Origin of the sequence: Belliella marina (assembly GCF_042682445.1) — a bacterium.
In the GTDB taxonomy this organism is placed as follows: domain Bacteria; phylum Bacteroidota; class Bacteroidia; order Cytophagales; family Cyclobacteriaceae; genus Belliella; species Belliella marina.
Map to the genome: position 1 here is coordinate 274,534 of NZ_JBHUHR010000001.1, position 47,391 is coordinate 321,924.

Consider the following 47,391-nt stretch of genomic DNA (forward strand, 5'->3'; position numbering starts at 1 on the left):
AGTTGTGGATACTCGTCAATAACTCGTGCGCCGTGGCGTAGTAGACGATTATCCGCAAGATGATGGTTTGCTTACATCATTACTGGCAAAGTAGCGGATAATCATATTTTTTTATTAGGTAAGATCACAGGCAATTTTTTATTTAAGGCCTTTGACCCTATCTGGATTTTCTTCGAGAAACGATTTCCAGCCTGCATTTCTGCCTCTGGTCTGTATCCTTCCATCGTGAAAATGATGGCATAATGCCACCGCCAAAGCATCTGTGGCATCCAATAATTTGGGGACTTCTATCTGCAGCAAGGTCTTGATCATCGCAGCAACCTGCTCTTTGGAGGCATTTCCGTTGCCCGTCACTGATTGCTTGACTTTTTTAGGGGAATATTCCGTTATCGGGATCTCCCTTGCCAATGCCGCCGCCATGGCGACCCCTTGGGCCCTTCCCAACTTGAGCATGGATTGCACGTTTTCACCATAAAATGGTGCCTCCAAAGCCATAGAGTCAGGCAAAAATTCATCTATGATACCCGTGATCCTTTCGAAGATTTTTTTTAGCTTCAACTCATGTGTAGCATATTTTTTTAGATGGATTACCCCAAACTGAATCACAGAATATTTTTTGCCATCTATCAGAATCAGCCCGTATCCCATCACATTGGTCCCCGGGTCAATGCCGAGAATAATTTTTTCCTTTCCCTCTTTTTTCTCTAATTTACTCATTGATGCAATTTAGTTGAATTCATGTTAATATCTTACCTAAGTATTGGGATTGTTTATGTTTTTGTGATTTGCTTTTTTGGAGGGAAGTGGGGAAAAATTTCCTCCAAATCGAGGAAAATCCACCTAGGCCAAAAAGTTACCATCTTGGTCCCTTTCAGAAATGAAAAACGAAATTTGCCATTTATATTTGATTCAATTGAGCGTCTTGATTCCGAAGGCATAGAAATCATCTGGATAGATGACCATAGCGGGGATGGGTCTGTTTTGGTGATCCATGAACTGATCCACAATATCCATTCAAACAATCTACATAGAATCATTGACTCGGTAGGGATAGGGAAAAAAGAAGCGATAGAATGTGGTGTCAAGGCAGCGTCTTACGGGATAGTCCTCACTACAGATGCCGATTGTATATTGCCCCAAAACTGGATCGATCAAATGCTCGGTCCCTTTGCCGATCCCCAAGTCCAGTTTGTGGCGGGGGCTGTCATGAACAGATATTGCGAGACATTTTTTGAAAGATTCCAGCAGATAGAATGGGCTAGTATTTTGATGGTCACCAAGATATCTTTCGATAGGCAGTCGCCTTTGATGTGCAGTGGTGCAAATATGGGCTATAGAAAAAGTGCTTTTTTTGAAGTCAATGGGTACGAGGGGAATAGGGATGTGTTGTCAGGAGATGATGAGTTTTTGATGAAAAAAATCTACAGACATTACGGTGCCGATGCTTTGGTCTATTTAAATAATAAGGAAGCAATGGTACTGACAGAACCAATGGTTTCATGGAAGTCCCTTGTTTCACAACGGGCAAGGTGGGCTTCCAAATGGAAAGCCCATTCAATTCCCCATTCAGTAGCTTCTTTTACCCCGGTTCTGATCCAATTGTTTTGGGTCAGTAGTTTTGGGTTGCCACTTGCATTTGGATTTGAAGGACTGATGTGCTGCATCGCCGTTTGGGGATTGAAAATCTTGGGGGAATATTATTCCCTCAAGAAAGTCACCGATTTCTATTCCATGGATCTTCGTTTCGTTGATTTTGGAATCACAAGTCTTTTGCATCCATTTTATGTGCTTGGAGTAACTTTGGGGATCTTGTTTGGGAAAATATCTTGGAAGGGTAGAAGGGCTGATGCATTGGTTTTAAGGTGAGTATGGTGGAGTCGCAAGCTTGGGATTCTTGGTGTTCCCTTCATCAGGGGAATCACTTTTGGGATAAAATCTTCGAAGCTTGCCTTGGGCTGTCTCTCCACATACCTACAGTGATCAAACGGCAGGGGATCTGGCTTTAAGGGAGTGTCAATGGATGCTTCCCCTGCGAAAAAACCCTGTTGAGTATGATACTGAAATCAAAAATCTATAAATTAGCTTATATTTCTATACGATTATGACAGAAGAGGAGTTTGATTTACTGGATGAGCTGTACTTTGTACAGCACTTTGAATATTTAAAAGATATGCTTGGTTGGGAAGAGGATTTGCTTTTGGCTACCTTGCAGTCTCTATTGGACAAGGAATTTATCAAATGCCTCATTCAGCCTGACGAGGAGGTGTTTGGCGAAACCAAGCTTCAGGAGTCGGGCAAAACGTATTATTACCTTGCCACCAAAAAGGGGCTAATGAACCATAATTCAATCTAAGCAAACCATTGACTACAGAAACAGTAAAATACCAACGAAAAGAACTTGAGTTGAAGGCTCTGCTGGAGATCACCCAAGCGATCAACGAGAATAAAACTTCTTCAGTTTTATTGAACATCTTCAAGTTTACCTGTCTGGTACACCTGAATATCCGTTCCCTTTTGCTGTATGTGGTGGACCAAGATGGTTATAGGCAAAACATTTCACATGGGATAAAAGGCGCTGTGCCTGAGATCATCCCCCTGGATAAAGTCAATGACAACAAAGTGACCGGTGAGCTGAACATTGTTGTGGAGGAAGGCTATTCTTTTGATGAATTGGAGACTTATTTGCCGGTATATCATAAGGAAAAGATGCTTGCCATATTGTTTTTGATGAAAAAAGATGAGACAGCTGAGCTGGATTTGGATTTCACACAGGCATTGACGAATATATTGGTCGTGGCCCTTGAGAATAAAAGGTTTGCCAGAAAGCAATTGGAGCAGGAAAGACTGAAGAGGGAAGTTGAGATAGCTTCCAACGTGCAGCGGATGCTTTTTCCAGCCAATCTTCCCCAAAATGGTAAGCTTAAAGCCAAAGTGACCTATATTCCGCATTCTACGGTAGGAGGGGATTATTATGATCTGATACAGAAATCAGATGATGAAGTCTTTTTCTGTATTGCCGATGTCTCGGGGAAAGGGATGCCGGCAGCATTGCTGATGTCCAATTTTCAGGCAGCATTGAGGACCTTGCTTCGGAGTTCTTCGGATCTCAGGATGATTGTAGAGCAACTGAACTATACGATTTTTGAAAATACTGCTGGAGAGCGTTTTATTACATTCTTTTTGGGGTGTTACAACTTTAAGACCAGGGAATTGAGTTATGTGAATGCCGGACACAATCCCCCGATCCTTTGTTGGGAAGGGGAGATGAGGAGTGAGCTGCTGGAGGCGGGGACTACGATATTGGGGGCATTTGAAAGCTTGCCGTTTTTGGAAATAGGAAAGCGTTCGCATTTGAAAGGATTCGGTATCCACATGTACACTGACGGCCTGACGGAGAATTTCAACGATAAGGATGAAGAGTATGGAGAGGAACGATTGTGGAAATTTGTCAAATCCCAGTTATGTGTAGATCCAGATGATTTTCACAAAGAGTTTTTCAGGGAAATGGAAGCGTTTTCGAATGGGGTAGACAGGATGGATGATATTACTTTGATGAGTCTTAGATTCCAGTAGGATTATGGTCATCCATCATGTCCCAAATTTGATCCCTAAAATTTTCAAGCACTATACTTGGCACAAAGAGCGTACAGAGAAGAAAATCTATTTGACTTTTGATGATGGGCCTGTACCCGGAGTGACAGAATTTGTTCTGGATCAGCTGGAGAGTTTTGGGATGAAGGCCACCTTTTTTATGGTGGGGGATAATGTGAAGAAGTATCCAGGCTTGGCCAAGCAGGTAGTGCAGCATGGACATGGTGTGGGCAACCATACCTTTCACCATCTGAATGGATATAAAACACCAGATGGCCTATATGTCCAAGATGTGCTGGATTGCCAAAATTTATTGCAAACACAGTTGGGGGTTGACACAAGGCTGTTTAGGCCGCCTTATGGACGGATCACCAAAAGCCAGTACACGCGCTTGGCGCCAGGTCATGAAATCGTCATGTGGGACGTGTTGTCAGGCGATTATGACCCAAACCAATCAGCCAAGAAATGTCTGGAGAAAACCATCAAGTATTCACAAAATGGCTCTGTGGTAGTCTTTCATGACCAACTCAAAACAAAGGCGATTTTGGAAGACATGCTGGTGGATTACTTAAGTTTCGTACAGGATATGGGTTTTGAAACTGATATATTAAGATGATAGCGCTGGAGATCATAGGGGTGATGTTGCTGCTTTCCCAAAATTTGTTTTTGGTCATTCTGATCAAAACAAATTTCAGGAATTATTCAAAGCCCAAAGGCGAGGAATTGCCCTCCATCTCCATAGTCATCAGCTGTCGAAATGAAGCCAAGAACCTGCCTGCCTGTTTGCAGGCATTGGCAGCGCTGGACTATCCGGAGGATAAGCTTCAGGTTATCTTAGGGGATGACAATAGCAGTGACCAAACTGCGGAGTTATTGAAATCATGGGTAGAAGAGCGACCTTATGCCATTTTTTATAGTGTAGCCGAAAACGATGGCTCAAAGAAAATCAATGGAAAGGCAAATGCATTGTCCCAATTGATCCAAGAGGCTTCAGGGTCTCTTTTGCTGTTTACCGATGCAGACTGTATCGTCCCCAAGACTTGGGCTGCAGAAATGGTAACGACAGCCATGAACACAGGTGCTGGGTTTGTCACTGGGATCACCTATATCGAGCATAAGGATAGCTTTTCGGTTCTTCAGGATATAGATTGGACTTTTACTCTGGGAATGATTAAGGTATTGTCTGATATTGGTTTTTCTGTCACTTCTATGGGCAACAATATGCTGATCCCCACAAAAGCCTATGCTGCCGTTGGAGGTTTTGAAGGTATTCCGTTCTCCTTGACCGAAGACTTTGAGATAGCTACAGCGATTCAGAAGCAGGGGTATGTAGGGTTTCACCAGGTGGGTGTTGCCAACCTGATCCAGACTAAGGGGCAACCGGATTTTGCGAAATTGCTCGAACAGCGCAAAAGATGGATGCAGGGAGCTATGAAGCTTCCCTTTGTTGTCAAAATGCTATTGGCTTTACAAGCCCTCTTTTTGCCATTGGTTTTGTTGCTGATCTATAATTACATTGTACTAGGTTGGCTGTTTTGGTTGGCAAAATTCAGCTTGCAATCGTATTTTATCTTTGCGATGAAGAGGCAGATGGGGCAAAAAATCAAACCTGTTTACTTTGTCCTTTTTGAAATATATTTCCAATTTACAGCATGGGCCACAATACTTTATTATTTTTGGCCTTCGAAAACAGCTTGGAAGGGCAGGAAGTATTGAGAGGCTTGGAAAAGAAAGCCGCAATAAAAACCAAGAAGTGTCAAGTGTTTTCAGGACCTGACAAAAAATAGAATCTCGCAGAGAGTGCAAAGTTGCAGAGATCGGCAGGGGGATATGAGTTTAGAGACAAGATTTAAGATACAAGAAGCAAGACATAAGTGTATCTAAGACTACGTCACCTCGACGGCAGGAGAGGTCTCGTCCCGTCTTTGTATGAAGAAGCAGGAAAATGAAAAGTATTTATAAATTTCAGTTCGAGATTTCTCCCCGCAATTCTGCGGGACAGGCTCCACGCCTCCCAAAGGGGAGGTAAATTCGAAATGACCACTAGGTCACCACAATCCCGAAAGCATCAAGAGAGAGATCTTCTTACTTAGACTAAGAGGCATTTAAGAGGATTGAAAACAATAAGAAAAAGTGGCAGGCAAAACCAGGATATGACACCTCCCTTTTCCAATCATAATTAATTTTAACATAATCCACCTATAGCAATGCAATACCTTTTTTCTGATACGCACGCACATATTTACTCTCCAAAGTACGATTCAGATAGGGAAGAAGTGATCCGGGAGACGTTTGACTCCGGGGTAGAGAGGATCTATATGCCAAATGTAGATGTGGAGACCATCGACGCCATGCTTGAGGTGGAACTCAAATACCCCAAAAAATGTATCCCAATGATGGGATTGCATCCATGTGATGTCAAGAAGGATTTTGAGAAATCGCTTTATATAATGGAGGGTTGGATCAATCAGAGGGAATTTGCAGGGATTGGTGAGACCGGATTGGATTTGTATTGGGACAAGACTTTCTTCGAACAACAGCAGGAAGCACTCCGCATACAGATCCAATGGGCAAAAGACAAGAAATGGCCCATTATCCTCCATTGCAGGGAATCTATGGATGAAACCATCGAGATCATCAAAGAGATGAATGGCGAAAACCTGACAGGGATATTCCATTGTTTTACTGGGACTGTGGCCCAGGCAAACCAGATTACCGAAATGGGATTCAAGTTGGGGATTGGAGGGGTGTCTACCTATAAAAATGGGGGGTTGGATAAAGTTCTTCCGGAAATTGGTCTGGAAAATTTGGTGCTTGAGACAGATGGTCCTTATCTTGCACCTATCCCCCATAGGGGAAAGCGCAATTCCCCTGCCTATATCCCGATTATTGCACAGCGGGTTGCAGACCTTTGCGAGACAAGCTTAGAGGAAGTATCCAGAATTACCCAAAATAACACAAACCTAATTTTCCACAGTTTTAATCATGAATTATAAGATAGTCAGGCTCAATACAGCTGCCAAAAGTGAAATCACATCTTCCGTATTGATCATCTACACAGGGGGGACCCTGGGGATGGCCTATGATGAAAGTGGCTCCTTGGTGCCCTTCAACTTTGGGCAGATCCTGGACAAGATTCCAATCATGACCAGCATGAATGCCGCCATTACGGTGATTTCTTTCCCTGAGCCGATTGACTCTTCCAATGTCAACATGAGCCATTGGGTGGATATGGCTTATATAATTTATGAGAATTACGACAGTTACGATGGCTTTGTGGTATTGCATGGTACGGATACCATGGCTTATTCCGCTTCCATGTTGAGCTATATGCTCAAGGGGCTGAGCAAGCCTGTGATCTTTACAGGGGCACAGTTGCCGATTTCGGCCATGAGGTCGGATGCGCGGGAAAATTTGATGACTTCCCTGGAGATCGCCATGGCAAAGGCAAACGGGAAACCGATTGTGCCGGAAGTCTGCATTTTTTTCAACCATATGCTGCTTAGGGGAAATAGGTCTAAGAAAGTACAAAGTGTTCATTTTGATGCATTCGAGTCAGAGAACTACCCACCACTTGCCGAGTCGGGGATCATCATTGACTACAACTACGCTGCCATCAAGCCTTTTGAAGAGGGGAAAAAATTGAGGTATTTCAATCGTTTGGACAACAGGGTGATGGTGCTGAAACTCTTCCCGGGGATTACCCGCAATATAATAGAGAGCTGCTTTGTCATCAAGGGGCTGCGTGGTGTGGTGTTGGAGACTTATGGCTCTGGAAATAGCCCAAGTGAATCTTGGTTTATAGAGACAATGGAAAAAGCTGTCCAAAAGGGATTGATCATACTCAATGTCTCCCAATGCAATGGTGGGCGTGTAATCCAAGGCAGGTATGAGACCAGCAAGGATATGAAAAGGATAGGTGTTTTGAGTGGAGGAGATATCACCACAGAGGCTGCCATTACCAAGATGATGTTTTTGCTTGCCAACGAAAGCAGCGATTCTGAAATCCGAAGAAAATTGATCACGCCGATTGCAGGTGAGATGTCATTAACTGCACAGAATTGATAGGGGAGGTATTAAAAACAGTTGTTTTTGCTATTTGTCTATAGGTCAGTGAGATGTGTGGGTTTCTTTGGAGGTGGTACTTGGGCAGGCAAATTATAAATGGGGAAATTCATCAGAAAGTTTGCTTTGGCTGAAATTTATAATTTTCTTTGCACTCCGAATCAACTAGAGAGGTGTCCGAGTGGTTGAAGGAGCACGCCTGGAAAGCGTGTATACCCGTGAGGGTATCGAGGGTTCGAATCCCTTCCTCTCTGCCAGAATGGCTTTCAAACAGTATATAATCTCTAAATTCGAAGAAATTTAACATTTGAAAGACTAACCAAAGATTATTAAAAAGTGTGTTTAAAGCGTTTAAAGTGAGATTTTAACCACAAAAGCATCAAAGTTCTTTATCAAAAGCCTACAATCCGACGATTGTGGGCTTTTTGTTTTTGGTGCCTAGATCACCAAATTTTTCAAAAATCCCCATAATTTAAATGCGTCATTCGTGTAGTTCTCGATTTTTAAAAAAAAAGACGCATTGAAAACGGTGTGATCAATTGAAAAACAACATGTTATGTGATAAACATCTTGTTTGAAACTAGGTGATTTTCGAAATTTATTCATGTTATTAAACGTCAATACTATGTTAGAAAAGAGCTTTGGAATCATGTTTTTCCTAAAACCCACAAAAAAATGAATGAAAGATACATTTATGTCAGGGTCACAGTGAATGGCAGTTCAAAAGAGTTCTCCACCAAAAGGCTTTGGACGCAGGAAGGCTGGAATCCAAGTAGGGGTAGGGCAATTGGAAATAGGGAGGAGGTAAAGCAATTGAATGGGTTTTTGGATACTTTCCAAATAAAAATCTATGAGGCGAAATAAAGACCTCTAATGATATTTTAGAGGTCTTTTATTTGAAAATCCAAAAAATACCCCCTAACCGGAAAGGAATAATTGGGTTTGTATATTTTGAAGGTCTTTTTGAAATATACTTTTAAAGTAAGCTTCGGGGTTAAGCAGGAACTTTTCAAGACTGACGTATGAGCTAAGGTTCTTTGCAGCCACCATGACCATGGTCGAGAAGTATTCAGCCTCTTTTATCCGCCTATGAAGAACTGTAAACAGGAGGTTGAGTATTAATGCCACCCAAATCTGGATTTTGATCCCGTTCTCGCTGTCCGACAAAAAATATCTGAGCTCAAAATTCTGCTTTATCTGCTTGAAAAGCACTTCGATGATCCATCTATTCTTATAAAGAAGAGCTATAGTTAGCGCATCCAATCCCTTAAGATTGGTGATGAATTCCAGTGTTTCACCGCTTTCAGGGTCAGTATAAACCACCATTCTGGTCTCAACTGTCCGAGAAATCCCCTTCTCCCTGTAGCTCAGTGAGATAATCTGATCCTTGATGATGTCCATGGCATGCGGACAGTTAAACTCCCTGACTACTTCATACCTGGTATTGTCTTTTTTTCTGGTCACAAAATATCTGTTTGAACTGTCCCACTTTTCAAAACAGGAATAGCGGTTATATCCCTTGTCGAAAACAGCTATCCCATGCTCGGGCAGATCCATCACTTTTAAAAACATATTTTCATTTGTGGCCGCAGAACGGATACATATGAAGTTGGGAACGCCTTCTGCCAGATTCATTTTGGCAAATATCTTGGCACCACCTTTTTTCTTTCCGTTCAGGGGATTGCGTCCGGCCCCTTTGAGGATTTCTTTGAACAACGTGACCGTTGAGGAATCAAAAACCTCAACACAGCTGGGGTCGACCTCTCCACCGATATCGAGCCAATTTCCTGCCAAAGATGTCCTGTAGTATGAATACAATCCTTTGTATAGTTGCTCAAAAACACGATAACTGCGCTTACGGTTTGCATCAGAAAGGGTACTCCTGGCAGGTAGCTGCTTCATCCCAAAGGGAATAAGCTTGGTTATGATCAGGCAAATGTTTTTGCATACCTCTCTAAGACTGCTGTTTTTAGTCAACACGGCATAAAACATACAGATAAAGTGATCACCTGTTTTGAACTTCTTGTAATACCTGTCCGAGCATTCCTGCTCAACAATATGAGTAAATAGCTCTTTGGGAATAAGAGAGAGGAGTTGAGCGATAATATGATGCCCAGACAAAAATTTATTCTTAACTTGCATTATGTTGTTATTTCTTGGTCGGAACAACAATATAAAAAAGATGGGTAAGCTCCAAAAGGGCTGCCCATCTTTGATTTTTGTACTATTCTAGGATTTTATTTTTTATCTTGTCTCAGTTTTCGTACGACAGTAAAATTTTATAGAATCCTTATTCAGTAATTATTTACAATGATTCTCACAACAAATTACCTTTGAGAAAAAAGTGTTAGCCAAATCCATGGAACATTTATTCTACCAACCTATTTCCCAAAATTTATCTATCAATTTTTGATATTTTTCGCCTTCATGATTTAAATTGTAATACAGATCAAATCCTTCCAAAACATATTTTTCTTGGATTGTTTGCGACAAAACCTCAGCATCCTCATCACTAATTGACAAAAGAAAGCTACCATCACTGACCTTTTGCCATTGCACTTTATTATTAAAGCTTTGAAGTATGGAATTAACAATTTCAAATTCCTTTTTTTCTAAAATGATTCTGTTTATTTCCAAAGTGTATAGCTGTTTTGAAAGTTAAGGCATTTATAAAAATAGAGAATTTCGAGGATAAAAACTTTATCCTCCCATAAAACACACTTAAAAAAACGACCAAAAAGAGAGGTCATATCAACCCCTCGTCTGCGAATGAATAGTAGCTTTCTTCTATCAGGATTATATGGACCAACACGGTTATGTCAAAGAGTTTGCAGGCCTCTTTTACCTTTCCTGTCAACCTTCTATCTTGTTCTGAACTTTTCAAGTTCCCAGAAGGATGGTTATGCGAAAGTATCAACCCGGCACAGTTCCCTTTGATTGCAGCTGCCATCAACAGTTTGATATCTACGGTTACACAGCTTTTGCCAGCTCTTGCGATATTGCAGATCCCGATCACCTTGTTACATCTGCTTACAAGCATCACCTTGAATTCCTCTATAAACCCAAGGTTATCTTCATCCCAGTTTTCACGAAGCAACCGACTAGCATCCTGTGAACTGTTGATTTTAGGCATTAAAGGAGGTTTTACCTTGTGGCTGTAGGATAGTTTGATTTCTGCCACCTGATTGTCCTGAAAATTTCTGATTACCGTTTCCATAACATGTTCATTTAAGTTTTGAATTTGATTATGGTGCGGCATCAGCCATTTTGCCAATCAAGACCAAGAGGCAAAGGAATAAATGAGGGACTAGGAGAGAGGGCATGTGTTTATGCCGGAAGCTCTTGGGCGCTACAGCAGGCAAAAGGCTAAATTTGTACTGTAATGGAATTCCAAAAAATAATGATCTTGATTTTTATAAAGATACTTTGATCGTTGTCAAAAGTCGATTTCAATTGGCTTAATTGCAATTACTTGAAAATAGAAAAAGAAACTAAACTTGTCATGATAATACATATTTGGTTTAGGAGAGGTCATCGTTTCTAGATTTTTTGGCTTTAAAGGATCATTCTTAGGAAAACTAAAATTTTTAAATGGCAGACAGTCCGTCATTTTAGTCGAAATAATTCCTGTGTTTGTCGAAAATATTTTATTCAAAGGGGACTATTTTATTATTTCAACCTCAAGAAAAGAATACATATGATTCAAAATCGAAATTATATGCTTTCATCTTTAAAAAATAAATAGAAGAAACATGGAACAGGTTAGTCGAATTCTCTCAGCAATGTTAATGGGGATAATGTTTTGTTCTGTTGCTATAGATGCTAAGGGACAGATAAAAGGCAGGGTAATGGAGAGTAGTGAATCAGGAGCTCCGTTTGCTACTGTTCAACTACTTTCTTCCAAAGACAGTAGTATGGTCAAAGGAGCTATTACTGACGAAGAGGGCGAGTTTGTTATTCAAACAGCAAACCCAGGCGAGTATTTATTAGGGATTAGTTCAATAGGTTATTCTTCCTACAAAGGAGAGGTGTTTACTTACAATGGTGATTTAAAGGTACTTTCTCCAATCGTTCTTAGTGAGTCAGCTGTAGCGCTTGATGAAGTGGTGGTGAAGGGGCAGAGGCCAGTAATGGAAAGAAAATCTGATCGGTTTGTCATGGACGTCACTGCCAGTTCATTTCAAGCAGATAACTTAATGGATATTTTTAGGGCATTGCCATTTGTCCAGATCAGTGATGGTGGTATTGCTATCAATGGACGTCCCAATGTTTTGATTGTATTGGACAATGTACAGATGCCTGGTGCAACAATGAATACAATACTTGAAAATATGACAGGAGATGAAATAGAAAATATAGAATTCATAACGAATCCATCTTCTCGATATCCATCCAATATCAATTCAGTAATCAGAATAACTACAAAAAAGTCAAAGAATTATGGACTTACCGGGAGTGCCAGAGGAAATTTCTCTCAGGGAGTCAAGTTTCGGGGAAGCGGGGGAGTATCATTAATATATCGTAAGGAAAAATGGTTTGCAGATCTAAATGTAAATTATTCATCAAACAACTTTTTCCTGGATAGAAATGGCTACAGAACAATGACCATAGATGGCGTGCCGCGTGTATTCAATGAAATTTATGAATCTATTACTGTTTGGAACACCCTCATGCTTAGAGGAAGGGTTGAATACAGTTTTTCTCCAAAACATGCTTTTGGAATTCAGGCCAATTACTCAAACAAAGATGTTCCTGATAGATCTTTGAGTAATAACCGAATAGATTTTTCCAATAACATTGGAGGGGTAGCTGACTCAACGCTTGTGAGTGATGCGATTACCTATGGGTATCAGAATACTCAAAATTATAGTGCCTATTACTCTGGTAAGTTAGATGACAAGGGGAAACGTATGGATTTGGTATTAACCTACACGCCAATTGGAAATAGAAATAGTGATGCAATGTTTTTTCAAGATATGCTTTCCTCAGAAGGAGACCTTTTAGCCAATCTACCAGTTGTTAGAAATACAGCTGTCAGTAATGCTAAAATCTATGTAGGACAACTGGATTTTGAGTTGCCATTTGAAAATGGATGGAATGGAACGGCGGGAGCCAAGGTGACTTTATCTACCAATAAGACTAGACCCTTTCAGGAAGTAAAGCAAAATGACCTTTTTGTAAAGGAAGAAGAGTTTAGCTTTCAAAATGACTTTGAAGAGCAAATATGGGCAGGGTATGGTTCCTTAGGAAAGACGTTTGGGAAGACAACCATTGATGCAGGCTTACGGGTAGAGCACTCCACGATGTTGGTACAAGACTTGGTTGAAAGTTCCGTTCCAGTTGATAGGGTATTTACAGACTTCTTCCCTACTTTGATGATTTCTAGGCCACTATCGGAACAGGTAATAATGAGTATTAATTATAGGGAAACAATTAGTCGCCCCGGATTTTCTGTTTTGACCCCATATCGGGTTTATAGAGATGATTTTACCATAATGGAAGGGAATCCAGAACTTCGTCCCCAGTATAATAGATCCCTAACTATCAATAGTGTTATAAAGGACAACCTTTTTCTTGAATTAGAATACAAGCAAGAACGAGATGTTTATACCCATATTCCCGAACTGGTTGATAACACGATGATTCTTAAGATGAGGAATTTTGATCTGGATTACTATAGTTTGACCATGAACTACAGTTACCAATTTACAGATTGGTGGTCAGGCAGTGTATTTGGTATGGGAGCTTTGTACAATGGGAGGATGTTTCAGGAAAGCTTCAGGGATATCGAAATCCCGCAAAGCTTTTTTCACACTTTTGGTATTAACAATACCTTAAGCCTACCAAAGAATCTTAAGTTAGATTTAGGATATAACTATACAGGGCCATTTCATTATGGTCTGGTGAAGACAATAACCAATCAATTTACGAGAATTGCCTTAAGTGGGGGATTGTTTGAAAATAAGTTACGCTATACGATTTCTGCATTGGATGTGTTCAGGGGTAGTTTTGAAGGGGGAGAGATTACTTCATTCAATACTTTTATGAGATCAGTAGATTACAGGGATGCACGAAGACTTCAAATCGGTCTTGTTTACTCCTTTGGCAAGAAAACTGTGAAAAGAGCAAGCAGTAAGGGGTTAGGTAATGAAGATGTAATAGATAGGGTGGATTGATTTTATTAATGATAGTAATTATGAACAGCAACTTAGATAATCAAATCAATAAGGGTAAGGGATTTTTCACCGATGAGGCGAAAAACATGGAGATATTAATACATGAAATTGAGGATGCTTTAGGCCGAAATAAGAATCAGTTTCCTAATTTTTCAATACAGGATGGTTGGTTAGGTCAAGCACTGTTTTATTGTTATTATGCCAGGTTTACCGATAATGATAATTGGTTTGGGAAAGTTGAGGATGCAATGAATAAATCTCTAGAAGTTGTTGATTATGCTTACTATAAGCGAATATACCCTACGGATTCTTACGATCATAACCTTGCTAGTTTAGGTAAGTTTTATTCCTTATGTACCCAGAATGGCTTTTTGGATATGGATTATTGTTCTTACTTGAAACCTATAAGTGAAACCCTGATTGAATTATGCAGAAATAAAATAAGGCATAAAGATTTTAGTTATTTTTCAGGTGCACTTGCAGCTGGACACTATTTTCTATTTCAGGAATGTAACAATGAAGTTTCAAAAACTATTATTGAGGAGATTGTTATTGGGATAAAGGAGTCAGCAATTGCAGATGAAAAAGGCGGGTTGTATTGGAAGAGCCCCAAACTTTACAATCGAGTTTACTTAGGGTTGACTCATGGATCCGCTATGATTGTTTCATTTTTGGCAGCAGTATATGAACACGGAATATTGAAAGAAGTTTGTGCCAAGCTAATGCATGGGGCTTTGTTGCATATAATAAGCATTAAGCGGGATTATGGGACACGTTTGTTCCCTTATTACATTGGAGAGGATTCCAATAAATCTCAGTTTTCTTTATGCTACGGTGATTTGGGGGTAGCATTCGGGATTTTGAGAGGTGGGGCTATTTTACAGGATCATGAAATTCTTAAAGAGGGGAAATTAGTGATGGATGCATGTATGAAGAAAAAACATGAAGATCACCAAACTTTCGACGCGAGCATAACATATGGAGCAGTCGGGATCGCTCATGTTTTTGAAAAACTAAGTAGGTTGTTTCCCGAAGAGAAAGCCTATGAACAATCATATAGATATTGGATACATCAAGTTCCTAAATACCGTACTCACAACAAAGAGAATACAGCAGGGTTTAATTCTTTTATCTCCAACTATTCTCCCCATTTTGATTATTCCTTTTCCTGGGGTATTTCTGGAATAGGTGTCAGCCTTATGCATTATTTAAGAAAAGATGGAATACCTTCCTTAGATGGTTTTACTTGTGTGATATGACGATGTTTAAGGTTGATAAAAATGTAAATCAAGTTGTTTCAAAGCTAGAGCGATTAAGCCTATTTGATACTGATGGATTAGATTCACTTTATAGTGGGAATCTTGGTAGAGCCGTAGCTAATACAGTGCTTTTTGATTTCTCCAATAATGAACTTTATTTCAATAGAGCCTTGGAAATTTTCCAATTTTCAATTGATAGATTAGGGGATTCTAATGGCATACGGTTTTCGACAGCTTTGAGTAATGGTTTGAGCGGCTTGGGTATGGTTGGGTTGGTATTAGAGAGAAAAAGTGATGGAGAGGTATCTTCTAATTTTGAATTGTTGATTCAATGGTTAGCGAAGAATATATTTGACAAAGCTCTTATTGAAATCAAACAGGGAGATTTGGATCCTCTACATTCCTCTATTGGAGGATTATATTTTTTGGCAAAATATGCTCAAAGAAATAAAGCAAAAGGTAAACAGTATTTAATTGAACTGTTGGAAACACTTTATTTGGAGTTGAATCAGAACAAGTTTGGGTACTACCTTCTCAACAAAAGATATATGAAGGGGGGTACAGCAAATATTGAAATTGGATTGGGACATGGTCTTTGCGGAATCATTCTTTCTTTAATTGAAGTATACGCTGTGCTAAATGATGAAATGTCTAGGGAGTTAATAATTAAATTGACAAAGTTTTTAGAAAGAACATATACTTCTTATCATCAAAGTGAAGAAAAGTTCTTATTTCCTAGATCAGTATCTATAAGTGGTGAACCAATTTCTCAGGAAGTTCGGAGAAATCATAACATAGGGTGGTGTTCAAGCGATCTTATTATAGGATATACATTTTTAAAAGCTGGAAAAATTTTAGATGATCAAGACCTTGAAGCCTGGGGGAATAAAGTGCTGTTCGGCTTTTTATGCTATGACACAAACAAACTTCCAATACCTGATGCAATTTTCTGTCATGGATATTCCGGTGTCTCTTGGGTTTTAAGAAAGTGTTTCTATGCTACTGGGCAAAAAAAATTTTTAGAAAAATCTGATTTTTGGTTAGAAAAAGCACTTTTTTGCCCGAAAACCTACAAGAAGGAAGGGTTACTTGAAGGAGACCTTGGGATTTACACTACGATTTTGGGGAGTATGATGAATCACCAAGGTTGTTGGGATGAAATATTTCTTTTATAACATAAACTATTGTTAATATGAAAATCGGTGTTTTAGAATTTGGTTTTGGAGGAAAGGAAGAGAATAGCCTTGTTAAATTGAGAAATGTTTTCGATTTCGCTCTGCAGGCTGATGAGCTTGGTTATGAAAGATTCTGGCTAGCAGAACATCATATGTATAGCCGACGCCTAGCTTGGGGTAACCCTATATCTTTGGTGCCTGTTATTGCTGGTTTTACTTCTAGAATTAAAGTGGGTACAGGAGGGGTGTTGCTCAGGGTACATAATCCGTTGGATGTTGCTTCCCAATTTAAATTATGGAATAGTATTTACAATGACAGGATTGATTTGGGCTTAGCCAATGGAGGGTCTTTTAATAATGAGATGTTTAGAGTGACAAACCCAGAAAAAGAAACATTTGAGAATCGACTTAAAGACTTGGTGGGGTATCTTTTGGATGAGGAGAGTTTACTTGAAAAACAAATTGTTATTCCCCCATATTCAGGAAGTGTGCCAGATATATGGGGTCTCAGTACTTCTGCTTTTGGTTTTCATAGATCCTTAAAGTTTGGGATGAATTATGTTCGATCTGTTTTTCATGAAAAAGCAGAGTTGGATCCCAATCCTGAAGGCTTATTACAGTTTAAGAAAGATTTTGAAAATACGCATCATAGAAAGGTGAAAACTATTCTAGCGGTTTCTGGTATCTGTTTAAAAGATCCAAGAAAATTAAGAGATGTAAAGAAGGAGGCATTATCGGGAGAACAAAATCATTTCATTGGTGATTTAGCTTATTTTCGGGATAAACTTCCAGAATTGGCAGAGAAGTATCAAATGGATGAGATTTTGTTTCGGGTTATGAATTTAGGACAGGAAGAAAAGCTAGAGACCTTAGAGTCATTGGCTGAGTTTTTAGGTGATTAATTTTGATAACATAGTTTTCCCCCTTTTGACCTTAACAATATCATTTCCATTTCTTTCTGATTTCCCTTAGAGATGAATACATTTTCTCATTGTCTAAAATTAGTACTGAAACAATCTTGTTGATAAATATCAGTCAGTCTAGTCTCCATTCGGAATTCTTGTTGTACATTTTTGATAGTTTGATAAATTAGTTTCAAAAATCCTGTTTTTTGTCAAAAGGCATTTGATCATTGTTGGTTTTCCAATGTTTGGTTCGTTTATGTTCTTTAAGCGTATATGTTTCAATAACTAGAGTAATTAAGGTTATTAACTGTTAATCTTCTTTAAACTGGCTATAAATTTCAAAATTAAGAGCCGCCAGCTTTTATCAAATGTTAATCGTTTTTTATTTCATACAGGTTCCTTTAATGATTACATTCCGATCTAAAGTATTTTTAATCACTAAAATTTGAACTTAATATTCATTTACATTTTTACATGTAATTTTAAATGTTTGTACTGTCTATGTTGTCAAGCATCTTGTATTCTATAAAACAGAACAAATATTATGATGTTTTATCATGGTCAAACTGAACCCAATTAATTTTTTTTGGCAGTATAGAAAAGGATTCTATCACAAATTATTAATTGATCTACAAGATTCTTTTATTGGAATAAACAGTGTTTAAAAATAGTTAAAAGTACCCTTAAACTTGAGAGCCACTGTAAGAAATATGTATAGTATTCTTTTAATATCAACATCAGTGCTGAGTTTTATGTCGGAATAGCGTAACACGATTTTTTTAATTTTTTTAGATCAAATGTTAAAAGGCTGATTTAAATGATTGGTCTAGAGTTTTTCGAGGTTTGTCTAATTAATTCTTAGGAGTGAAGCCAAATAAATAATTTCAACTCATTGATTAATCAATAGCTAATTAAAATTTATGTTTTACTAATAACTAAAAAAGTTATGAAAAAGAAAAAAATGAATCCTCTGGATTTGAACAAGGAAACAATCGCTAAACTTGATGAAAAACAACTTGAAGCTTTAGCTGGAGGTGCTGGAGATCCTGATGAGCAGGATGAAGCAACTGCTTGTATCACAACAAAAAACACTGGGAACTGTGGTGGATGTTGTGGGACAAAAGTAGAAGAAGAGGCGGTTGGTTAAAAAGGTTTATACTTTAACATATTTCCTCAAGAGGTAAGGTTGTTTTTCATGAAATAATCTTACCTCTTTTCCAAAGCAATTTAAACCAATTTATACGAAAGGATTTTGAAATAATTAGCCTTGATAATAGACATAGAAGTACTGATTAACTAAGGCTTGAAAAATCTTTTTAAACAATAACAATCAAGTGAACTAATTATGAAAAAGAGAAAATTAAATCTTCTTGACCTGGATAAGGTAACCATAGCAAGGTTGGACGAAAAACAATTAGAGGCTTTAGCTGGTGGAGCCGGCGACCCTGATGAGCAAGATGAAGCTACTCGCTGTTTTTTAAGTAAAGAGACAAAAGCTTGTAACGATTGTTGCAATACTGAAGTGGTGGACATGGTATGATAGCGAATAATTGACAGAACCTATTAAGATAAAAAACTCATGAAATCAATAAGCTTAGAATCGACTGGAAGATACCTGTTAAGATGTCCTAGTAAACCTGTTGAGGAAGTAGATCGCTTTCTTGAGTTGTTGGTAAATATACCTTCGCAGGATTACAAGAAATTTCTCAGTGATAGTTTGACTCCGCTTAAACGTGCTCTTTTCATTGCTTCTCCAGACTTTGTAAGTTTTTGTGAAAGCGTTGTTACAAAGGAGGATTGTAATCCAGAGGCAGAAAAAAAGCTAGTAATTACTTTATATAAGTATTTAAGCAGAATGGCTACTCGCTGTACCCCCTTTGGTTTGTTTGCAGGAAGTGCTCTTGGGCAAATAGATGAGCTCACAAACATTTCATTTTCAGACAATAAACAACAAATACGCAGCCGGTTAGATATGCACTATGCAGCGGCTATGGGAGAATACCTGAATAGCTTACCCAAGCTAAGGGAAAACATTAAATTTTCTCTAAACGACACACTTTATAGGGCAGGAGACAGGTTCAGGTATGTGGAGTTTCAATACTCAGAAAGAAAAAGAGAATATATTATTTCCGCGATCAAGGGTGCCGAGATTATCAAGAGTATTGTTGATAAATTTCAAAATCCCTTTTATTTGGATGAGTTAAGGCTTTTTTTGGTTGCAAGAGGGATTGAGAATGAACAAGCGGATGCGTATGTTCAACGCTTATTGGAATCACAGATTATTTTAAGTGAGTTGCAGCCCAATGTTACAGGGGACACATTTTTTGATAGATTAATTTCTTCAGTGGAGGAAATCGGAGGGATGGAAGAAATTTTGGGAGATTTAAAGGAAGCTAATAGAATTATCTCTGAGGAGGATTGGAGTCCGGAGAATGGGGTAAAGCTTCAGTCTCTATTATCCAAATATGTAAACTCAGGGGTAAAAGACTTAATTCAGTCAGATTTATTTTTTCATTTCAGAAAAAATGAACTCCCAAGCCATGTTTTTGAAGATATTTTAAAGATGATTGAGCACGTGGCTGTTGTTAGAAAACCATATGTTTCTAAAGCTTTAGATGGGTTTATTAACAAATTCCAGACACGTTATGAAGATAGGGAAATTCCATTATTGATTGCTCTTGACCCTGAGGTTGGAGTAGGATATGGTAATAATGTTTCTGGAGAAGTGGAATACATGCCGTTGATTGAAGGGGTTAATCCGCCAAGAAAAACTCTGGAAAGAGCATTTACGCTCAGTGAGCAAGAAAAGCGTTATTTTGATAAACTTTATAAGGCTATTTCTAATCAGGAAAAGGTTTTTATGATCGATCCTACTGACTCGCCTAACAATGAAATAGAGAATGCTAGGTTACCCAGAAGTATGTTTTTATTTGGGAGTTTACTTGCATCTTCACAAGAAGATTTGGATCGAGGGGAGTTTCAGTTTTTGGTAAAATCGATATCTGGGCCGTCGGCGGGGAACTTAATTGGAAGATTTTGCTACAGTAGTGAGGAACTGACATCAACTGTTAAGAAGCTTCTTGAAGATGAACAACAATATGAGTCAGATGCAGTTTTTGCAGAAATCGTACATCTCCCTGAAGCCAGGGTAGGAAATGTTATAATGCGTCCAACCTTAAGGGAATATGAGATTCCAATTTTGACGGGTAGTACAGTTAAATCCGAACATGTGATCCCTTTAGACGATCTGATGGTATCTGTTCGGAATGGCAATGTAGTACTGAGGTCTAAGCGATTGAATAAAATAGTTAAACCTCGTCTAACCAGCGCTCATAATTATCAAAAAGGGCTTCCATATTACAGGTTTTTATGTGATCTACAGGGGCATAGCTATCAGTCATTAGATCTTTGGACATGGTCTCACTTTGAAGGCTCTTCATATTTGCCTCGTATACAATTCGGTAAGTTGATACTAAAAAGAGCAAGGTGGATCATGAAAAAATCCGAATTGAAACAGGATAGAAATAGTGCATCCAAAGTAGATGAAAAGCTTTTTTTAGCTCAACTTATATCTGAAAAAAGCATACCAAACAAGGTGGTTATTGTAGAAGGGGACAATGAGCTACTCGTAGATTTATCTTCGGAATTAGGATTGGGAATTTTAGCAAATATCCTTAAGAAAAAAGACGTTCTATTGAAGGAGTTTCTCTATCAACCTAAAAATTGTTTTATCAAAGATAGTAGCGGAAGTTATGCAAATGAGTTGATTGTGCCTCTGGTTAGCAAATCACATATCAAAGAAATACAAAATGGGAATCCCATAGTTTCAAGTAGTCAAATCAAACGTGAATTTTCAGTTGGAGAAGAGTGGTTATATTTTAAAATTTACACAGGGAATAAGACAGCAGATACCATTTTGACAGAAGTGCTAAAACCATTGGTGACTGAATTTTTAGATAAGGGTTTGATAGAAAAATGGTTTTTTCTTAGGTATAATGAACATGGGGAACACCTACGTGTACGTTTTTACCATTCCCAAAACTCAGCGTTCTGGCCACAAGTTATTTCTGAGATAAACGAAAGATTGAAACCATACATCAATCAAGGATTAGTCTATAAGATTCAATTAGATACCTATCAGCGTGAAATTGAAAGGTATGGGGTTGAAACTATGGAGTTGAGCGAAACATTGTTTTTTAATGACAGTCAGGCAATATTGTCATTTATTGATTTGATTGAAGGTGATATCGGTGAGAAGTATAGGTGGTTGTTTGCCTTGTTGAATGTAGATATGTTACTAGAGGATTTTGGGTTGTCACTTTATGAAAAGTTTCAATTGATATCCCAATTGAGAGAGTATTTTTTAAATGAAACGAACAAGGGGAAAGAATCAAAAAAAATATGGATTAGCATGAACAACCAATATCGTCGGTATTCAAAAGAAATTTATTCTTTGCTTGAAAAAAAGACTTGTGTTGGGGAAGATATAGAAGAGGCAATGAGCTGTTTTGTAGGAAGATCAGACAAAAACTCGATCCCTTTAGCTGTTTTAAAAGAAAAGTTATCAGAAAATATGAGAGGCGGAGTATCGCTATTTGCGTTTATAAGTAGCCACGTACATATGACTTTGAATAGGACATTTCTTGCTAAACAGCGGATTCATGAAACAGTGATTTATCATTTTCTGGCCAAGTTTTATGATTCAAAAATTTCCAGGCTACAAAAAATGGAGAAATGTAAAAAGGAGAGTCAAATTATAGGATGTTAATTATGAATAAAATTAGAAATATTTTAGGATTGGTATTGTTGGTTGGGATAACAACAATTGAAATGTGTAGGGCTCAGGAGGTGTTGGAATACCAGAAACCATCGGAGACAGTTATGAAACTATTATCCAATCCAACACTGCAAGAGAAATTAAGTCCAGATAAAAAATATGTTTTGACATTGGAGTCTAGCGAAAATAGTGAGGTGTTTCTATCTGAGGGTGAAATTCATCATTTAGCGGGAATCAAATTTGAAGCGAAAACTCAACTGTCCCCTGATTTAAAAGTGTTTACGGCCATTTCTATAAAAGAAGCAGGTACCCAAGAAGAAGTGTCAATAGCGGGAATGCCACAAGAAGCTTTTCTTTTGGATGCTCAATGGTCACCAAACAGTAGGTATGTTGCACTAGTAATGTTTGAGGGGTATACAGCATCACTATGGTTGGTTGATTTGCATGATTTCTCTTGTAAAAGACTTTTAAATAGGCAGCTCGGTTTTTCATTGGTAAGTGAAAAATTGATTGAATGGGAAGGAGGCAGTCAATTTTTGATATGTGCTGTAAAGTCTCAAGAAAATATCGAGAAACCTATTCAGGAAAAAACACTTAAAAAACCTGTTATTCATGAAAGTACAGGACAGCGAATAGTTCAGAGGTCATATCATGGGTTGTTAAAAAGCGAATTTGATGAGAGAATGTTTGATTTCATAGGTTCGAGCCAGTTGGTACGTATAGGTGTCAATGGACTGATTGAGGAAATTGGACAAGTTGGAATACTTTTGGATTTTGATATTTCACCAGATGGTCAATATGTTAAAGCCCACTTTGCGAAAAAACCTTATAGTTTTAATTATACAGTACATCGTTTTCCTTCCAATATTGAGATATTTCAAATAGGAAGTGAAAGTAGGAAAGAGATTCAATTGTCGGCTGTAACAAGACCATTGGGAAGAGATGCAGCTTATGACGTTCCAAGAGGATTTCAATGGAGAAGTGACCAAGATGCTTCACTGTTTTGGGTAGAAGCCCTTGATGGCGGAGATCCAGAGCGAGATGTAAAGGTAAGAGATCGAGTAGTAGAATGGGGTGCTCCATTTGAAGATAATCCCAAAGTAATTGCAAATCTGGGTAACCGATTTGATAGAATGTATTGGATCAATGATAGTTTAGCCGTAGTAACGGAAAAATGGTGGAAAGATAGACGTATGAGATGGTTGTTATTGAACCCTGTGCAAGCAGCTATACTAGATACGCTAACCACATATTCGTCCGATAGTTATTTTGAAGGGCCTGGTAGGCCAATGTGGAAGAAAGAAGGGGGGAGGAGAAGTTTGTTATTTATCGATGATTGCATTTTGGTAAGTAGAAACACATATGATGAAGAGCATGGTGTTTTGCCTGTTTTGGAAAAATGGAATATTTTCAATGGAGAACGTAAAACTGTATGGAAATCATCCCCCCCCTATTTTGAAACGGCAGAGGCTTGGGTGGGAGATTATGAAAATGTGAAAATTATTATTTCCAGACAAGGCCAAAGACAGCCTAGGCATTTGGTTATGCTGGACTTAAAATCTTCAGATGAAGCTATCCTTACAAAAGGTGATGTTTCAAAGGAATTGCTGATGGAGGGTGTAATTGAGCAAGAACTAGAATTCCGGAGATCTGATGGAGTTACGCTGCAAGCCACACTTTATTATCACAAAGATAGTCTTCAAAACAGAGGGAAGTTGCCCGGATTGGTATATGCATATCCTGTTGATTTTCAGGAAAAGGAGAAGGCTAGCGAAGTGTTTTGGTCACCTTATTTTTATGCTTATGCGCTAAACTTCCAAAAAATTTTAGCCTTCTCAGGTATCGCTGTATTGGATTATGCTTCTTTTCCTGTGATTGCGGAGGGGGGCAATTATCCCAATGATTATTTTTTGGAGCAAATCCAATTAAATGCCATTGCAATTGCGCAAGCTTCAGCCAATACATCAGTGGTAGATACTACGAATATGGCGGTAATGGGTCACTCATATGGGGCTTTTTTAGTTGCAAACCTATTAACTCATTCAAAATTGTTTAAGACAGGTGTAGCTTTGAGTGGGGCTTACAACAGATCACTGACTCCGTTTGGCTTTCAACGTGAATATAGAACCTATTGGGAAGCACAAGAATTGTATCATAATATTTCACCTTTTCAACAAGCTAACAAGCTTCAAAGTCCAATTTTATTGATACATGGTGAGGATGATAATAATCATGGGACGCAATACCAGCAGAGTGTGCGGTATTACGAGGCTTTGAAAGGCTTAGGGAAAACTGTAAGGTTTGTGTCTTTGCCATATGAAGGACATGTATATCAAAGGAAAGAGTCAAAGGCACATGTGTATTGGGAAATAGACAATTGGTTGCAAAAGCATCTTCGTAAAGACGAGAAATTTTTTTCAAGAAAAGAAGCTTTATCGGAAGAAGGATATAATCTGTCGAATAAATTGATGCCTTTGTCTAATTAAATTTATTTACTTGGTATTGATGTATAACTTAAGTACACAAACAAAAAGTCAACCTAAATCAATGAGATTAATATAATCCTTAGAACATGCTAAAGGATATTGATTTTATTGTTCACCAGCAGAATATACTATGTATTTACAACTAAATATAAATCTTGACAAATGAGAAAGCTGTTTAAAACAAATTTCAAACAAAGAATTGATGATTTCGAAAAAGTGGCAATAGGAAAAGAGGAATCGGCTAAGTTACTTGGTGGATTTAAGGAGTACAAGCCAATTATCTATGATCATGAATTTAAAGAGATGAAGCCATTAAAAGTAAATAATTTGCTTATCGGCTCTAATGGACAAGATTAACATAAATTTATTTAACATGAAAAAAAGAGAGAAAACAAAAGATAAAAAAAAACTACAGGAGCTAAAGAAATTAGGACTGTTTGGAGATGGGGAGAAAGAGGATAAGTCCCAAAATCTGGATAATTTAACTGGAGGGGTTCAAGACACAACTGTAGAGACAAACTGGCCTACAACTAGTAAATAACAATAAAAAAGATGGGTAAATTTAAATTTTTTAAACAATTGGATTATATGGACTGTGGCCCAACCTGTTTAAAGATGGTTGCATCTTTTTACGGAAGCGAATACACCTTAGATTATTTGAGGTCTATTTCCTATATAACAAAAAATGGCGTGAGCTTTTTGGGGCTAAGCGAAGCGGCAGAGAAGCTGGGTTTTAGGACATTGGTTGGGAAAATATCTTATGAACAATTGATTAAAGAAGTCCCCCTTCCATGCATTTTGCATTGGAATCAAGAACATTTCGTAGTGTTATATGATGTCCAACATAAATCTTGGTTTCGAAAGGAAGATAAATTAATCGTAGGAGACCCAGGACATAATCTTGTTTCGGTTGACAAAGAGACTTTTAAAAAGTGTTGGGTAAGTACGGAGGATCAAAAGGGAGTGGCTTTATTGTTGGAAACAACCCCCGAATTTTATAACAAAGATCACCATTCTGAAAAAAAAGGTAGTGGTCTTGGGTTTTTATTACAGTATTTACTGCCCTATAGAGTATACTTTTTTCAGATTTTTTTGGGGATGATTTTAGCCAGTTTCATCAGTATGTGTTTTCCTTTTTTAACACAAAGTTTGGTTGATTTTGGTATCAATAAACAGAATGTTGATTTTGTTTATCTTGTTTTAGTTTCTCAATTAGTTCTATTTCTTGGCAGTATAAGTGTGAACTTAATTCGTAACTGGATTTTGTTGCACATCAGTACTCGAGTCAGTATAACTATCATTTCCAATTTTTTAATCAAATTGATGAAATTGCCCATCAATTATTTTGAATCCAAGAATATAGGGGATATTACCCAACGGATTAATGACCACCATAGAATTGAGAATTTCCTTACTGGATCCACATTAAGTACGCTTTTTTCATTGGTTAATTTGATTATTTTTTCTTTTGTATTAGGTGTTTATAACCTTCAGCTATTACTTGTCTTTTTTTTGGGAAGTAGTGTTTCGATATTATGGATTTTTATTTTCCTGAAAAGAAGGAGAAACATTGATTACAATAGGTTTCAAAGAGCTAGAGAGAACCAAAACAGCATTTATGAGATAATTACAGGGATGCAAGAAATCAAATTATATAATGGCCAAAAATCTAGAAGGTGGGAGTGGGAAAGAATACAAGCTAAATTGTTCAGGATAAATGTCAAAAGTTTAGCTTTAGAACAGTATCAAGAAGTAGGGGCTTCATTTTTTACACAATTGAAGAATATTATTATCTCTTTTATGGCGGCAATGCTAGTAATAAATAATGAGATTTCCCTCGGAGTTATGCTTAGTATTTCCTACATCATTGGCCAAATGAATGGTCCTTTGAATCAGATAATACAATTTGTCAAAGTTGTGCAAGATGCTAAAATAAGTTTGGAAAGATTAGGGGAAATTCATGATAGGCAAAATGAGGAAGAAGACACTAAAAGTGATGAAGCAGGTTTGGAACAAGAAGATTCAGGACTTTCTCTTAATCAGGTGTTTTTTGCTAGAGGTTTGAATAGTCATTTTAAAGAGGGGATAACTCTTGAAAATGTAAGTTTCAGATATGGCTCTTCTAGGTCACAATTAGTGATTAAAAACATCAGCTTAAATATTCCTAAAGGTAAAGTTACCGCCATAGTTGGGGCAAGTGGTAGTGGAAAGACCACTTTGTTAAAATTATTGCTAAAATTCTATCCTCCAACAGAGGGGGGGATTTTGGTAGATGGAATTAATCTTCAGAATATTTCTGCAGAATTATGGAGGGGGAAGTGTGGAACTGTTATGCAGGATGGTTACGTGTTTTCTGATTCCATTGCTAGAAACATTGCATTAGATGGTAATAAAATAGATGAAAAGAAATTGATGAATGCTGTATATGTTGCAAATGCCCATGATTTTATATCTAAACTCCCTCTGGGGTTTACTACAAGGATAGGAAATTCTGGTTCTGGATTGAGTGGTGGACAAAAACAACGTGTATTTATAGCAAGGGCTGTTTACAAAGATCCGAAATACTTATTTTTTGATGAAGCCACAAGTGCACTTGATTCTAACAATGAAAGGGTAATTATGGAGAACCTACAAGAGTTTTACAAGGGAAGGACTGTTGTGGTAATTGCTCATAGGTTGAGTACAGTTAAACAGGCAGATCAGATCGTCGTTATGAAAGACGGAGAAATCGTTGAGATAGGTAATCATAACCAGTTGGCAGCTGCAAAGGGTTATTATTTTGAATTGGTAAAGAATCAGTTAGAATTAGGTGCTGCTTAAAAAAAAAAAACTTTGAACAAATGCCTCGTTTTCAAATAAATAATGATTTGGATTCACAAAGCCATGAAATGGAAGAGATTATTGGTGTAGTTCCACATTGGATAACAAGGTGGGGGATAGCTATCTTATCAGCGGTTTCAATAATTGGATTGTCAGTGAGTACCATCGTTAAATTTCCCGAAATGGTTACTGCTGATGTTTGGATACAAGCCAAGGAACAGCCAGGTAAGGTCTCCTTAACAAGGGATGATGCTAGTCAAGAGTTCTTGTTTCAGGTAAGTGAAGGGGATTATGTTTTTCCAGGAGACACTTTATTTATCCACAAAAATGACAAAAAGGATATTTTCAATCCCATCATTACTCCAATGCAGGGGACAGTATATATATCCAAAGGATTAGATAAAGACAATACGCAAGACTATTTAGTATGGGTAATTCCTCCTACTACAGATTTTGATGTCAAAATTCAGTATCCTGTCAAAGGAGCAGGTAAAGTTAAGGTTGGTCAAGAGGTGATTATAAGATTGACAGATTATCCAGATGATGAGTTCGGGTTTTTAAAAGGGAAAATAAGTAGTATTCATCCAGTTCCAGTAGATGATAATTATCAAGCATATGTGTCTCTTGGAGATAGAGGTTTGGTAACCCATTTAGATGTAGAGCTTCCAATTAGACATTTAATGTTTGGTTCTGGCGAGATTTTGTTAGATGACAAAACCATTTTTCGTAGAATATTTGGAAGCATGATTCCTTGACATGTACCTTTTTATTGAATTCCGTTTTGCTTGGTTACTTGACGAAAGATGTTTAAAGTAAAATTATAGATTAGAGTCTAGAAAATGTTTAAATTACTTGAATGCTAGAACGAGGTTAGTGCCAGTTTCTTAGATATGAAATAGGTCATATAGGATGTGTTTATTATTTCAAATAGATCTCCAAATAATTAAATTAAAGATCATTGTTTTTTGTGGACAAATATTATTTGTTTATAATTAAAAGTCATTACATTGGGGATTTATGAGTAAAATTGGTCATTTTGGTTTTTTTATGGTTAGAAGACCATTGTTTTCGTATAATAGCTTTTTAAAAGGTAATTGGAAGGATTTTGTGCTTAATGATATGCGGTTTGAAGAGGCTATATTTTGGGTTTCTCCTGATTTGCACAGAGAGTTACTTAAGCTTAAGGAAGGGGCAATTAAATGGGAGCAAGCAGAAAAGCTGCAGGAAACCTTTTATAAATACTTTATAAGAATGTCATCTAGAAGTACTCCATTTGGAATTTGCGCTGGTTTTTCTGTTGACAAATTAGGAGAACAAAGTACTATTGAGGAAAAAAGAATAATTACTCCAGACTTGGGCTTTTTGTCAAAATTGAACAAAAGTATTCTTAGAAAGCAGGAATTGCTTGAATGTCTAGATTTTTATAAAAACCCTAGCATATACAGGATAAGTGATTCCTATAGATTTTATGATAAGGTTGAAAATAAAGACAACCAGGAGTTGTTTAGGGTAGCTTCCATTAAGGTTCATCCGATTGTAGATCAAATGCTTGAAAAAGCAGCTCAAGGATGTCAATATGAACACCTTTTAAAGGCTTTGGGAAATGGGCAACTATTAGAAGACCGAAAGACATTTATCAATAGCCTCATACATGAGAAATTATTAATCAGTGAATTGGAGTATGGTTTGCTTTCGCATGACATTATAGATAGAGTAGATTGTAAGCTCGATAATTCAGACAAGCTGGAGGTAGAGGAATTAGCAAAATTGTTAAAAAGATATTGCAATTTGATTTCAATATTAGAAGAGTCTGAATTCGGTTTTCTTCCCTATGATGAAATGGAACAGTTGAAAGATGATTTTTTCAAAGTATTGGGTATGGATTTCAAAGGTTCAATTTTCCATGTGGATTTAAAGAAATCAATGGATGAGATTAGTCTTTCAGAAAAAGATGTGAGAAATATCCTAGAAGTTATGAAAGTAATGGATGAATTAGATATGTCTAATAAAAATAGTTCTTTTCATCTGTTAGATAAATTTAAGAGGGTCTATTTTGAGCGTTATAATAATGAAGAAATGAGACTTTGTGATGTTCTGGATGCAGATATTGGAATAGGGTTTCCAGTTAAAGACGGGGGTGGAGTTAGAGGGGAAAGTTTTTTGTTGAAATATATCGATGATTATGCAGGTGTTGGAAATGACCAGAGGGATGAAGTAGTTGACAATAGGGTATTAAATGTGCCTTTTCGCAAAGAAGGATTAGATTTAGCGCAGTTTTTAAAAGGCAAAAAAGATCTTGGGCATAATTTGCCACCGACATTTGTAATTATGTTTTCAAAATTACCTGAAGGAAAGTTTCTTTTACAAGATGTTGGAGGGGGGACTGCATCTCGCCTTCTGAGTCGTTTTGGTGTTAAAGACAATGATACAAGAAAATTGTTAAATGATATTTCGAATTACGAGCTGGAAGTTTTTAAGGAAACGGTTGTAGCAGAAGTTATTTTTATTCCTGTTGGAAAGGAGGGGAATGTAGCCAAACGACCGCTGGAAAATGGTTATTTTATTCCAATAAATGGAGGGAGTTTGTCAAAAGATTCCTTTGCAATTCTTCCAGAAGAATTACATGTTGTTATTCGAGGAGGTGAAATAGTATTATTCTCAAAAAAACTTAACAAGAGAGTAGTACCGAGACTTTCTTCCGCACATAATTATTTTAGGTCTTCTTTGCCTTTGTATCAGTTTTTATGTTCATTACAGCATCAAAAGCCTGTATTGGCGCTAGCAGGTTTAAAATATGGACAAGATGGCGTTAAAACTCCACGGATATTTTTTAAAAATGTTATTTTTAAACCGGCTACTTGGAACTTTAAGAATGGAGATTATATAGATGTTATTGATGGTGACACTGGACTAATTGGCTTAAAAAAACTAATCCAATTTTGGGGGATTCCAAGATGGATAGCTGTTAAGGAAGGAGATAATGAGTTACCTATTGACACGCATGATGATTATAGTTTGAAGATACTTAAAGGATTTTTCTTGCGTAAAAATGATGTAAAATTGATTGAATGGCTTCATTTTAGTAAGAGTTTGGGTTCAGAAGCGATGTTTTGCAACCAGATTGTGTTGCCTGTTAAGAATCTACAAAAAATTAAACCTATTGAATTGCAGCAGTTTGATGAAATTGGATTGCCAATTAAGACTTTTCTCCCAGGTTCTTCCGTTTTATCCATTAAGATATATTGTGGCGTGTTTTCTTCTGATATTGTACTTAGAAAGTTATTAAAGAAGTTGGGCGAAGAGCTGGTTGATTCTGAATGGATTCATTCATACTTTTTTGTAAGATACCAGGATCCAAATTATCATTTACGAATTAGATACTTTTTGAACACCGATAAATCGAATAGTTTTACTTATGTACTACAAGCAGTTACCAGTTTAGCAGAGAAACTACGAAAAGAAGAGTGTTTATGGAGATTAGAATTAGTAACATACGAAAGAGAGTTGACTCGATATAGTTCTTTTAATATTGAATTTGTGGAAAGGATCTTTTACCATGACTCATTTTGTATTTTGCAATTTGACAATAATGAGGATGAGTTTTCTGAGACTGATAGAGTTCTGATGGCAATGGCTAACGTTGATTATTGGATGAATTGGCTAGGGTTTGATTTAAACAAAAAGAGTGATTTTGTAAATAGAATGGAAAACTCATTTTCAAATGAGTTTGAGGGAGTAATTGATGTTAAGAAAATCAATTCCTTACATGGTGTTTTTTGGGAAAGCTTATATATGCTTTTGAATAATGAGTCAATTAAGATTTTTGAAATCAGAAATCAGAAGATTACAGCAGAAATGGGGAAATTTAAAATTCCTAAATTGTCAGATTATAATCATATTTTGCCTGATTTGATTCATATGAGCCAAAACAGAATTTTTCATTCGGATCAAAGGGTGCAAGAGTATATTATTTACATACTTTTAGGGAAGTACTATAAACGCTGTAAATTTACCGTCTCAAAAAAGTAAGCATCGATGGATAGCATTCAAAAACTAGCTAAAGAAAACACTTTGATCCGAGCTTCTCTTTATGGAGTGAGCTTTCTGATAATTTGGTTTTATAACTCCATTCTTTTTGATCAAACAGAATTTGAAATTGTTTTCTTTTACTATGTTGTTTGGAATTATTTTGTCGTGCTATTGAATCAGTTGACTATTGAGATTATTGTTTTCAAGATTAAAAGTACTCTAAGATGGCTGATTTTAATTGTGTCCTTAGTTGTCCTTTATTTTGTATCGGTTTTTCTTTTGGTGTATCCGCTCAAATGGTTGAATTATTTTCGACCAGATGATGAAAGAATAGAAGTAATATTTAATAGGTTTTTTTTTCCTTCAATAGAAGGAGCATTTTCTGTGCTTGGACTTTCTTGGTCAACTGGTCAGTTATATTTTCATCTATTTATTTTACTTATCGGAACCTTTATAATTAGGTATGTACAATCTATGAAGAAAATTGTAGCTCTTCAGATAATGAATGCAAACCTTGAGTTGGATTTACTTAAATCTCAGATTCATCCCCATTTTTTATTTAATACACTAAACAACTTGTACCGCTTAGTTATGGATGTTCCTCAAGCAGGGGAAGTTGTATTGAAGTTGTCTGATTTGTTGCGGTTTAGTCTTTATGAAAGCAACACAGAATCGATATCCCTAGGAAAGGAGATAGAGTTTTTGGAAGATTATATAGGGTTAGAAAAAATTCGGCACCATAGTCATGTACAAATAGCTTATGATTTTGAATCAGTTCAAAACAGAGATAAGCGAATTGCTCCCTTAATTTTCATCAATTTTGTAGAAAATGCCTTTAAACATGGGGTGAATAATACGGTGAAAGAGTCATGGGTAAAAATAATTTTGGAACAAACTAATGATATGGTTATCTTCAAGATTGCAAATAGTAAAATCGGGAACAGAATGACAAAAAAGGGAGTAGGGGGGCAGGGGTTAGCGAATGTTAGGAGAAGGCTGGATATTTTGTATTATGGTAAATATGATTTAGAAATTTTGGATGAAGGAAGTGTGTATCAGGTGAATTTAAAAATAGAACTATGAGTATTTTAGTCAAGTGTTTGATAGTAGATGATGAGCCTTTTGCTCAGGAAGTGATTGAGAAGCATGCCGAAAAAGTTCCATACCTTCAAGTGGTCAAAAAATCAAATAATGCTGTTGAAGCACTTAAGGATATAGAAGAGTATTTGCCTGATTTGGTTTTTATGGATATCCAAATGCCTGAGATGAGTGGCTTGGAATTAATCAGGATACTTAATAATCATAAACCCAGAGTGATTATTACCACAGCCTTCCCAGAGCATGCGCTTGAAGGTTTTGACCTTAATGTTTCAGATTATTTATTAAAACCAATTTCTTTTGAACGCTTTCTAAAGGCAGTAAATAAAGTATATACATACCAAAAGCTAGCAGCCCAATCAAGGATTCCCGCTGTGCAATCTCGTGAATCTGATAGTCCTGCTTTTTTCTGGGTCAAAGAAAACGGGAAGTTAGTACACGTAGCCTTTGAGGATGTTCAGATGATCAAGGGGATGAAAGATTATTTACAGATATTTTTGAAAGAAAGACGTATCATTACCTACATGACTATGAAGCGGATCATGGAAATCCTGCCCCTACAGGATTTTATGCGTGTAAGCCGATCTTATATTGTTCGAAAATCTTCGATCATTTCCATCAATGGGAATGTTTTGGAAACAACTCTAGGGGAGGAAGTAATGATAGGGACAACCTATCGGGATATCATTCGCGATGAAGTCAGTGAGTGGCTTAAATAGTTGGTCGAAATTTTCAATGAAATTCGTCGGCTTTTCTTTTTACTTTGTCTAAAAATTTTCTTGTTGATTAGAAATTAGTTCTTATTTGTCATTGTATTAAACATTAAACGACATGAAAGAAAAATTACCATTGATCAAAAAAAAGATTGTTTGTGATTTAAATGTTTCAAAAACAAAAAATCATATTTTTTTAACAACTATGACCGCTACTTCATTTGTTTAAAAACTGTAGTTTGGCAAATTCAAAGAGTTTTGATTTGGTTTTTGTGATACAAAAAGCTTAAATCAGACGATATTTTGCTTGAAGGATTAAAAATGAAATGATTTTGGGGAAATACAGGGGCAAAGGATTCATATTCAATGCCCCTGTGTTTTTTTAAGTTTTTCTCAAAGATTAATATAACAGTTTAAACAGTTCGAAATCACCTATTTCTATTCTAGCTACATGCATGGAACAGATTGTTGTTTGTATCCGTCCGAGCAACCCCATCTTGTATGGTATGATTTTATTTGGGACGGTATTCTTCCCAGTTTGAAGGTAGTGGTTATTTCGGTCTGACCATGCCAGCAATTTCTTTAAACATTCATCACAAATCCCCATCGCATTTTTGTCGAAATTTTCGATAAAAAAATCAATACCACCACTTAATACAATGACCAAAAAAGGGGAGGAGTACCCCCCTTTCAATCCTTAAAAAGGATAAGTTGTCAAAATATACTCCACAGCCTTTTGGGCTTTTGAAGCTGCTTCCAGCGAGAGCCTTTTATCCGACTTTAATCTGTCTAGCCACACTTTGATATAGGCAGCTGAATTGTCCAACAATTTCTCTTCCATGATTCCAGTATGATTGCATAAGTAACTTGCACCCATTTCGGCTGTTAACTCTTCTCTTGAATAAGGCTCAGAATTGAAATCATGGTCTGCTTAAAAACACAAAACCAATTGGTAAGGTATGGTTGGAGCACTCGTTAATATATGGTTTCAGATTACTTATAGTTATCGTTTTTCCTGCCATGCTTTAGGATGTTGGTTCTACCATAAAGCAAACGATAACTGATTAATTTTAAGTGGTCAAGAATGTCATTCTGGCAATTCTGACCACCATCCTAAAGTGGTCAACATCACCGGATCAGGTGGTCAAGATGGTTCGGGATATACAATATAAATACAAACAAATATCAAAACTTTCAGATTTTTGCCTTTATTTTTCTAAAAATGTTGAATTGACTTTAAAATCCCCTCAAATCCCCAAATCCCCGAATCCAACCCCAAAAGACCCTCCAGACCTAACAACCCGAAATTTATCCCTATAATGATAAATTTAAAAAAAGGATGGAGAAATTAAATTTGAAAATGAATAAGTAGATAATTCTTTGTAGCATCATAAAAAGTGAAAATTTTAAATAAATCAAAAATATAAATTAGGATAAGACCCTTGAGGTTTTGCTCTACCTCGAGGGTCTTACGTTAATACCTTATGTGTAAAATAGTTCACCAATTTTTTTAGCGTAAAACTTAACCTTGATCCCCTGATTCCCCGAGTGGAATCAAAAGTTATCCTTGATCCTCACTTTGTCCCCAGTCTGAATAGTCTCGGAAGGATTCTTTAGAATGATATCCCCAACTTGAAGGTCTCCAAAAATCTCTGTTTGCCCATTTTGGGAGATGCCTTTTCTTACGGAAATCCTTTTCGCTTCCCCCTTGACTATTTTGATTACAAATCGGTCTTCCATACTCGTAACCAAAGCTTCATTCGGAATTAAAATAGTATTTTCTTTATTGTAATTGATTTTAACTTGGGCAAAGCTTCCGGCTTTTAGCTTTCCATCTTTGTTGGGAATATCGGCTTCGATGATTTCTGTACGGTTGGCATTCTGGAGGCTTCCAGATCTTCGACTTACCAATGCTTTATGGCTTTTGCCCGGCTGTGTGTTTAAATTAAATGAAAGGCTGTCATTTCCAATATCCAATCCGGCATAGGATTCTGGAACAGGTATTTCCAATCTAAGCATATCATTCATTTCCAATCGAAACATTGGGAGTTCGCTTCCTTGGTGGTTGACAAATGTTCCCGTATGTACATTTCTCTCTGTTACAATCCCGTCAAAAGGAGCCCTGATTGTGAGATAATTTGCCATTTGCTGTGCAGCTTGCAACTGGTATTTGATTGCCTCCAGAGCAGATTTGGCAGATTCGGCATTGGCTCCTTCTTCTTTGAGGAGATTTTCAAGACGGAGTAATTCTGAAGCTGAGACAGTCCCTGGTGTGTTTGAGGTTTTCTGTATGCGTTCGTACTGGTCTTTGGTAGTAGAGAGTCTAGCACCCGAAGACATTGCTTCACTTTCGGCTTGGAGCACTTTGGATTTGGCAGCTGCCAGTTCTGCCAAGATTTCCGGAGCTTCAATCTGGGCTATGATATCACCTTTCTTGACTTTGGATCCCCGATCCACTTTTACATTTTGTACGTAGCCACTCGTTTTGGGATATATAGCGACCGATTCAAATGGCTTGAGTTCACCTGGTAAGCTGATACTTCCTTGGAGGTCCGATTGTTGGATATGGTAGGTTTCATAAATCTTTTCCTGCTGCTCAGATTCAGCTGTGTTTTCTGGAGTACCACATGAAAAAAGGCCTATGAGGAATATTGAAGTTGAAGTGGATAGAAATGGTAGCTTAGCCTTTTTCATAATGTATGGAATTTTCATCGTAAGGATCAAGTGAAATAGGAGCGATGCTGGAATTTTTCAGCATACGTGAATAGATGGATGGCATGATCAACAAAGTGCTGATGGTGGAAAACAACAATCCCCCAATGACCGCTATTCCCAAAGGGGCAGTTTGGTCTCCGCCGAGGGCTAAGGGGATCAAACCTACTATCATGGAAATACTTGTCATTAAAATGGGCCTTAGCCTACTTTTACCAGCTTCTTTAGCAGCTTTCAGGGCATCTCCATGTTTTTTTCTTTCTTCCTCTGCAAAAGTGGTGAAGAGTATGGCATTGGCGACCGAAACCCCCAAAGCCATGATCAAACCCATATATGATTGGATGTTGAGTGTAGCTCCAAAGGCCAGCAAGAACAGCAAGGAACCCACAGCTACCGCAGGGATGGTTGATAGTGTGGATAGGGCAGCTTTTAATGACTGAAAGTTGATGGCCAACATCAGGAATATCACAAATATGGCAATGATCAATCCTGTTTGGAGTTCTGATAGCGTCTCTTCCAAAAACTCCAATTGACCTCTTACTATTACATTAAGCCCTCTTGGTTTTTCTCCGACTTCCCTGATTGCTTTTTCTATGTCCTTTCTTGCAGAGCCAATCGTTTTGTCATGAAGATTGGCAGTGACGGAAACCATCCGCTGCTGATTGAGTCTGACCACTTCTCCCTGTGAAAAGCCTTGGCTTACTTTGGCTACATCACCAAGCCTATTGTTGCCGCCATCCACTCGGGGCAAGTAAATGTTTTCAAGCGCTTCTTGGGAATTCATGGTGTATTGGGGGATTTCTACCTGCACCTGATAGGCATTTCCCGAATTTTTGTCCAGCCAATATACCGGTCTGGTAAATCGACTGGAATTGGTGGCAGAAACCATCGCTCTACCCACATCATCTGCCGAAAGTCCCAATTGACCTGTCTGTATTCTGTCAATATTGACATTTAGGGTAGGGTAATCCAAAGGCTGCGAAATTGCTACATCCCTGAGGTAGTTGATTTTTTGAAGATTGGTTCTGATTTTTTCAGCAAAAGCCCTAGTCTCTTTGATGTCTTTTCCAGTTACGGCTACCTCCAGAGGATTGTTAGCCCCCATGGACATTACCCTATCCACAATGTCTGCCGGTTCGAAACTTATTTTCAATTCCGGGATTTTTTCCTTTACCATCAACCTAATGTCCTCTTTGAGTTGCTGGATTTTAAGACCACTTCCTTCCTTGAGTTTGACGGTTAGTATGGCTTGCTGAGGGCCGGAATTCCATATGTAGGTAGTAGAGGCAGGGTAGGCAGAAGGGATGGTGCCGACAAATCCAGAGCTGATCTCGATGTTCCCGCTGCCGGTCAACACTTCTAATTCTTTGTAAAACTGCTGGGTCAGCCGCTCTGTCTGCTCGATCCTTGTTCCTTCTTTTGCATTGATCCTCACTTGAAATTGCCCTGAATCTACCTCTGGGAAAATTTCTGTCCCAATCAAAAGATACAGTCCAACCACTGAAAGTATTGAAATCACAAAATAGAGCAATACTGTCAATTTGCTATGATGAAGCAATCTCCCCAAAGTCAACTGATACTTTACCTGAATCTTGTCAAATCTTCCACCTTGTTGCTTTTTGCTGTGTTTCTCCAAAGCCTCTTTATCCAAAAGCCAATTAGACACCACTGGGACAAATGTTTGGGAAAGTACAAACGATGCTATCATTGCAAAACCTACAGCAAGGGACAATGGCATAAACATGGATCTTGGAACTCCCGACATAAAGAAGGAAGGGACAAAAACCGCCAAAATACTGAACACAATCAGTAATTTGGGAATGACAATCTCCCGAGTACCATCAATGATTGCTTTTGGAAGGCTTTTCCCCATTTCCAAATGACGATGGATATTTTCGATAGTCACCGTTGCCTCATCGACTAAGACTCCAATAGACAAGGCCAAACCAACCAAAGTCATGATGTTGAGTGTTTGTCCGGCGAGGTTCAGAAATACGATGGAAGATAGGAGCGCCAAGGGGATGGTCATCACCACTACCAATCCACTGCGCCAGTCTCCCAAGAATACCAATACCATCAAGCCTGTTAGGATAGATGCAATCATCCCTTCGGTCAAGATGTTTCTGAGGGATTTGATCACATAGCCTGACTGATCGAAAGCATACTCCACCTTAATATCTTCAGGTACAGCATCCCGCATGGCGGGAAGGGCATTTTTGATATTTTTCACCACAGTCCAAGTAGAGGCATCTGGCCTCTTTGTGACAGGGATATAAACTGAGCGCTGACCATTTACCAAGGCATAGCCTGTGGCTATATCCGCACTGTTTTTTACCTCTGCCAAGTCTTTCAAATATACGGTTGCTCCCCGTTGGTTGTGGATGGGGATGTTTTCCAGTTCTTTGAAGTTTTCAACAACCGTATTGGGTTTTACCAAGTACTCCGTATCATCGATCCGAATACTTCCGGATGGAATCAAACGATTGCCTTTTGCCAAAGCTTCAACAACATCTTCTGTAGATAACCTGTAGCTTCTGAGCTTTTCAGGATCAATGTCCACCACGATACTTTTTTGGTTTCCACCCACTGGAGGAGGTGAAGAAACACCAGGCAAGGAAGAAAACATGGGTCTCACTCGGTTTACTGCCAAATCCTGTATTTCGGATAAACTTCTGCTGTCAGAGCTGAAGACCAGTTGGCCTACAGGGACATTTCCGGCATCATATCTCACCACAAATGGAGCGATAGTTCCGGGAGGCATTTTTCCTCCTGCACGGTTGACCTGCGCGACTACCTGTGCCATGGCTTCCGCCATATCAGTCCCTTCGTGAAACTGCAATTTGATCAGGGACATACTCTGTACAGAGCGGGATTCCATAGAAGAAATGCCTGTGATGTAGATAAAATGCTGCTCATAGACTGAGCTCAGATAGCCTTCCATTTGTTCTGGAGACAATCCTCCATAAGGCTGTGCTATGTATATGGTTGGGCTGCCGATTTTTGGAAAAATGTCGATCGGCATGCTTCGGATGGTGAGAAATGAAAAAAATCCAATCGCCAAGATGACTACCATTACCGATATAGGGTTTCGTAGTGATGTTTTTATCAGGTCCATATCAGTTTAGGTTTTGGATGAAATAATCAATACTCCCACTCACGGCGGCATAATAAAGGAGCGCTTTCCACATTTCAGCCATTACTTTTATGCTTTCATTCTCTGCCTTAGCCAAGTCAGCTTGCCCTTGTGCCAGTTCGTTTAGGTTGATAAGTCCGGCATCATATCGGGCTTGTAGGGCTTGATAGCTGAATTCAGCAGCATTTACATATTCCGGAGCCAATTGTGCCGATTCCAATGCCTTCTCCAAGGTGACCCTTGCGATAGCTCTGTCTCTTTCCAATGCCCGCTCTACCTGCAATTCATAAGCTTCAGAGGCTGAGATCAGGGAGTTTTGTCTTTGGACTAATTTGGAGGTTCTTGCAAATTGTAAAATGGGTACGGCAACTTGAAAACCTACTCCGTAGTTGTATCTGGAAAATGAAAGGCCATCTTTGGGATCATTGAAGCCACCTTCAAAAAGGATGGCAGATCCTCTGGCAAAAGCAGTTCCCCAGAGATTTAAATCAGGCATCAGGGAGCGGTTGAGTTCTGTCTTCCTCGACAGCGCAATAAGCGTATTCGTTTGGCTACGCTGCAAAAGAGGGTGTGTTTCTTCTGGCTCTTCAACAAGGATGGATATCTCCCGTCCAAGACTTGGGTCTAAGCTGATGTTTTGCTGATCTTCACCCAGTAGCTCCCTCACTCTTGCCATCATGGCTTCGGCAGCTTTTTGTGCCTGCAAATATTCGATTTTGGATCGAATGTAAAGTGATCGAAACTGTGCTGAATCCACGCCCGGTCTGAGTCCATTGTCTACCAGGGTTTTGGACAATTGCAGGTTGGTCTCAAATCGGTTTTTGTTTTTCTCTGCCGACCTGACCATGGACTCTGATGCCCAATAGTTGAGGTATGCCTCGGTAAAGCGAACTTGGTGTTCCAAAATACTGAGAGATTCTTGGTGCTTTGCAAGTTCGTGGATGAACTTGGCAGATTGGATTTTGCTGTCTCTTTTGCCAAAAGTAAATGGGCTCCAATTCATCAGCAGGGATGCCGCCGATCCATAGGTGAAATCCATGCTGTTTTCGGAAACAGGTGGCCCTGAAATAGGGAGGATATTGCCCGGGAAAAACATGCCTGTGATGTTGTTGTTGGTAGAATAAGTCATCTGGTAAGAACCATCCAAACTGGGGAGTATGCCAGACCGTTCGAATTGGATTTGTCTCCGGGAAGCTTCCGTTTCCAGCCTCTTGGCTTCAAGTTCTGGATAATTGGACGTGCTGATGTCTATTAGCTCTCTAAGGATGCTTTGAGCATTGAGTTGGAAAGAAAGTAGGAAATAGAGGATGCCTGTTATAGTTTTTTTAAGCATAGATTGATGGTGGTAGATTAAAACAAAGCTTAATCATTGACAAAAATACCCTTTCTATGACTGGGGGTTATGGTGAAAATTGAAGTTAAAATGGTAAAATTGAAATTTTCAAGTAGCAGAAATTTCAGTCAGGCTAATTAAGTAAGGCTCCAAAAACCTAAACTACCCAAAGTGCCTATTTCGGAATTGATGGGGAGTTTCGCCGGTATGCTGCTTGAAGAACTTTACAAAGTAAGAGGAGTCGTTGAACTGCAGTAGTTCTGCTATCTGGTTTACATTCTGTTCTGTATGGAGGATATTTCTTTTAGCTTCCAAAACCAATTGCGCCTTGATATGTTCAGAGGCTGTCTTTCCAGTTGATTTTTTGCAGGATTGATTTAGGTTTTGAGGGGATGTCTGGAGCAATTGAGCGTAGTCCTGTACTTTATGGAAGATTGGGGTATGTTGTGCCAGCAGGTTGAGAAATCTATCACAAAGTGGACTTTCTTTGGTGATTTCCCCTTTTTGAATTGCTTGGCCTTCAATTTTGGCAAATAAAACCCTCAGATAGCCTTTGATCAAATCTTCTGAATTCTCCAGGTTACTTTTATAGGCTTGAAGTATATCTTCAAGAATTATCTCGACAGTTTGGTCATTCCATTCATTTATCCTTGTCAATTCACCCAATCTTTTGATTTGTTGCAGGATTTTGATTTCTTTTATTTCATCAATATACTCTTCTTTGAACATCAAAACATAGCCTTTTGGGATGGATGTGAATTGCCAAGAGTGTAATTGTCCTGGTTTCAAAAAAAACAGATCAGGTGTCAGTATTTTGTAATTCACCGTTTCGATCCAATGGAACCCTTCTCCTTCGGCAATAAAAATCAATTCATAATAACCTTGATGCTTATGGGGTTTAGTGGATTTTATGATCGGTTTGAATCTGGTGATTTTAAACTGTTCGTTAGATTCTAGCTTGTTTTTGGTGCTGATTGTTAACATTTCTTTCTGTGAATGCAAGATTCAAAGTTTGGTGATTTTTTTTGAAATAAAAAAAGAAATAAGTTCTGGCTTGATGCTGAAGGATAACCAAAACCTAAAACATCAGGGATATCTCTTTGTTATTTCTTTATCACTTTTTTCACTTCTATGCGATTAAAAGTTTCTATGTTCAGGAAATAAACTCCAGTAGGATACGTCCTAATGTCGATTTGGGGAAAAGGTTCGTTAAAGACCTCAACTTCCTGTAGAAATTGCCCAGAAGCATTATAAATCTTTATATATGCAGGAAAAAGACAGTTGGCTATACTGCCTTTAATGGAAACGAAATCTTCCGAAGGGTTTGGGTAGATAGTCAATGTGATTTCAGCACAGTCTTCTTGCGTGGTACTGTTGTCAATGGGATCAAGGCCATTGAAATGGTATTGCATAAAATTAGGAAAGGATTGTTCAAAAACACCAGAATTTGGCTGGTTTCGGTTGTTGGAAGAATCCAAATAACGAGATTTTGTGATGACTCTATCAAGAGGGTCATTAGGGTTGTCAAGATAGAATATCATACGTTGGAGGTCTCTGGTCTCAGTAAAATTACGGGGCATAGCACCATTATAAAGCCTCCCATCAGGGCCAAGCTGCATCTTAAAGGAAGGTAATGGGGCAGGGGTGGAGAAGCTATCATTTAATTTGTAGCCCCAAGTTATGTTGTCAAGTGATTTGATGATATCTTCCAAAGAATTTGCAGATAGATCATATTGCCACAATAAATCATACAATGCAGGTTCTTCTAAATTATAACTTCCCATGTAAAGTTTAGAGTTATCAGGGGAAAATAATATGCTTTGAATATTTGGGGAGTTTCCTAAAACTCTTCGATTACTTAAATCCCCTGTTTCAGCATTAAAATCATATAGCTCTAAAGGAGAATATTCATTTACACTAGGAATGCTATTTCTGGAGATATTAATATTGAAGGCCAACATGGATCTGTCTGGAGAAAATTGCGCCATACCTCCATATTTGTAATCATCATATGATAATCCAAAAGCTTGGAGTATTGGTTGGCCAACTCCCTGGGAAGTAATTGGGAAAACCACAAATCGATCTGTGTCATCCTCATGAGTTAGAACCCAAAAATCCCTTCCATTTTCATGAATAGTTCCAGTAAGCACTTCCAAAGGGTTGGTGAGAAGCATGGTGTTCCTTGTTTCTGGAACAACATCTCCCAAACCACCATTTAAAGACATATCGATGACAGTGTAGTAAAGTCCATCATCTTCCTCTTCAAGTCGTTTTAAGGTGAAAAGGTAATATTTGTCAGGCGTACCGGGCATAGGAATTATCAACGCATGCTGACCAAACAATCTGCCGCTGATTAATCCCCTTCCATTTGGCATCATGCGAAAGTTTCTGTCCCATACATTATTGCCGTCAGAATAAAATAAAAGATCCCCAGTCTCTTTATTGCAGATGGATACAGAAGTGGCTGCAGCTAAGTTAGGTCCGTAAGCTTCCCTATTGAAAACACGAAATCTGTTGTGGTTAAAGTCAATTCCAAAATCATTGCCTGTAATCCATACATTGGCTTCTTTTTGTGCAACACTTTCTGTGATGGCAAATAAAAATACAAGTAAATACAGGCCTTTCATTGAATTTTGGCTACTTTAATCCTCTTATCTCGAGATGAATCCATATCAAATTTATAGATTTTTATTTAATTATAAGAAGAAAAATTTAGACTTTTATCATGAATAGTCTCGTTTTGGAACATCAAGATCTGTTATCCTCAGATAAAATACTTTCACATAATGATTTTTTTTACTAAAAACCTCTTTTTAAAAACTAACCATCTGATGTGGGCCTGCCTCCTTGCTGGGAGGTCTGCGGTGACATTGGTAGATAAGCCTGTCCCGACGTATGGGCGGGAGATATCTCCGTCTTTCCCCGAAAGCCCCGATAGCTATCAGGGGAGGTTGGTTACTTTTCTCCCAAAGTCCGCTGTGCCTGTGCCCCTCTGGCGTAGCAGATGCATCAAAGCCTGTTCCGATCCAATCGGAAGCAAAAAGTAAAAGGTATTCTAAAATACGTCCTACACCAATAATAAAATTCTTCGTTGCTGAATTTTTTCATGATGCAACTTTACGAAAAATAAACTCTTGCCAGGGTATTGACTTGCTCGGGCCGGCACCTTTATCTGACTCATTGGTTTTGGTTTTCCAGCCATCGGATTATAGTTAGCGATTTTCGAAATCGTCCGCTAAAAAAAACAAAACCATTAATCAGAGGGGTCAATCCCGAATTCGGGACAGGTTATGCTCCGGAATCTTGAACAAAAGGGGTCAACATGCTCCGGAATATCCACAGATTCAAATATTTCTTTTTATGTATATACGCTACTTTACCACAAGCCAAACAAAGTTTCTCCAACAACGGATTTTCAATACTGTCGTCCGTTGACACTCGTGCGCCGTGGCGTAGTTGACGATTATCCGCAACATGATGGTTTGCTTACTTCATTACTGGCAAAGTAGCGGATAATCATATTTCTTTTTTTGAAAAGTAGTTCCACATTTATACTTTCTTATTTAGCTAAATCATACGATGATTGCAGTCTTATCCAAAACTTTGCAGAGCCACCAAATACCTTTTCAATTTTAAGAGCTATGTCTGGAGTTATGCAGGCTTTACCATTCATTATATTTGATAAAGTTGGGCTGCTTATATTTAGAAGCTTTGCAGCCTTACTAATTGATAAACCTCTACCTTCCAAAATTTCCATTTTCAGAATTTCCCCAGGATGCGATATTTTCATTTCTCCCTTCATAGCAATGTGTATCTAAGGTATAAACATGAAAGTAAGATTATAATCGTGTTTGTTTTACTATGTTCCTTAATTCTTGGTAAATGTTCCTTATCTATCAAAAACAATTGATATTCAGTGTTTTGTGTATTGTTTTCGATATTCCTTATAAGACTCTATAACTTCTTAAAAGCGTATTTTGCATTCTTATCTCGTTGTTTGTCACTAAGACGCTCAATAATCTTTTCATTATCTATAAACTGATTTAAATAAAGTCTGACTGTTTTATCGTTAATCCCTGTTACTTCTACTAATTCACTTATTGTGGCTTGATTGTGATAGAAAAGATGCTGTAAGATCTTCTTTTGAGTATCATTATAACTTATCCAATTACTTTGAATTTTTTTCAATATAGAGTCTGAAATGGTTTTTGTATGATTGCTTATTTTATTTCGAAGTGTTAAATAAACGTTTCCATTTTTTTCTACATACTCAGGTATTGAAAGCATCGATTTTTCCATTGACTGGTAAATTCTGGAAACACCTTCATTCAGTTGTCTTACAAACCCCATATCTTCTAAAGCTCTTGCAATTCTGGGATTTCTTGAAAACCTTTCGGTTCTTATATTCTCTACATTCACTTGTGCCGGAAGTGGTCCACTGTTTGAGATTTCAAGTCTATCGTCAAAGTGTTTGATGTAAATGGCATTCCCTTGTACATTGTAGGAGCGGTGGCATAGTGCATTTACTACTCCCTCCAATCACGCTTCTTCTGGGTATTCTGGTACTTTATTGAATCGACCTGTTTCTAGATCTAAAAAGAAATAATCTTTTAATGTAGCCTTCAGGAATTTTTTTACATGGTCGATAATCCATGGGATGTTATTTTCAAATCGTTCATCTTTGACAACATTATGCTCTGTACCCACTTGAGCAATGGTACCTTCATACCGAATGTAGCGAAGTGATGCTGATGTAATATATTTTTCAGGGTCTTTGGCAAAAAGTAGCACTCCCGCTTTTTTTATTTTGTAAACGCCATCTTTTCTGACTGCCAGATGCCTCTTTACCAGTAACTCTAAAGTATCTCCGTCATAGTTTAATTTTTCTTTATACCGATTTAAAAGTTTTGTATCAAGATCATCAAAATCAAACTCAGCTTCTATCTCATCTTCAAACTTTCGGATCTGTTTGTCATACTCCAAACTTCTGACCGCATCTCTGTCAAGTTGCTTGTTTCGGTCATCAACCCTTAGAAAGATTTGTTCATTATCCTTGCGCTTGAAAATCCTTTCAATATCCTGATCAACGTGATATAAGAAAATCTGCTTTCCTTCAATTTCAATTTCTTCCAGTTTGATGTTACCATGGGGGTCTATTAAATCAACAAACAGATTTCTGTAATCGCTCAGCTTTTCACCCAAAGAACTTAAGTCTTGAATTTCGCCATCGTTTGAGACTCCAAAAGCCAAAACACCTCCATCGGCATTGAGCATACCGATCAATTCATTAGCTATCTTGGTAGGTGCAATATCTTTCTCTCCTAGACCTTTTCGCTCAAAGTATTGGTTTTCCCGCTTCGTTTGAAGAAGCTCAAGTGTTATTTGTGTATTGAATTTTGAAATGACCATGGTTAATTTTTATGCCATTGGCTTTATCATACTTTCTATAAATACTATTTCATCCGTAGTCAATTGGTACTTTTTGTAATGCTGTTAGCTAGGTTGATTTTATGTTATTGATTCTTGAATCAATAAATGCCCATTCATTTTTATTAATTCCCCAAAGTTCACATAATTTTTTAATGATAAATACAACTTCAATTTCATAAAAATTATTTCACCAACTCTTGACTGCCATTCAATTCATAAGGCTGAATTAACACCTCTACAGGCAATCCTAAGAGTTCGTGAAGGTTTCTGATCATAACTATAGTCAATGCTCGCTTACGGTTGAGTACAAGGCTTACAGTTGTCTTACTGCCAATGGCAGGGATTAAGTCTTTATCCTTAAACCCTTTCATTTCCATAGCTTCTTTGATAGCAGTGATAGGTTCAGGCAAAGCGATAGGGTAGTGCTCTTTTTCATATTTTTCTATCAGCGTTACCAATAGCTCTGCTTCCATTCCTTCAGGACTATCTGGATTAGCATCAAATATTGAAGAGAGTCTCTTCAAAGCATTTTCATATTCCTGCTCTGTGGTGATTATTTTATTCCATTTCATATCTTCGACTTGATTTTACGGTTTAAAACTGGTCAACTGTATTGGCATCAACTTTATCATATTCAGCATGTGTTCCGAGGAATTTGATAAAGACCCATTGTCTGGGATAACTGATCTGGACAATTAGACGGTATTTGTTTCTTGCGATATTAAACACTACCCGATTATTTTTGACCGGATCTGCATCAGGAAAGTCTTTGACCACATCCAATGACTTGTGCCAAATAGCATCTTTTGTGATCGAAATCCATGTTTCTAGACTAGCTTTTGAATCGGGGTGCTTTTCATAGAATTTCACCAGATTTCTTAAGGCAATGATGTTTTTCAATGGTTTATATTTTCACAACGGTTGAAGATATAAAAAAGTTTTCAAAATGAAAACTATTTACTGGATTTATGCTATAAATTAATTAAGTTTAAACGAATAAATAGTTTTGATCTTGATAAATGTACCAATGGACATGATTTTGAAATCTTTCTTTTATCAAATTTGGGGGAATCCCTAGATGGCTCAATAATACCAAATCATTTACTAATTCAATTCTTTTTGAATAGGCACCTAATAAATCCTTAGGAATAATATTTAGATCATTTTCAATGGCAAATGGATTATAGTGAGCAAAATGATTCCTTGTCGCAACTAATTTAGTAATAAATTTTTTTTCATTTGGGATTAAACCTTTCGCTATTCCTTGAATTATAGTTAAGAATGATCTAATTTTTACTTTTAATTTATCTTCCTTTTCAAGGTTCTCAGTTTTCCCTTCTTCCCTGTGATGTTTGAAAATTATTTTATAGAACATTTCTAGACCTTGCAATGAATTCATAAAAACTTCCCTCTTATTTACAAGATTTCTAGATTTTGAAATTCTATAGTATTCGATGATTGCGTCCCTATTTATATCAAATACTTTTAGCCAATTTAAAATTAAATCATCTGAAAAGCTTAAGAAGCTATTCATGTCAAGAAGGATATTTCTTTTATTCAATGTTGAATAGTTCCATTTAATTTTATATGACTCTCCCTAATCATGCACGTAGCCAAATATTCTTTGACAGGTAGTGTCAACTAATTTAATAAATGGATAAGATTGGTTTTCTTGTGACAAATTACAAA

At 37.7% G+C, this 47,391-nt stretch carries 38 protein-coding genes, 1 tRNA gene and 1 pseudogene; 24 read left to right on the top strand and 16 right to left on the bottom strand.

What is annotated here, in order from left to right; all coding sequences use genetic code 11:
* Window positions 1–138 precede the first annotated feature (138 nt).
* Entirely contained in the window at window positions 139–717 is a 579-nt protein-coding gene (gene ruvC / locus ACFSKL_RS01115) for a crossover junction endodeoxyribonuclease RuvC (RefSeq protein WP_376882601.1), read from the bottom strand.
* Between the two features lie 21 nt (window positions 718–738).
* On the opposite strand from ruvC, the gene ACFSKL_RS01120 reads away from it, so the two are divergent.
* From ACFSKL_RS01120 to ACFSKL_RS01160, 9 genes are all read left to right on the top strand, one after another.
* Window positions 739–1,866: a glycosyltransferase gene (locus ACFSKL_RS01120; RefSeq protein WP_376882603.1), complete on the top strand. Its 1,128-nt coding sequence runs from the start codon at window positions 739–741 to the stop codon at window positions 1,864–1,866.
* Between the two features lie 235 nt (window positions 1,867–2,101).
* Window positions 2,102–2,353, top strand: coding sequence for a hypothetical protein (locus tag ACFSKL_RS01125; RefSeq protein WP_376882606.1), 252 nt, complete (start codon window positions 2,102–2,104; stop codon window positions 2,351–2,353).
* An 8-nt stretch (window positions 2,354–2,361) separates the two neighbouring features.
* Window positions 2,362–3,573 (top strand): SpoIIE family protein phosphatase, encoded by a 1,212-nt coding sequence (locus ACFSKL_RS01130; RefSeq protein ID WP_376882609.1) that lies wholly within the window; start codon window positions 2,362–2,364, stop codon window positions 3,571–3,573.
* Window positions 3,574–3,601: 28 nt separating this feature from the next.
* Entirely contained in the window at window positions 3,602–4,207 is a 606-nt protein-coding gene (locus ACFSKL_RS01135; protein ID WP_376882611.1) for a polysaccharide deacetylase family protein, read from the top strand.
* Window positions 4,204–5,307, top strand: coding sequence for a glycosyltransferase (locus ACFSKL_RS01140; protein WP_376882614.1), 1,104 nt, complete (start codon window positions 4,204–4,206; stop codon window positions 5,305–5,307). Before ACFSKL_RS01135 ends, ACFSKL_RS01140 begins: the two co-directional genes overlap by 4 nt.
* 491 nt (window positions 5,308–5,798) lie before the next feature.
* Window positions 5,799–6,587: a TatD family hydrolase gene (locus tag ACFSKL_RS01145; RefSeq protein WP_376882616.1), complete on the top strand. Its 789-nt coding sequence runs from the start codon at window positions 5,799–5,801 to the stop codon at window positions 6,585–6,587.
* Window positions 6,577–7,656: an asparaginase gene (locus ACFSKL_RS01150; protein ID WP_376882619.1), complete on the top strand. Its 1,080-nt coding sequence runs from the start codon at window positions 6,577–6,579 to the stop codon at window positions 7,654–7,656. Before ACFSKL_RS01145 ends, ACFSKL_RS01150 begins: the two co-directional genes overlap by 11 nt.
* 167 nt (window positions 7,657–7,823) lie before the next feature.
* Window positions 7,824–7,913, top strand: a tRNA-Ser gene (locus ACFSKL_RS01155).
* Between the two features lie 418 nt (window positions 7,914–8,331).
* Complete coding sequence (locus ACFSKL_RS01160; RefSeq protein ID WP_376882621.1) at window positions 8,332–8,520, top strand: Arm DNA-binding domain-containing protein; 189 nt, start codon at window positions 8,332–8,334, stop codon at window positions 8,518–8,520.
* A gap of 54 nt (window positions 8,521–8,574) precedes the next feature.
* Here the strand turns inward: ACFSKL_RS01160 and ACFSKL_RS01165 are convergent, their stop codons facing one another.
* The 3 genes from ACFSKL_RS01165 to ACFSKL_RS01175 all read right to left on the bottom strand — a co-directional run bounded on the left by ACFSKL_RS01165 (window position 8,575) and on the right by ACFSKL_RS01175 (window position 10,873).
* Complete coding sequence (locus ACFSKL_RS01165) at window positions 8,575–9,798, bottom strand: IS4 family transposase (RefSeq protein WP_376882623.1); 1,224 nt, start codon at window positions 9,796–9,798, stop codon at window positions 8,575–8,577.
* A 231-nt stretch (window positions 9,799–10,029) separates the two neighbouring features.
* Entirely contained in the window at window positions 10,030–10,293 is a 264-nt protein-coding gene (locus ACFSKL_RS01170; RefSeq protein ID WP_376882626.1) for a hypothetical protein, read from the bottom strand.
* 109 nt (window positions 10,294–10,402) lie between these two features.
* Window positions 10,403–10,873 carry a JAB domain-containing protein gene (locus ACFSKL_RS01175; RefSeq protein WP_376882628.1) on the bottom strand — a complete coding sequence of 157 codons (471 nt, stop codon included), beginning with the start codon at window positions 10,871–10,873 and terminating at the stop codon, window positions 10,403–10,405.
* 580 nt (window positions 10,874–11,453) lie between these two features.
* Between ACFSKL_RS01175 and ACFSKL_RS01180 the strand changes: the two genes are divergently transcribed.
* The 15 genes from ACFSKL_RS01180 (at window position 11,454) to ACFSKL_RS01250 (ending at window position 33,100) form a co-directional block, all read left to right on the top strand.
* Window positions 11,454–13,832, top strand: a complete 2,379-nt coding sequence (locus ACFSKL_RS01180; protein WP_376882706.1) for a TonB-dependent receptor — start codon at window positions 11,454–11,456, stop codon at window positions 13,830–13,832.
* 20 nt (window positions 13,833–13,852) lie between these two features.
* A complete protein-coding gene (locus ACFSKL_RS01185) occupies window positions 13,853–15,091 on the top strand; it encodes a lanthionine synthetase LanC family protein (RefSeq protein WP_376882630.1) in 1,239 nt (412 codons plus the stop codon).
* Window positions 15,088–16,266, top strand: coding sequence for a lanthionine synthetase LanC family protein (locus tag ACFSKL_RS01190; protein WP_376882633.1), 1,179 nt, complete (start codon window positions 15,088–15,090; stop codon window positions 16,264–16,266). The genes ACFSKL_RS01185 and ACFSKL_RS01190 overlap by 4 nt, the downstream gene beginning before the upstream one ends.
* Before the next feature lie 17 nt (window positions 16,267–16,283).
* The gene (locus ACFSKL_RS01195) at window positions 16,284–17,168 is read left to right on the top strand and encodes an LLM class flavin-dependent oxidoreductase (protein WP_376882636.1); all 885 of its coding nucleotides are present in this window, start codon (window positions 16,284–16,286) and stop codon (window positions 17,166–17,168) included.
* Window positions 17,169–18,117: 949 nt separating this feature from the next.
* Window positions 18,118–18,318, top strand: a complete 201-nt coding sequence (locus ACFSKL_RS01200; RefSeq protein WP_376882638.1) for a class I lanthipeptide — start codon at window positions 18,118–18,120, stop codon at window positions 18,316–18,318.
* Between the two features lie 198 nt (window positions 18,319–18,516).
* Window positions 18,517–18,711 (top strand): class I lanthipeptide, encoded by a 195-nt coding sequence (locus ACFSKL_RS01205; protein WP_376882640.1) that lies wholly within the window; start codon window positions 18,517–18,519, stop codon window positions 18,709–18,711.
* Between the two features lie 39 nt (window positions 18,712–18,750).
* Complete coding sequence (locus ACFSKL_RS01210) at window positions 18,751–21,939, top strand: lantibiotic dehydratase (protein ID WP_376882642.1); 3,189 nt, start codon at window positions 18,751–18,753, stop codon at window positions 21,937–21,939.
* 2 nt (window positions 21,940–21,941) lie between these two features.
* A complete protein-coding gene (locus tag ACFSKL_RS01215) occupies window positions 21,942–24,434 on the top strand; it encodes an alpha/beta hydrolase family protein (RefSeq protein WP_376882645.1) in 2,493 nt (830 codons plus the stop codon).
* A 162-nt stretch (window positions 24,435–24,596) separates the two neighbouring features.
* Window positions 24,597–24,791 (top strand): hypothetical protein, encoded by a 195-nt coding sequence (locus ACFSKL_RS01220; RefSeq protein WP_376882647.1) that lies wholly within the window; start codon window positions 24,597–24,599, stop codon window positions 24,789–24,791.
* 16 nt (window positions 24,792–24,807) lie between these two features.
* The gene (locus ACFSKL_RS01225; protein ID WP_376882649.1) at window positions 24,808–24,975 is read left to right on the top strand and encodes a hypothetical protein; all 168 of its coding nucleotides are present in this window, start codon (window positions 24,808–24,810) and stop codon (window positions 24,973–24,975) included.
* A gap of 11 nt (window positions 24,976–24,986) precedes the next feature.
* Entirely contained in the window at window positions 24,987–27,254 is a 2,268-nt protein-coding gene (locus ACFSKL_RS01230; RefSeq protein WP_376882651.1) for a peptidase domain-containing ABC transporter, read from the top strand.
* A gap of 20 nt (window positions 27,255–27,274) precedes the next feature.
* Window positions 27,275–28,009: a hypothetical protein gene (locus ACFSKL_RS01235; protein ID WP_376882653.1), complete on the top strand. Its 735-nt coding sequence runs from the start codon at window positions 27,275–27,277 to the stop codon at window positions 28,007–28,009.
* A gap of 262 nt (window positions 28,010–28,271) precedes the next feature.
* Complete coding sequence (locus tag ACFSKL_RS01240) at window positions 28,272–31,283, top strand: lantibiotic dehydratase (protein WP_376882656.1); 3,012 nt, start codon at window positions 28,272–28,274, stop codon at window positions 31,281–31,283.
* Between the two features lie 6 nt (window positions 31,284–31,289).
* The gene (locus ACFSKL_RS01245; RefSeq protein ID WP_376882659.1) at window positions 31,290–32,366 is read left to right on the top strand and encodes a sensor histidine kinase; all 1,077 of its coding nucleotides are present in this window, start codon (window positions 31,290–31,292) and stop codon (window positions 32,364–32,366) included.
* A complete protein-coding gene (locus tag ACFSKL_RS01250) occupies window positions 32,363–33,100 on the top strand; it encodes a LytR/AlgR family response regulator transcription factor (protein ID WP_376882663.1) in 738 nt (245 codons plus the stop codon). Before ACFSKL_RS01245 ends, ACFSKL_RS01250 begins: the two co-directional genes overlap by 4 nt.
* A 691-nt stretch (window positions 33,101–33,791) precedes the next feature.
* Here the strand turns inward: ACFSKL_RS01250 and ACFSKL_RS01255 are convergent.
* From ACFSKL_RS01255 to ACFSKL_RS01310, 12 genes and pseudogenes are all read right to left on the bottom strand, one after another.
* Window positions 33,792–34,007, bottom strand: a pseudogene (locus ACFSKL_RS01255) (zincin-like metallopeptidase domain-containing protein); the annotation flags it as partial.
* A 641-nt stretch (window positions 34,008–34,648) separates the two neighbouring features.
* Complete coding sequence (locus ACFSKL_RS01260) at window positions 34,649–35,788, bottom strand: efflux RND transporter periplasmic adaptor subunit (RefSeq protein ID WP_376882665.1); 1,140 nt, start codon at window positions 35,786–35,788, stop codon at window positions 34,649–34,651.
* On the bottom strand, window positions 35,775–38,921 hold the full coding sequence (locus tag ACFSKL_RS01265) for an efflux RND transporter permease subunit (RefSeq protein ID WP_376882668.1): 3,147 nt from the start codon (window positions 38,919–38,921) through the stop codon (window positions 35,775–35,777). Before ACFSKL_RS01265 ends, ACFSKL_RS01260 begins: the two co-directional genes overlap by 14 nt.
* A gap of 1 nt (window position 38,922) precedes the next feature.
* Window positions 38,923–40,272: a TolC family protein gene (locus ACFSKL_RS01270; RefSeq protein ID WP_376882671.1), complete on the bottom strand. Its 1,350-nt coding sequence runs from the start codon at window positions 40,270–40,272 to the stop codon at window positions 38,923–38,925.
* Between the two features lie 162 nt (window positions 40,273–40,434).
* Window positions 40,435–41,256: a helix-turn-helix domain-containing protein gene (locus tag ACFSKL_RS01275; protein ID WP_376882673.1), complete on the bottom strand. Its 822-nt coding sequence runs from the start codon at window positions 41,254–41,256 to the stop codon at window positions 40,435–40,437.
* Window positions 41,257–41,375: 119 nt separating this feature from the next.
* Window positions 41,376–42,899 carry a T9SS type A sorting domain-containing protein gene (locus ACFSKL_RS01280; RefSeq protein ID WP_376882675.1) on the bottom strand — a complete coding sequence of 508 codons (1,524 nt, stop codon included), beginning with the start codon at window positions 42,897–42,899 and terminating at the stop codon, window positions 41,376–41,378.
* A 932-nt stretch (window positions 42,900–43,831) separates the two neighbouring features.
* Window positions 43,832–44,074 carry a HigA family addiction module antitoxin gene (locus ACFSKL_RS01285; protein WP_376882677.1) on the bottom strand — a complete coding sequence of 81 codons (243 nt, stop codon included), beginning with the start codon at window positions 44,072–44,074 and terminating at the stop codon, window positions 43,832–43,834.
* A gap of 152 nt (window positions 44,075–44,226) precedes the next feature.
* On the bottom strand, window positions 44,227–44,811 hold the full coding sequence (locus tag ACFSKL_RS01290; protein WP_376882679.1) for an ATP-binding protein: 585 nt from the start codon (window positions 44,809–44,811) through the stop codon (window positions 44,227–44,229).
* Entirely contained in the window at window positions 44,812–45,681 is an 870-nt protein-coding gene (locus tag ACFSKL_RS01295; protein ID WP_376882682.1) for an AlbA family DNA-binding domain-containing protein, read from the bottom strand.
* 203 nt (window positions 45,682–45,884) lie between these two features.
* Window positions 45,885–46,274, bottom strand: a complete 390-nt coding sequence (locus ACFSKL_RS01300; RefSeq protein WP_376882684.1) for a helix-turn-helix domain-containing protein — start codon at window positions 46,272–46,274, stop codon at window positions 45,885–45,887.
* A gap of 22 nt (window positions 46,275–46,296) precedes the next feature.
* A complete protein-coding gene (locus ACFSKL_RS01305) occupies window positions 46,297–46,602 on the bottom strand; it encodes a type II toxin-antitoxin system HigB family toxin (RefSeq protein WP_376882687.1) in 306 nt (101 codons plus the stop codon).
* 88 nt (window positions 46,603–46,690) lie between these two features.
* A complete protein-coding gene (locus tag ACFSKL_RS01310; protein ID WP_376882689.1) occupies window positions 46,691–47,263 on the bottom strand; it encodes a HEPN domain-containing protein in 573 nt (190 codons plus the stop codon).
* Window positions 47,264–47,391 lie beyond the last annotated feature (128 nt).

Coding starts and splice junctions, on each gene's coding strand:
- ACFSKL_RS01210 (WP_376882642.1), top strand. CDS start 18,751: ATGAAATCAATAAGCTTAGAATCGACTGGAAGATACCTGTTAAGATGT.
- ACFSKL_RS01140 (WP_376882614.1), top strand. CDS start 4,204: ATGATAGCGCTGGAGATCATAGGGGTGATGTTGCTGCTTTCCCAAAAT.
- ACFSKL_RS01120 (WP_376882603.1), top strand. CDS start 739: ATGTTAATATCTTACCTAAGTATTGGGATTGTTTATGTTTTTGTGATT.
- ACFSKL_RS01150 (WP_376882619.1), top strand. CDS start 6,577: ATGAATTATAAGATAGTCAGGCTCAATACAGCTGCCAAAAGTGAAATC.
- ACFSKL_RS01275 (WP_376882673.1), bottom strand. CDS start 41,256: ATGTTAACAATCAGCACCAAAAACAAGCTAGAATCTAACGAACAGTTT.
- ACFSKL_RS01285 (WP_376882677.1), bottom strand. CDS start 44,074: ATGAAGGGAGAAATGAAAATATCGCATCCTGGGGAAATTCTGAAAATG.
- ACFSKL_RS01195 (WP_376882636.1), top strand. CDS start 16,284: ATGAAAATCGGTGTTTTAGAATTTGGTTTTGGAGGAAAGGAAGAGAAT.
- ACFSKL_RS01270 (WP_376882671.1), bottom strand. CDS start 40,272: ATGCTTAAAAAAACTATAACAGGCATCCTCTATTTCCTACTTTCTTTC.
- ACFSKL_RS01165 (WP_376882623.1), bottom strand. CDS start 9,798: ATGCAAGTTAAGAATAAATTTTTGTCTGGGCATCATATTATCGCTCAA.
- ACFSKL_RS01175 (WP_376882628.1), bottom strand. CDS start 10,873: ATGGAAACGGTAATCAGAAATTTTCAGGACAATCAGGTGGCAGAAATC.
- ACFSKL_RS01250 (WP_376882663.1), top strand. CDS start 32,363: ATGAGTATTTTAGTCAAGTGTTTGATAGTAGATGATGAGCCTTTTGCT.
- ruvC (WP_376882601.1), bottom strand. CDS start 717: ATGAGTAAATTAGAGAAAAAAGAGGGAAAGGAAAAAATTATTCTCGGC.
- ACFSKL_RS01225 (WP_376882649.1), top strand. CDS start 24,808: ATGAAAAAAAGAGAGAAAACAAAAGATAAAAAAAAACTACAGGAGCTA.
- ACFSKL_RS01145 (WP_376882616.1), top strand. CDS start 5,799: ATGCAATACCTTTTTTCTGATACGCACGCACATATTTACTCTCCAAAG.
- ACFSKL_RS01245 (WP_376882659.1), top strand. CDS start 31,290: ATGGATAGCATTCAAAAACTAGCTAAAGAAAACACTTTGATCCGAGCT.
- ACFSKL_RS01200 (WP_376882638.1), top strand. CDS start 18,118: ATGAAAAAGAAAAAAATGAATCCTCTGGATTTGAACAAGGAAACAATC.
- ACFSKL_RS01295 (WP_376882682.1), bottom strand. CDS start 45,681: ATGGTCATTTCAAAATTCAATACACAAATAACACTTGAGCTTCTTCAA.
- ACFSKL_RS01190 (WP_376882633.1), top strand. CDS start 15,088: ATGACGATGTTTAAGGTTGATAAAAATGTAAATCAAGTTGTTTCAAAG.
- ACFSKL_RS01125 (WP_376882606.1), top strand. CDS start 2,102: ATGACAGAAGAGGAGTTTGATTTACTGGATGAGCTGTACTTTGTACAG.
- ACFSKL_RS01265 (WP_376882668.1), bottom strand. CDS start 38,921: ATGGACCTGATAAAAACATCACTACGAAACCCTATATCGGTAATGGTA.
- ACFSKL_RS01280 (WP_376882675.1), bottom strand. CDS start 42,899: ATGAAAGGCCTGTATTTACTTGTATTTTTATTTGCCATCACAGAAAGT.
- ACFSKL_RS01205 (WP_376882640.1), top strand. CDS start 18,517: ATGAAAAAGAGAAAATTAAATCTTCTTGACCTGGATAAGGTAACCATA.
- ACFSKL_RS01215 (WP_376882645.1), top strand. CDS start 21,942: ATGAATAAAATTAGAAATATTTTAGGATTGGTATTGTTGGTTGGGATA.
- ACFSKL_RS01230 (WP_376882651.1), top strand. CDS start 24,987: ATGGGTAAATTTAAATTTTTTAAACAATTGGATTATATGGACTGTGGC.
- ACFSKL_RS01260 (WP_376882665.1), bottom strand. CDS start 35,788: ATGAAAAAGGCTAAGCTACCATTTCTATCCACTTCAACTTCAATATTC.
- ACFSKL_RS01185 (WP_376882630.1), top strand. CDS start 13,853: ATGAACAGCAACTTAGATAATCAAATCAATAAGGGTAAGGGATTTTTC.
- ACFSKL_RS01240 (WP_376882656.1), top strand. CDS start 28,272: ATGAGTAAAATTGGTCATTTTGGTTTTTTTATGGTTAGAAGACCATTG.
- ACFSKL_RS01160 (WP_376882621.1), top strand. CDS start 8,332: ATGAATGAAAGATACATTTATGTCAGGGTCACAGTGAATGGCAGTTCA.
- ACFSKL_RS01235 (WP_376882653.1), top strand. CDS start 27,275: ATGCCTCGTTTTCAAATAAATAATGATTTGGATTCACAAAGCCATGAA.
- ACFSKL_RS01180 (WP_376882706.1), top strand. CDS start 11,454: ATGTTTTGTTCTGTTGCTATAGATGCTAAGGGACAGATAAAAGGCAGG.
- ACFSKL_RS01300 (WP_376882684.1), bottom strand. CDS start 46,274: ATGAAATGGAATAAAATAATCACCACAGAGCAGGAATATGAAAATGCT.
- ACFSKL_RS01220 (WP_376882647.1), top strand. CDS start 24,597: ATGAGAAAGCTGTTTAAAACAAATTTCAAACAAAGAATTGATGATTTC.